The sequence below is a fragment of the Caballeronia sp. dw_276 genome (assembly GCF_018449635.1).
GTDB lineage: Bacteria > Pseudomonadota > Gammaproteobacteria > Burkholderiales > Burkholderiaceae > Caballeronia.
On record NZ_JAAVUV010000001.1, the window covers coordinates 1 to 57,671 of the forward strand.

51 protein-coding genes and 1 riboswitch (1 of these 52 running past the window's edge) are annotated in these 57,671 nt (G+C 61.2%); of the genes, 28 read left to right on the forward strand and 23 right to left on the reverse strand.

Annotation, left to right across the window (positions count from 1 at the left end; all coding sequences use genetic code 11):
- Nucleotides 1-168: 168 nt before the first annotated feature.
- From HB633_RS00005 to HB633_RS00050, 10 genes are read left to right on the forward strand one after another with little or no spacing between them, the layout of a single operon-like run.
- The gene (locus HB633_RS00005) at nucleotides 169-1,533 is read left to right on the forward strand and encodes a formylmethanofuran dehydrogenase (RefSeq protein WP_213776041.1); all 1,365 of its coding nucleotides are present in this window, start codon (nucleotides 169-171) and stop codon (nucleotides 1,531-1,533) included.
- A complete protein-coding gene (locus HB633_RS00010; RefSeq protein ID WP_213776042.1) occupies nucleotides 1,530-3,218 on the forward strand; it encodes a formylmethanofuran dehydrogenase subunit A in 1,689 nt (562 codons plus the stop codon). Before HB633_RS00005 ends, HB633_RS00010 begins: the two co-directional genes overlap by 4 nt.
- Before the next feature lie 13 nt (nucleotides 3,219-3,231).
- Nucleotides 3,232-4,173 carry a formylmethanofuran--tetrahydromethanopterin N-formyltransferase gene (fhcD, locus tag HB633_RS00015; protein WP_213776043.1) on the forward strand — a complete coding sequence of 314 codons (942 nt, stop codon included), beginning with the start codon at nucleotides 3,232-3,234 and terminating at the stop codon, nucleotides 4,171-4,173.
- Entirely contained in the window at nucleotides 4,170-4,994 is an 825-nt protein-coding gene (locus HB633_RS00020; RefSeq protein ID WP_213776044.1) for a formylmethanofuran dehydrogenase subunit C, read from the forward strand. Before fhcD ends, HB633_RS00020 begins: the two co-directional genes overlap by 4 nt.
- A 49-nt stretch (nucleotides 4,995-5,043) precedes the next feature.
- Nucleotides 5,044-5,610 carry a cytochrome b gene (locus HB633_RS00025; protein ID WP_213776045.1) on the forward strand — a complete coding sequence of 189 codons (567 nt, stop codon included), beginning with the start codon at nucleotides 5,044-5,046 and terminating at the stop codon, nucleotides 5,608-5,610.
- Nucleotides 5,611-5,635: 25 nt separating this feature from the next.
- A complete protein-coding gene (gene pqqB / locus HB633_RS00030; protein WP_213776046.1) occupies nucleotides 5,636-6,556 on the forward strand; it encodes a pyrroloquinoline quinone biosynthesis protein PqqB in 921 nt (306 codons plus the stop codon).
- A gap of 30 nt (nucleotides 6,557-6,586) precedes the next feature.
- A complete protein-coding gene (pqqC, locus tag HB633_RS00035; protein WP_213776047.1) occupies nucleotides 6,587-7,324 on the forward strand; it encodes a pyrroloquinoline-quinone synthase PqqC in 738 nt (245 codons plus the stop codon).
- A complete protein-coding gene (gene pqqD, locus HB633_RS00040) occupies nucleotides 7,321-7,593 on the forward strand; it encodes a pyrroloquinoline quinone biosynthesis peptide chaperone PqqD (RefSeq protein WP_056363280.1) in 273 nt (90 codons plus the stop codon). The genes pqqC and pqqD overlap by 4 nt, the downstream gene beginning before the upstream one ends.
- Nucleotides 7,590-8,768: a pyrroloquinoline quinone biosynthesis protein PqqE gene (gene pqqE / locus HB633_RS00045; protein ID WP_255580672.1), complete on the forward strand. Its 1,179-nt coding sequence runs from the start codon at nucleotides 7,590-7,592 to the stop codon at nucleotides 8,766-8,768. Before pqqD ends, pqqE begins: the two co-directional genes overlap by 4 nt.
- Complete coding sequence (locus tag HB633_RS00050) at nucleotides 8,765-9,481, forward strand: response regulator transcription factor (protein ID WP_213776049.1); 717 nt, start codon at nucleotides 8,765-8,767, stop codon at nucleotides 9,479-9,481. The genes pqqE and HB633_RS00050 overlap by 4 nt, the downstream gene beginning before the upstream one ends.
- Here HB633_RS00050 and HB633_RS00055 read toward each other — a convergent pair.
- Nucleotides 9,397-10,455: a sensor histidine kinase gene (locus HB633_RS00055; RefSeq protein ID WP_213776050.1), complete on the reverse strand. Its 1,059-nt coding sequence runs from the start codon at nucleotides 10,453-10,455 to the stop codon at nucleotides 9,397-9,399. The two genes, HB633_RS00050 and HB633_RS00055, sit on opposite strands and share 85 nt — an antisense overlap.
- Nucleotides 10,456-10,631: 176 nt before the next feature.
- On the opposite strand from HB633_RS00055, the gene HB633_RS00060 reads away from it, so the two are divergent.
- Nucleotides 10,632-12,926, forward strand: coding sequence for a TonB-dependent receptor (locus tag HB633_RS00060; protein ID WP_255580673.1), 2,295 nt, complete (start codon nucleotides 10,632-10,634; stop codon nucleotides 12,924-12,926).
- Nucleotides 12,927-12,971: 45 nt separating this feature from the next.
- Here the strand turns inward: HB633_RS00060 and HB633_RS00065 are convergent, their stop codons facing one another.
- The 3 genes from HB633_RS00065 to mntP form a co-directional block, all read right to left on the reverse strand.
- Entirely contained in the window at nucleotides 12,972-14,054 is a 1,083-nt protein-coding gene (locus tag HB633_RS00065; protein ID WP_213776052.1) for a cytochrome D1 domain-containing protein, read from the reverse strand.
- A 155-nt stretch (nucleotides 14,055-14,209) separates the two neighbouring features.
- Nucleotides 14,210-14,761 carry a DUF3280 domain-containing protein gene (locus tag HB633_RS00070; RefSeq protein ID WP_213776053.1) on the reverse strand — a complete coding sequence of 184 codons (552 nt, stop codon included), beginning with the start codon at nucleotides 14,759-14,761 and terminating at the stop codon, nucleotides 14,210-14,212.
- A gap of 174 nt (nucleotides 14,762-14,935) precedes the next feature.
- Nucleotides 14,936-15,505, reverse strand: a complete 570-nt coding sequence (gene mntP, locus HB633_RS00075; protein ID WP_213776054.1) for a manganese efflux pump MntP — start codon at nucleotides 15,503-15,505, stop codon at nucleotides 14,936-14,938.
- Between the two features lie 88 nt (nucleotides 15,506-15,593).
- Nucleotides 15,594-15,699, reverse strand: a riboswitch (yybP-ykoY riboswitch).
- Nucleotides 15,700-16,003: 304 nt separating this feature from the next.
- On the opposite strand from mntP, the gene HB633_RS00080 reads away from it, so the two are divergent.
- Entirely contained in the window at nucleotides 16,004-17,533 is a 1,530-nt protein-coding gene (locus HB633_RS00080; protein ID WP_213776055.1) for a GGDEF domain-containing protein, read from the forward strand.
- 125 nt (nucleotides 17,534-17,658) lie between these two features.
- A complete protein-coding gene (locus HB633_RS00085; protein WP_213776056.1) occupies nucleotides 17,659-18,246 on the forward strand; it encodes a transglycosylase SLT domain-containing protein in 588 nt (195 codons plus the stop codon).
- A 101-nt stretch (nucleotides 18,247-18,347) separates the two neighbouring features.
- Here HB633_RS00085 and HB633_RS00090 read toward each other — a convergent pair whose 3' ends face one another.
- From HB633_RS00090 to HB633_RS00105, 4 genes are all read right to left on the reverse strand, one after another.
- On the reverse strand, nucleotides 18,348-20,513 hold the full coding sequence (locus HB633_RS00090) for a hybrid sensor histidine kinase/response regulator (protein WP_213776057.1): 2,166 nt from the start codon (nucleotides 20,511-20,513) through the stop codon (nucleotides 18,348-18,350).
- 281 nt (nucleotides 20,514-20,794) lie between these two features.
- A complete protein-coding gene (locus HB633_RS00095) occupies nucleotides 20,795-21,154 on the reverse strand; it encodes a hypothetical protein (RefSeq protein WP_213776058.1) in 360 nt (119 codons plus the stop codon).
- 264 nt (nucleotides 21,155-21,418) lie between these two features.
- On the reverse strand, nucleotides 21,419-21,751 hold the full coding sequence (locus HB633_RS00100) for a hypothetical protein (RefSeq protein ID WP_213776059.1): 333 nt from the start codon (nucleotides 21,749-21,751) through the stop codon (nucleotides 21,419-21,421).
- Nucleotides 21,752-21,877: 126 nt separating this feature from the next.
- Nucleotides 21,878-22,627, reverse strand: coding sequence for a response regulator (locus HB633_RS00105; protein WP_213776060.1), 750 nt, complete (start codon nucleotides 22,625-22,627; stop codon nucleotides 21,878-21,880).
- Between the two features lie 249 nt (nucleotides 22,628-22,876).
- Between HB633_RS00105 and HB633_RS00110 the strand changes: the two genes are divergently transcribed.
- On the forward strand, nucleotides 22,877-23,617 hold the full coding sequence (locus tag HB633_RS00110; protein ID WP_213776061.1) for a response regulator: 741 nt from the start codon (nucleotides 22,877-22,879) through the stop codon (nucleotides 23,615-23,617).
- On the forward strand, nucleotides 23,614-24,987 hold the full coding sequence (locus HB633_RS00115; protein WP_255580674.1) for an ATP-binding protein: 1,374 nt from the start codon (nucleotides 23,614-23,616) through the stop codon (nucleotides 24,985-24,987). Before HB633_RS00110 ends, HB633_RS00115 begins: the two co-directional genes overlap by 4 nt.
- Here the strand turns inward: HB633_RS00115 and HB633_RS00120 are convergent.
- Nucleotides 24,974-27,199, reverse strand: a complete 2,226-nt coding sequence (locus tag HB633_RS00120; protein WP_213776062.1) for a response regulator — start codon at nucleotides 27,197-27,199, stop codon at nucleotides 24,974-24,976. The two genes, HB633_RS00115 and HB633_RS00120, sit on opposite strands and share 14 nt — an antisense overlap.
- Nucleotides 27,200-27,700: 501 nt before the next feature.
- Here HB633_RS00120 and egtD point away from each other — a divergent pair.
- Together egtD and HB633_RS00130 are read left to right on the forward strand one after the other, a co-directional pair.
- A complete protein-coding gene (egtD, locus tag HB633_RS00125) occupies nucleotides 27,701-28,690 on the forward strand; it encodes an L-histidine N(alpha)-methyltransferase (protein WP_213776063.1) in 990 nt (329 codons plus the stop codon).
- A 64-nt stretch (nucleotides 28,691-28,754) separates the two neighbouring features.
- Entirely contained in the window at nucleotides 28,755-29,483 is a 729-nt protein-coding gene (locus HB633_RS00130) for a class I SAM-dependent methyltransferase (RefSeq protein ID WP_213776064.1), read from the forward strand.
- 15 nt (nucleotides 29,484-29,498) lie between these two features.
- Here HB633_RS00130 and HB633_RS00135 read toward each other — a convergent pair whose 3' ends face one another.
- The 5 genes from HB633_RS00135 to HB633_RS00155 all read right to left on the reverse strand — a co-directional run bounded on the left by HB633_RS00135 (nucleotide 29,499) and on the right by HB633_RS00155 (nucleotide 35,776).
- Nucleotides 29,499-29,795 (reverse strand): acylphosphatase, encoded by a 297-nt coding sequence (locus HB633_RS00135; RefSeq protein WP_213776065.1) that lies wholly within the window; start codon nucleotides 29,793-29,795, stop codon nucleotides 29,499-29,501.
- Nucleotides 29,796-29,910: 115 nt separating this feature from the next.
- A complete protein-coding gene (locus tag HB633_RS00140) occupies nucleotides 29,911-31,068 on the reverse strand; it encodes a hybrid sensor histidine kinase/response regulator (RefSeq protein ID WP_213776066.1) in 1,158 nt (385 codons plus the stop codon).
- Between the two features lie 42 nt (nucleotides 31,069-31,110).
- Nucleotides 31,111-31,719: a chemotaxis protein CheB gene (locus tag HB633_RS00145; protein WP_213776067.1), complete on the reverse strand. Its 609-nt coding sequence runs from the start codon at nucleotides 31,717-31,719 to the stop codon at nucleotides 31,111-31,113.
- Between the two features lie 2 nt (nucleotides 31,720-31,721).
- Entirely contained in the window at nucleotides 31,722-32,564 is an 843-nt protein-coding gene (locus HB633_RS00150; protein WP_213776068.1) for a CheR family methyltransferase, read from the reverse strand.
- A gap of 11 nt (nucleotides 32,565-32,575) precedes the next feature.
- Nucleotides 32,576-35,776 carry a response regulator gene (locus HB633_RS00155; protein ID WP_213776069.1) on the reverse strand — a complete coding sequence of 1,067 codons (3,201 nt, stop codon included), beginning with the start codon at nucleotides 35,774-35,776 and terminating at the stop codon, nucleotides 32,576-32,578.
- Nucleotides 35,777-35,934: 158 nt separating this feature from the next.
- Between HB633_RS00155 and hpnA the strand changes: the two genes are divergently transcribed.
- Nucleotides 35,935-36,969, forward strand: a complete 1,035-nt coding sequence (gene hpnA, locus HB633_RS00160) for a hopanoid-associated sugar epimerase (RefSeq protein WP_213776070.1) — start codon at nucleotides 35,935-35,937, stop codon at nucleotides 36,967-36,969.
- A gap of 127 nt (nucleotides 36,970-37,096) precedes the next feature.
- Nucleotides 37,097-37,594: a hypothetical protein gene (locus HB633_RS00165; protein ID WP_213776071.1), complete on the forward strand. Its 498-nt coding sequence runs from the start codon at nucleotides 37,097-37,099 to the stop codon at nucleotides 37,592-37,594.
- A gap of 48 nt (nucleotides 37,595-37,642) precedes the next feature.
- On the opposite strand, the gene HB633_RS00170 is transcribed toward HB633_RS00165, so the two are convergent.
- A complete protein-coding gene (locus HB633_RS00170; RefSeq protein ID WP_213776072.1) occupies nucleotides 37,643-38,830 on the reverse strand; it encodes a glycosyltransferase in 1,188 nt (395 codons plus the stop codon).
- Between the two features lie 522 nt (nucleotides 38,831-39,352).
- Here HB633_RS00170 and HB633_RS00175 point away from each other — a divergent pair.
- From HB633_RS00175 to HB633_RS00190, 4 genes are all read left to right on the forward strand, one after another.
- Nucleotides 39,353-39,610, forward strand: coding sequence for a hypothetical protein (locus HB633_RS00175; protein WP_213776073.1), 258 nt, complete (start codon nucleotides 39,353-39,355; stop codon nucleotides 39,608-39,610).
- Nucleotides 39,611-39,653: 43 nt separating this feature from the next.
- Complete coding sequence (ispH, locus tag HB633_RS00180) at nucleotides 39,654-40,622, forward strand: 4-hydroxy-3-methylbut-2-enyl diphosphate reductase (protein ID WP_213776074.1); 969 nt, start codon at nucleotides 39,654-39,656, stop codon at nucleotides 40,620-40,622.
- Between the two features lie 13 nt (nucleotides 40,623-40,635).
- Nucleotides 40,636-41,793: an adenosyl-hopene transferase HpnH gene (gene hpnH / locus HB633_RS00185; RefSeq protein WP_056363824.1), complete on the forward strand. Its 1,158-nt coding sequence runs from the start codon at nucleotides 40,636-40,638 to the stop codon at nucleotides 41,791-41,793.
- 176 nt (nucleotides 41,794-41,969) lie between these two features.
- Nucleotides 41,970-42,221 (forward strand): hypothetical protein, encoded by a 252-nt coding sequence (locus HB633_RS00190; RefSeq protein ID WP_213776075.1) that lies wholly within the window; start codon nucleotides 41,970-41,972, stop codon nucleotides 42,219-42,221.
- Nucleotides 42,222-42,341: 120 nt separating this feature from the next.
- Here the strand turns inward: HB633_RS00190 and HB633_RS00195 are convergent, their stop codons facing one another.
- The 4 genes from HB633_RS00195 to HB633_RS00210 form a co-directional block, all read right to left on the reverse strand.
- Entirely contained in the window at nucleotides 42,342-42,968 is a 627-nt protein-coding gene (locus tag HB633_RS00195) for an ABC transporter substrate-binding protein (protein WP_213776544.1), read from the reverse strand.
- Nucleotides 42,969-43,095: 127 nt separating this feature from the next.
- Nucleotides 43,096-43,524, reverse strand: a complete 429-nt coding sequence (locus tag HB633_RS00200) for a DUF4174 domain-containing protein (protein WP_213776076.1) — start codon at nucleotides 43,522-43,524, stop codon at nucleotides 43,096-43,098.
- A 61-nt stretch (nucleotides 43,525-43,585) separates the two neighbouring features.
- Nucleotides 43,586-45,223, reverse strand: coding sequence for an acyl-CoA synthetase (locus HB633_RS00205; protein WP_213776077.1), 1,638 nt, complete (start codon nucleotides 45,221-45,223; stop codon nucleotides 43,586-43,588).
- 24 nt (nucleotides 45,224-45,247) lie between these two features.
- Complete coding sequence (locus HB633_RS00210; protein WP_213776078.1) at nucleotides 45,248-46,144, reverse strand: SDR family oxidoreductase; 897 nt, start codon at nucleotides 46,142-46,144, stop codon at nucleotides 45,248-45,250.
- 140 nt (nucleotides 46,145-46,284) lie between these two features.
- On the opposite strand from HB633_RS00210, the gene HB633_RS00215 reads away from it, so the two are divergent.
- The 5 genes from HB633_RS00215 to HB633_RS00235 all read left to right on the forward strand — a co-directional run bounded on the left by HB633_RS00215 (nucleotide 46,285) and on the right by HB633_RS00235 (nucleotide 54,130).
- Nucleotides 46,285-46,998 (forward strand): TetR/AcrR family transcriptional regulator, encoded by a 714-nt coding sequence (locus HB633_RS00215; RefSeq protein ID WP_213776079.1) that lies wholly within the window; start codon nucleotides 46,285-46,287, stop codon nucleotides 46,996-46,998.
- Nucleotides 46,999-47,333: 335 nt separating this feature from the next.
- Nucleotides 47,334-49,562 (forward strand): TonB-dependent siderophore receptor, encoded by a 2,229-nt coding sequence (locus HB633_RS00220; protein ID WP_213776080.1) that lies wholly within the window; start codon nucleotides 47,334-47,336, stop codon nucleotides 49,560-49,562.
- A 37-nt stretch (nucleotides 49,563-49,599) separates the two neighbouring features.
- Entirely contained in the window at nucleotides 49,600-50,283 is a 684-nt protein-coding gene (locus HB633_RS00225) for a Fe2+-dependent dioxygenase (RefSeq protein ID WP_213776081.1), read from the forward strand.
- Nucleotides 50,284-50,532: 249 nt separating this feature from the next.
- Nucleotides 50,533-53,145: an MMPL family transporter gene (locus HB633_RS00230; protein ID WP_213776082.1), complete on the forward strand. Its 2,613-nt coding sequence runs from the start codon at nucleotides 50,533-50,535 to the stop codon at nucleotides 53,143-53,145.
- A gap of 43 nt (nucleotides 53,146-53,188) precedes the next feature.
- Nucleotides 53,189-54,130, forward strand: coding sequence for a VacJ family lipoprotein (locus tag HB633_RS00235; RefSeq protein ID WP_213776545.1), 942 nt, complete (start codon nucleotides 53,189-53,191; stop codon nucleotides 54,128-54,130).
- A gap of 30 nt (nucleotides 54,131-54,160) precedes the next feature.
- On the opposite strand, the gene HB633_RS00240 is transcribed toward HB633_RS00235, so the two are convergent.
- The 4 genes from HB633_RS00240 to HB633_RS00255 form a co-directional block, all read right to left on the reverse strand.
- Entirely contained in the window at nucleotides 54,161-55,498 is a 1,338-nt protein-coding gene (locus tag HB633_RS00240; RefSeq protein WP_213776083.1) for a dicarboxylate/amino acid:cation symporter, read from the reverse strand.
- Between the two features lie 100 nt (nucleotides 55,499-55,598).
- Complete coding sequence (gene leuD / locus HB633_RS00245) at nucleotides 55,599-56,216, reverse strand: 3-isopropylmalate dehydratase small subunit (RefSeq protein WP_213776084.1); 618 nt, start codon at nucleotides 56,214-56,216, stop codon at nucleotides 55,599-55,601.
- Nucleotides 56,209-57,630, reverse strand: coding sequence for a 3-isopropylmalate dehydratase large subunit (gene leuC, locus HB633_RS00250; RefSeq protein WP_213776085.1), 1,422 nt, complete (start codon nucleotides 57,628-57,630; stop codon nucleotides 56,209-56,211). Before leuC ends, leuD begins: the two co-directional genes overlap by 8 nt.
- A gap of 8 nt (nucleotides 57,631-57,638) precedes the next feature.
- Nucleotides 57,639-57,671, reverse strand: the final stretch of a protein-coding gene (locus HB633_RS00255; protein WP_213776086.1) for an alpha/beta hydrolase. 846 nt of this gene lie beyond the right edge of the window; the window shows 33 of its 879 coding nt (coding positions 847-879); its start codon lies beyond the right edge, outside the window — the gene reads right to left on this strand; its stop codon occupies nucleotides 57,639-57,641.

Below are 57,671 nucleotides of genomic sequence, written 5' to 3' on the forward strand. Positions count from 1 at the left end.
CAAGACGGAACACGCGAAAGCCTAAGCAGCAGGACCCCCCCCCCCAAATCCCCGTGACACTGTGTCCCAACAACGCACAATCTGTGCTGCCTCAGCAAGAAAAAAGCAGGCCCGCTGGACGCGAAGTCCGGCACCCCCAACCGGCATGGACTTTGCACTACCGGCACCATGCCCCTTTCGTCCGCCCCCACGTCGAACACCGGAACGCAAGCCATCAGGTCACCCGCCACGCCGGGCGTCCACGACTGGACATGCCCGTTTTGCCCCCTGCTCTGCGATGACATCACGACCATCGTCCACGATGACGGCACACTCAGCGCCCCCGACACTAATTGCCCTCGCCTCACTAACGCACTCACATGGTTCACAGAAACCCCCGCATCAACCCCATCAATCGATGACACCGACACCGACCTCGACTCGGCGCTGACCCGCGCCATCGAAATATTGCAAGGCACCAAGCGCCCGCTCTTCGGCGGACTCGCCACCGACGTCGCCGGCGTTCGCGCGCTCTATCCCCTCGCCGCCGATTGCGGCGCGATCCTCGATCATCTGCATGGCGATTCCATGGCGGCATCGAATGCGGCATTGCAGGATCGCGGCGCGTTTCTCACCACACTCTCTGAAGTGCGAGCGCGAGCCGACTTGCTGATCATGTTTCGCAGCACGCCATCGGCGAAATATCCAAGGTTCTACGAACGCGTGCTTGGCGGCTCGAACCAGCCGCGCAACCTGATTTTCGTCGGTTGCGATGCCGATCCCGCAGCCGGAAATCTGGAGAACGCCAACTCGCATTGCATCCTCAAAGACGCCGATCCATTCGATCTTCTCGCCATCTGGTCAGCACTGATGGAAGGCCGCGGCGCTGCATCTTTCAGCGATACCAACATGTCCCAGGCACTCGCGGCGCTGGTGGAACGCGTGAGCGCCGCACGTTACACGGCCGTGATCTACGAACCCGCAGCGCTGCCCGAGCCGCATGCGGCGCTGTTGATAGAGGCATTGAACCGCATCGTCAAGGCGATCAACCGGACCACACGGGCAGGCACCCTCGCGCTCGGCGGCGACGATGGTGCGTTGACGGTCAATCAAGCCGTGACGTGGCTATCGGGCTTTCCCTTGCGCACGCGTGTGTCGATGCTAACGCGTCTACCCGGCGAACCGCCGCTCGATCACGATGCATTGCGTTACGCAACAAAACGGCTGCTGGAAACGCGCGAAGTCGATGCGTTGCTGTGGGTCTCGGCGTATCAGCCAGAGCCCTTGCCGCAAGCACTTGCCGATGACATCCCGTTGATCGTTTTGGGACATCCGGCGATGAGAAATCTGATAGGCAAGCGCTCGGCACCGACGGTATTCATCCCTGTCGCGACGCCGGGCATCAATCATGGCGGCCATGTTTTTCGTATCGATGGCTCCGTGGTCGCATCACTCACGGCTACGCGAGCGAGCGGACTGCCAACGGTTGCGTTCATTGCTGAGCGCTTGCATAAAGCACTCGCCACATCAGCCAACGCAGGGAGCCGGCCATGAGCTTGACGCGGCTTAGAGGCGGTACGCTCTACGATCCCGCCAACCGCGTCAATGGCGAGCGCCGCGACCTGTATATACGCGACGGGCGTATCGTCGCCGAAGAACCCGGCGCCGCGATCGATCACGACTTCGATGCCGAAGGCATGGTCGTGATGGCGGGTGGTATCGACTTGCATTCGCACATTGGCGGCGGCAAAACCAATCTGTCGCGCTTGCTCTTGCCGGAAGATCATCGCAATTCAGGCGCCGCCGATGAACCAACCGGCGCCGACGGCCGCTATCTGAAGCTGCCCTCATGCGGCGTTTGCACGCCCGGCACGCTTGCGACCGGGTATCGATATGCGGAGATGGGGTACACCGCCGCGTTCGAACCGGCGATGATGCCGTCGAACGCACGCCACACGCATCTGGAAATGGGCGACACGCCGATCATCGATCACGGCGCATACGTGATGCTCGGCAACGACGAACTGTTCCTGCAACTGCTCGCCGAACGCGACAGCTACGAACGGCTGCGTGATTACGTCGGCTGGACGATGCACGCGAGCAAGGCTCTCGGCGTGAAGGTGGTCAATCCCGGCGGCATCTCGGCGTTCAAGTTCAACCAGCGATCGTTGAACGTGGACGAACAACATGTTCATTACGGCATTACGCCGCGCGATGTGCTCCATACGTTGACGCGCGCGTTGACCGACTTGCGCGTGCCCCATCCGCTTCACGTTCATGCAAGCAACCTTGGCGTGCCGGGCAATATCGATTCGACGATCGCAACCATGGACGCCGCCGATGGCCTGCCGATCCATCTCACACACATCCAGTTTCATAGCTACGGCGTGGATGGACCGCGCAAGTTTTCTTCGGGCGCGATCGCAATTGCAGAGGCGGTGAACGCGCGGCCGAACGTGTCCATCGATGTCGGGCAGATTATCTTCGGGCAGACCGTCACCGCTTCCGGCGACACCATGATGCAATTCAAAAACGCGCCGCTCGGCAATCCGAAGAAGTGGATTGTCGGCGACATTGAATGCGATGCGGGATGCGGCATCGTGCCATTCAAATACCGCGAGCAGAGTTATGTGAACGCGCTGCAATGGATCATCGGACTCGAAATCTTTCTGCTGATCGCGGATCCGTGGCGCGTATCGATGACAACCGATCATCCCAACGGCGGGCCGTTCACGAGCTATCCGCATTTGATTCGCCTGTTAATGGACAAAGGCTTTCGCGACGAGCAACTCGCAACGCTGAATCCGGAAGCGCAAGTCGCAAGCACATTGCCGGAGCTCAAACGCGAGTTCTCGCTTTACGACATCGCCATCATCACGCGCGCCGGACCGGCGCGTCTGCTCGGGCTCAACGACCGCGGACATCTGGGTGTGGGCGCGGCGGCGGATATCGCGGTGTATCGCGAACATGCGAATAAGGAACGCATGTTCACATCGCCGGCTTATGTGTTCAAGGACGGTCAACTCGTCGCACGCGACGGCACGCTGGTCGCAACCCCAACGGGCGGGATTCATTACGTGTCGCCGGAATTCGATCGCAGCATCGAAAAGACGTTGAAGGCATATGCCGCGACGAATCTGGTCGGCAATCCGGCGAATGTCGCCATCAGCGACGACGAAATCTGCGCGTGTTGCCGCGGCGGCCGCTTGCTGCCGGTTGCGTGCTTGAGCGGGGCCTAGCGCATACACGGTCATGCAGATCAACGACACGCTCATCGACGACACCTTTGCCGAAGCCTTCCCGATGAAGGCGACGCGCCTCATCATCACCGCGCACACGCCGGTCTGGGCGCAGCACGCGGCGCATTCGCTGACAGGCTTCGCGACGTCGGTGATCGGATGCGGTTGCGAGGCGGGTATCGAGCGCGTTCTGACAGGCGACGAAACGCCCGACGGACGGCCTGGAATCGCCGTCCTGATGTTCGCGGTATCGACAAAAGAGTTGGCCAAGCAAATCGAGCGGCGCGTCGGCCAATGCGTGCTGACCTGTCCGACCACCGCCGTTTACAGCGGCATCGACCCAACCACAAGCCGCGCGCCGCTTTCGGACAACGCACCGCTTGGCAGCGGCCTGCGTTTTTTCGGCGATGGCTGGCAAATTTCGAAGATGATCGGCGAGACACGATATTGGCGCGTCCCGGTCATGGATGGCGAGTTCGTCTGTGAAGAAAGCACGGTCACGGTAAAGGCGGTAGGCGGCGGCAACCTGCTGTTCCTCGCACGCGATACGGACAGCGCGTTGCATGTTGCCGAGACCGCCGTTGCCGCCATGCGTCGCCTGCCGAATGTAATCATGCCCTTTCCAGGCGGCGTCGTGCGCTCCGGTTCTAAAGTGGGCTCGAAATATGCTGCAGCGCCTGCATCGACGAACGATGCGTTCTGCCCGACGCTGACCGGTCTGTCGAGAAAAAGCGAGCTGGATTCTGAAGTGGGGTGCGTGCTGGAGATCGTGATCGACGGCTTGACCGACGCCGACGTGGGCGCGGCGATGACCGCAGGCATCGCAGCGGCGGTCGAACTCGGGCGCACGGCCGGCGTGCTGCGTATATCGGCGGGAAATTATGGCGGCAAACTGGGCCCGTATCACTTCCATCTGCACCAGCTTGCGGCAGACGTGGCCGGGAGGCGCGCATGACCACGATCACGCTGCGCGTCAGGAATGCCCCTGGTTTTCGCGTGAATGCAGACCGTTTGCTGCCGACGGCGCTGGCGGCATTGCCAATGGATGAAATCGCGCGTCTCGTGTTGCCCGCAAGCAATGAAAGCTGCGCGGTCGGCGATATTTTCGATGTCACGCGAATCGAAGGCGAAAACGATGCAGCGCTTGTCATAGAAGGCGATGCGCATTGGCTCGACCGCCTGGGCGCGAAGATGACGCAGGGTTGTATCGATGTCCATGGATCCGCCGGCGATTACACCGGCTTTCAAATGGCGGGCGGCGTATTGCAAATCGATGGCGACGCAGGCCATTTCACCGGCTGCGAGATGAAAGGCGGCCGTCTGACGCTCGGCGGCAACGCGGGCGACTTCGCGGCGGGCGCATTGCCGGGCGACATGGAAGGCATGACCGGCGGCACGCTGACGGTCCACGGCAACGCCGGCGCGCGCCTTGGCGACCGCATGCGCCGCGGCCTGGTGCTGATCGGCGGCGATGCCGGCGAATGCGCGGCGTCGCGGCTTGTTGCGGGAACGATCGGCATTGCGGGGAATGTAGGCCCGAATTTCGGCTATGGCATGCGCCGCGGCACGGTGTTGCTCGCCCAAAAGCCAGACCGGATACCACCCACATTCACCGATGGCGGCCGCGGTTTCGATGTGTTCTGGCGCCTTCTGACGCGTTCGCTCGCGGCGGAACTGGCGCCGTTCTCGGGTTTTCGGGCGGACACGCTGCCGCGTCGCTATTCAGGCGACCTTGCCGTGGACGGACGCGGAGAAGTGCTGATCGTCGGATCGTGACATTCAGCGTAATGTGAGAGACCCCGGGACCAGGAGCGAAGGAGACGCCATGAATACTGCGCATCCGCATGCGGCGACGCTCGAAACTGGAGCCGGCGTGCAGCGCTATACCCGCTCGCAGATCGTCCTGCACTGGGTCATTGCGCTCGCGATCTTCGCGATGCTTGGCATTGGTCTCTACATGGTCGCATTGCCGAAGGGCCTGCCCTTCAAATCGAGCCTGATCAACTTCCATAAATCGCTCGGGATGACCGTTTTCCTGCTTGTGCTGATTCGCATCGTGGTACGTCTGGTCGCAGGCAGGCCGCCGCTTCCGCCGATGCAAGCGTGGCAACGCGCCGCCGCGAGCATGACGCAGGGTCTTTTATACGTCGCTATGATTGGAATGCCCCTGACCGGTTATCTTGGTTCGTCGTTCAACAAGTTCGGCACGCGCTTTTGGGGTGTTCCGTTGCCAATGTGGGGCTGGGACGATCCCGGCCTGCGCAAGATCTTCTTCACCATTCATGAAGTCTGCGCATGGGCATTGATCGCATTGATCGCATTGCATGTCGCGGGCGCGCTGAAACATCAGCTGATCGATCGCGACGGCCTGATGTCAAAAATGCTGCCATGAGTTTTTTTATTGAGGAACGCGGCTAATGAAAATCAAGGTGCTGGGTTCATCGGCGGGAGGCGGGTTTCCGCAATGGAACTGCAATTGCCGCAATTGCGCCGGCGTGCGCAACGGTACGGTCGATGCACAGCGTCGTACGCAGTCATCGATCATTGTCAGCGCGACGGGCGACGACTGGCTGCTCGTGAATGCGTCGCCTGATCTGCTCGCGCAGATCGCGGCACATCCGGAGTTGCAACCGGCGCGGCGCGCGCGCGACAGCGGCATTGCGGCGGTCATCACCATGGACGCCCAGATCGATCATGTCACCGGCCTGCTGATGCTGCGCGAACGCGACACGCCGCTGCCGCTCTATGTCACCGACGCCGTCCTGCAGGACTTGAGCACGGGCTTGCCGGTTGTATCGATACTTGCGCATTACTGCGGCGTTGAACGCCACACGGTTCCGCTCGACGGGTCGTCATTCAGCATTCCCGCGTTGCCCGGAATTCGCATCGAAGCATTGCCGTTGTCGAGCAAGGCGCCGCCCTACTCGCCGCATCGCGCGGCGCCGCAACGCGGTGACAATATCGGGCTGACGTTCATAAACGAGGCCACCGGCAAGCGTGCGTTTTACGCGCCCGGCTTGGGCGCGCTCGAACCGCACGTGCTCGAAGCGATGAACGCCGCCGACCTCCTGCTCGTGGATGGCACGCTCTGGACGCCAGACGAAATGATCGAACTCGGGCTGTCGAAAAAGACCGCTGCCGACATGGGCCATCTTGCGCAAACGGGTCCGGGCGGCATGATCGAGGTGCTTGATTCCATCGAACGTGCGGGAGCGCGCAAGGTCCTCATTCACATCAACAACACGAATCCCATCCTGATAGAAGACGGTCCCGAACGGCGGCGGCTCGCGGAGCACGGCATAGAAATCGCCTTCGACGGCATGGCATTCGATCTTTGAACACGCATTGGCACTTTGCAGGAGAAACATGTGAACGGCCCGAATCATGAAGCGAATCGTAAAGGCACCCGAGATGCAAGCAAGACCCCCTGGACGCGCGAAGAGTTCGAAGCACAACTGCGCGCGAAGGGCGCGGCCTATCACATCCATCATCCGTTCAACGTAAAGATGAACGAAGGCGGTTGTTCACGGGAACAGATCCGCGGCTGGGTGGCGAACCGCTTTTATTATCAGATCAACATCCCGCTGAAAGATGCGGCGGTGATGTCGAACTGTCCTGATCGCGAGACCCGGCGGCGCTGGGTGTTGCGAATTCTCGATCACGATGGCTACGGCGACGACGAAGGCGGCATCGAAACATGGGCGCGCTTAGGCGATGCTGTCGGTCTGACCCGCGACGAACTCTGGTCGCTGGAGCATGTGGCGCCAGGCGTGAAATTCGCCGTCGATGCCTACGTCAACTTCGCGCGCCGCGCGCCGTGGCAAGAAGCCGTGTGTTCATCGCTTACAGAAATTTTCGCGCCGCAAATCCACAAGGACCGACTCGCGACATGGCCCACGTGTTATCCGTGGATTGAAGCTGACGGCCTCACGTATTTCCGCTCGCGCATTTCATTGGCGCAGCGCGACGTGGAACACGGCCTGCAAGTCACACTCGATTACTTCAAGACGCGCGAACAGCAGGAACGCGCGCTTGAGATCCTGCAATTCAAACTCGATATCTTGTGGTCGATGCTCGACGCTATAGAAAAGGCCTTTCCGCAATGACATCGCCCACGCCTCTGCTGAAGCTCAAGGGAATCTTCCGGCTGCAATGGGAGCCGGCGCAGGACGCGCACGTGCTGCTCTATCCCGAAGGCATGGTGAAGCTCAATCAAAGCGCCGGCGAAATCCTGAAACGCTGTGACGGCACGCGCGATATCGACACCTTGATTGCCGACTTGCAGCAAGCGTTCAACACGCAGGATCTCGGCGACGAGGTAAGGTTGTTCATTGCCGAAGCCGGGCGGCGCGGATGGCTGGAGGAAGCGTCATGACCGCCAACGTCGTTGCGCCGCCGCTGTGGCTGCTTGCGGAGCTTACATATAGGTGCCCGCTGCATTGTGCGTTCTGCTACAACCCCGTCAACTACACGGACCACAGCAGCGAACTCACGACCGACCAATGGATCGGCGTGCTTCGTGAAGCGCGCGCGCTTGGCGCCGCGCAACTCGGTTTCTCGGGCGGCGAACCACTGTTGCGCGACGACCTCGAAGTACTCGTGCGCGAAGGACGGCAACTTGGTTTCTACACGAACCTGATTACATCGGGTATTCGTCTGACCGACAAACGTCTCGATGCATTGAAGGACGCCGGGCTCGATCACATCCAGCTGTCGTTCCAGGATTCGACCCAGGAACTCAACGACTTTCTGAGCAGTACCCGCACGTTCGACCTGAAGAACCGCGTTGCCAAGTCGATCAAGGCGCATGGTTTCCCAATGGTCCTGAACTGCGTGCTCCACCGATACAACCTGCCGCACGTGGACAAGATCATCGACATGGCGCTTGAGATGGGCGCCGAATATCTCGAGCTCGCGAACACGCAGTACTACGGCTGGGCGCACGCGAACCGTGCGCAACTGATGCCGACTGCCGAGCAGTTGAAAGAAGCCGAAGCCGTGGTGGAGCGATACAGAGAGAAAATCGGTCATCGCTGCAAGATCTACTTCGTCGTGCCCGACTACTTCGAGACACGGCCGAAGAAATGCATGAACGGCTGGGGCTCCGTATTCCTCGGCGTTGCGCCCGACGGCGCCGCGCTGCCCTGCCACACCGCCCGCTCGCTTCCAGGCCTCACCTTCCCGAACGTCAAGGACACATCCGTACGCGACATTTGGTACGAAAGCGATGCGTTCAATCGCTTTCGCGGTTTCGACTGGATGAAAGAGCCATGCCGAAGTTGCGAAGAGAAAACCATCGATGCCGGTGGTTGCCGCTGCCAGGCGTATCTGCTGACGGGCGACCCGGCCAACGCGGACCCTGTCTGCGATAAATCACCCCATCACGAAACGGTGATCAACGTGGTAAGAAAGGCCGCAGAACAGCGCGAGCCCGAAGAGCATCCGATTGTGTTTCGCAACGACAGTAACTCTCGCCGTCTGGCGGCATCGAAGGAACGCGGCGAGCCCGAACCTCACGACGTCGCCGATCTTGCGGGAGCACGCAAATGACCATCGCGGATATCAGTGTTCTTCTCGTCGATGACCACGCTGTGGTGCGCGAAGGTTATAGGCGCTTGCTGGAGCTCAGTCCGGACATCAGCGTCGCAGGCGAAGCCGCGGACGCGGCGCAAGCCTACCAGCGCTTCTGCGCGCTGAAGCCGGACGTGGTTGTCATGGATCTCGCGCTGCCGGGCGCAAGCGGCATTGAAGCAATGCGGCGCATGCTCGCGCGCGAGCCCGACGCCCACGTTCTTATCTTCAGCGTGCATGAAGAAACAATCTTCGTCCGGCGCGCGCTCGATGCCGGCGCACGCGGCTACGTGACGAAGGCAAGCGCGCCAGACGTGCTGGTGGAAGGCGTGCGCGCGGTGGCCGGACGCGCACGCTATCTGAGCCCCGACATCTCGCAGGCGCTCGCGTTGCGCGAGGCTTTCCAGGAAGGGCCGCCGGGACGGCAATTGTCGGCGCGTGAATTCGAGGTGCTACGGCTGCTAGTGCAGGGCTACACGTTGCCGAACATCGCGGAGAGACTGGGCCTGAGTCAAAAGACAGTGGCCAACCATCAATCGGTGATTCGTCAGAAATTCGGCGCGGACAACGGCGTGCAACTCGCGCAGATGGCGAATCGCCTGGGCCTTCATTTCTCCGACTTCGCCAGTTCCGCAAGCTCGCTCGGGTCCCTTGGATCGCTGGGTTCATTCAGCCCGGGCAATCCGGCCTGAACCGGCACACGCGCGCAAAAGAGAAACCCGCTGTCCGGCTGGCTCGCGACATGAAACTCGCCGCCGAGCGCCTCGACGCGTTCACGCATGCCGATCAGGCCCAGGCCCGCGCGCGGTTTTGTCAGATCGATACCGGGACCGTCGTCCGTCATGGTCACGACAATCTCCCCGTGGCTCGCACGCGTATCGTCTGAAGTCCGAACCAAATAAATCTCCACACGCGAACTCCTCGCGAACTTCGACACGTTCGTCAGCCCTTCCTGCACCAGCCGATACAGCGTGATGTTCACCACGTCCGCGAGATTGGCGAAGTCGCCGTCAACGGTCAGCGTGAACGATGCCTGCGGCAAGCGCTCGCGCCAGCTTTCAACGCAATGTTCGAGCGCGCTGGGCAAGCCGAATTCATCGAGGCCGATGGGGCGCAAGCGCCGGATCATGCCGCCAATCTGCTTGTAGACGGTGCTCGCGCTTTGCATGACCGCGAGCGACAGCCGATGAACCTCGGGTTCCCCCTGAGTCGACAGGTCCCGTATGCGCCCTGCATCCAGCGCGATCGCGTTGAGATACTGGCCGAGTTCGTCGTGAAGTTCGCGCGCGAGGTGTCGACGCTCGTTTTCCTGCGCGCCAATGCTTTCGCTTGCAAGCCGGCGATTGTCAGCAAGCAGTCGTGCCGCCTTCTCTTCAAGCGCGCGGCGATGCAGCAATTCACGCTGCGACTCGCGATACCGGCGCCACGCGAACCATGCCAGGCCGATAGCGAACACGACCAGGGTGGGTGGAAATTCATCGAGTTGAAAACGCTCGAAGCGGCGCGTCAGGGAATACGTCAACTCGCCGACTTCAAGGCGCATGCAGATGAGCGCCGCCGTTATTGTCAGCGCAAGCACGCAGACGAGGTCGCGCCATGCTGCCGAGTGAGACGGGCGCGCATTGACAAGAGAAGTCGTGGAGTCGGGTTGGGGTTCGGGTCGCATGGCGCTCTCATTCTACTCAGCGCGCGCGTTCGCGTCGCGTCTGTAAAACAAGGGCTGGGAAAGGTTCCTTACGTAATCGGGAGGTCTTCCCGAACTCATCGGTGGCATCTTGTGGGACGCTTTCATCTACTGCACCGAAGATGCAAATCGATAACGATAAACGGCAGGAGACAACCATGAACAAGCTACCCTTCAAGCGGCGCCGGGCACTGCGCTTGTGCTTTGGCGGCGCGCTGGCCGGCCTGAGCGTGACAAGCTGGGCACAGGAAGCGGCTACGCCCGTGGCGGCATCTGACACGGCGGTGACGCAACTCGCGCCGATCGTCGTGATCGGGACAACGCCGCTGCTTGGCATCGGAACGCCACTGGAACATGTGCCCGCCAACGTGCAGACCATTCGCGGACGAGACATCGACCAGCAGCATCGCGCCACGCTTACGGACTACTTTGCGAGCAACCTCACGAGCGTCGATATCAACGAAGCGCAAGGCAACTCGTCTCAAGTCGATATCAACTATCGTGGCTTTACTGCGTCGCCCTTGCTCGGCACACCGCAAGGCTTATCGGTTTTCCTCGATGGCGTGCGCGTCAACGAGCCTTTCGGCGACGTCGTCAATTGGGACCTGATACCGCAAGCGGCGATCAATACCATCCAGTTGATCCCGGGTTCCAACCCGACCTTCGGTTTGAACACACTCGGCGGCGCGCTCGCGATCACCACAAAAAACGGCCGCAGCAATCCGGGCGGTGAAGCGGAAATCTCCGCGGGATCATGGGGACGCAAGATCGCGCAGATCCAGCAAGGCGGTGTGATCGGCAGCAACCTCGACTACTACTTCACCGCCAACGCAACCAACGACGACGGCTGGGCCGACCACAACTCCAGCCGCATGCGTCAGGCGTTCGGCAAACTGCGCTACACCGACGCCGACACCACGCTGTCGCTGTCCATGGGCGGCGCCGACAACACCCTGCAAGGTTCGCAGACCATTCCGCGCTCGTTCCTGGATAACCGCAAACAGGCCTATACATTCCCCGACCAGAACCACAACAGCGTCGGCTACCTGACCTTTTCCGGCGAACATTACTTCACACCGAACGTGCAGTTGAGCGGCAATGTGTACTACCGGCATTATCGGAACACGAATGTCAGCAGCAACGTGAACGACGACTTCGGCACGGTCGACGACGACGGCGACGTCAACACGCTTCAGGCAACCAACGATCAATCCGTGATCGTCACCGACAGCTACGGCGCAAGCCTGCAGATGACCTTGCTCGGCAAGCTCGCCGGTCACGACAACCAGTTCGTCGCGGGCGTGGCGGCGGACTTCGCCAACTCGCACTTCACGCAATCGTCGCAGGATGCCGAGTTCACGGATTCACGCGCAACGACAGGCATCGGCGGATTCCAGCCTCAGACCGACGCCGCCACGCGTAATCAGAACTTCGGCGTGTACATCGAAAACACGTTGTCGATCACGCAGCAATGGTCGCTGACGCTGGCTGGGCGCTACAACTGGTCGAAGTCTGTCATCGGCGATGAAAGCGGCGTGCAGCCACTGCTCGACGGCAACCATACGTTCTCGCGCTTCAACCCGGCGGTCGGCGTCAACTGGAATCCGACATCCACGTTCACAGCCTACGCCACGTATAACGAAGGCATGCGCTCGCCAACGGCTATCGAACTTGCCTGCGCCGATCCGGCGTCGCCATGTTCCTTGCCTAACGACTTCATTGCGGATCCGACGCTGCAACCGGTGATATCGAAGACATTCGAAATTGGCGCGCGCGGGCAACTCGGACACGCGACCACGTGGAGTGCGGCGATCTACCGGACCACGCTCGACAACGACATCCAGTTCGTCAGCAGCAACGGCGCGGCGAGCACGCTCGGTTTCTTCCAGAACGTGGGAAAGACCCAGCGCCAGGGCTTCGAGCTTGCGGGACGCACACAGTACGGACCGGTTGGCGTGAGCGCGAGCTACAGCTACGTGGACGCAACGTATCGTTCGACGTGGACTGAAAGCAGCGGCAGCAATTCGAGCGCGGACGACGATGGCAACATCACGGTGCACAAAGGCGACCGCATTCCAGGCATTCCGCAAAATACGGTGAAGCTGCGGCTCGATTACGCGGCCACGCCCAAGTGGAATGTCGGCAGCAACCTGACGTACCGGGGCAGCATCTTTGCTCGCGGCGATGAAGACAACCAGGATGTGAACGGCAAGATTGCAGGGTATTTCCTGATCGACCTGGACACGACCTACAACATCACGAAGCAGCTTCAGGTATTCGCGAGCGTGACGAACCTGCTCAACAAGCACTACGCAAGCTTTGCCATCCTTGGCCAGAATTTCTTCAACGGAGCAAACCATACCTTCGATGGCGCCAACCCCATCAACGAGCAATTCCTGGGGATCGGCGCGCCGCGCGGGGCATGGGTTGGATTGCGGTACGCGTGGAAATAAGCTGAAAAAAGGGGTTGTTCTAGAAGAACCCCTTTTTTATTCGAACTACTCGATCGACCCCGAGCTTCGCGGATAAGTCACGACACCCCAGGGCAACGGCAAGCCTTCGATCTGCTTGACGGTCTGGTAGCTGCTGCCATCGAGTACATACACCGCGTTAGACCGGCCGCATGCAAGCAGGACCTTCGATCCGTCCGGCGTAAAACTGAAGTGCCAGCAGCGCTGACCCACGGGCACGTCGCTGATGTGATCGTAAGACGTGGCATCGAAAACCTGAAGCGTCTTGCCGCGCGCCGCCGCGACCAGCAAGCGCTTGCCCGATGGATCGAACGCAATGCCGTACGGTCCCATTTTGGTGTCGACGGTCTTGATGGGCTTGAGGCTACGCGCGTCCAGAACGACGAACTTGTTGGTGTTCTCGAGCGTCACCACGTACTGCTTGCCATTGGGGGAGCGTTTGATGCCGCGCGGCCGTGAACCATGATCGAGCTTGATGCTGCGCATCGGCTTGCCCGTACCTGCGTGATAGACCGACACGGTGTCGTCGCCCTCGTTGGTGACGAGCAGCTCCTTGCCATCGGCGGAAAATTCGACGCCTTCCGTCTCATGCCCACTTTTGACCGAACGTATGACGCGCAGCGTCTTCAAGTCGACAATCGCGATCTCGGCGGGCGGACTGTTGGCGTCGTCATCGTCCTTGCCCGCTGCGCCGCCAGGCGCTCCCGATGCTCCCGGAGGGCCTTCGGCTCCCTTCGGCGGACCGCCGCTTTCGCCAGGTTCATATGTCACATAGGCATACCCGCGATACACCCGCACGAACTCCGGATTCTGGCCGATCTTCGCGCGACGCACGACTTCGCCGGTCGCGGTATCGATTTCGGAAAGGTCCGCAGTCTTCTTGTTCGCGACGAGCAGGCGCTTGCCGTCGTCGGTGAGACTCAGGCCGCGCGGGCCATCGTCGCCGACGGCGAAGGTTTTGGTAAGCGTCATCTGGTCCAGATCGATAACCCCGACGCCCGCCGTTTCGCTCGTCACATAGGCGACCGGCGCGGCGGCCAGCGCAACCCCCGCGCTCAACGTCGTCACCGATGCAAGCGCCAAGTGCGCCGCCGCTCTCTTGAATTGCATGATCGTCTCCGCGTGTTTTTTATTGGTTCGTCGCTTGAGTAGTCTGGGACGTGCCGATGCGTTCGCATCGCCGGCGACATGGTCAACTTAGCCCATCGGGCGGCCGCTTGACAATGGATGAGGGCGGGAGATTCTCCCGAAAGCGGTTCAGAGGCTCAGCGGGTGGCGTCGGCGTCGTCTGCAAGACGATCGACCAGCCCTTTCATGCCGCGGCGCCACGACAAATCCGTGTTGCCCCGGATATCGACTGAACGCTGGAATACGGCTTTGCCTGTTGCGACATCTTCCACGCGCAGATTGATATTGATGATCAGGTTGCTGACTTTCTGCACCCAGCACACGCCGACGCGCTCCACGTTGAGCTTGCGGCCGATCTGCAGTTCGCAACCGTTGCAAGCGTTCAAATCCTGCGCGCCGGAAAGCTTGGCGATCATGTCGCTGGCGCCGGCGTTGTCAGCTACCCGAAAGAGCTGGCGATCGCTCAATTGCGCGCGCAAGTCGTTGCTGATGAGGCCAAGACGCGCTTGCTGCGTGCGGTTGGTATCGGCGTCGTTGTAGGACGCGTTGTCGTCAATCAGCGTGCAGTCCATCACCGCGATCGACCGTTGCGCGGCCGCCGCCTGCGCTGTCTGCGACGCATATGAGAGCGCCGCCACGAGAATGACACACAGTGCTACACGATCAAATCCCCTTTGCAATTGCAGCATGATGGCAGGCCTCCATGTGCCGGCTTCATGCGGCAACCCGGTCTTTGCATGCAAGTAACACGCCTGTTCAAGCCGAGCGTGTCTTGCGTTCATCGCCGACAAGGAAAGATTCGGAACCCTTATCAATGCGAATGGAGCACCTCAGGCAAAACCGCCTGAAGCGCCGGTGGAACATCAGCTCACGTACCCAAGATGCTCGGCCAGGATCACCGAGCCGATCGCGACCAGAATCAAACCGCCCGCAACTTCTGCACGCTGTCCGACCGCGCGGCCCAGAAAGCGCCCCACCATCACACCGATAGTCACCATGATCAGCGTCGCAAGTCCAATGGTTGCGGCCGTCGAGAAAATATTCACATCGATAAAGGCGAGTCCCGCCCCCACCGCCATGGCATCGATACTCGTCGCAAAGCCAGTTGCGGCCAGCAGCCAGAAACTATGACGCACGGGCTTTTCGGCTTCGGGCGTAGGCGTGCTGAACCCGGAGCGGATCATGCGGAGTCCGAGCACGAGCAACAGGCCGAAGGCAATCCAGTGATCCCACGACATGACGTACGGCGCCGCCGCCTTGCCGAGCGCCCAGCCAACCAGCGGCGTGATCGCCTCGATGACACCGAAGATCAGGCCTGTGCGCAATGCCTCGCGCATGCGCGGACGCTTGAGCGTAGCGCCTTTGCCCACGGCTGCGGCGAAGGCGTCCGTCGACATGGCAAAGGCGAGCAGGAGGGTGGAAGCGATATTCATGGGGCAATGATCATGTACGGGTCGGGACAGGAACATGCGATGTAACGCCGAGCCCGACCGGTCGCGGCGTTACATCGATGGTCTTGCCAACCAGAATACATTTTGGTTGCTCATGCCATGGTTCGATCGAACCAAGCATGTTGACATGAGCGCTTCCAATGGCTGGAAGCCGGCTACTCCCCAAGGACTGACAAAGGCTATCACGTTCGAAATGTATTTGTAATCTTTCACATTTGATTAGCGCGAAAATTTTATTGCACTTGTTCATCAGGCACGACCGATGCGGAACCGCCCTGTTGACCATCCAGGCGATCCGTCGTGCTCCCGCCGATACAATGCGGCCAGAACACCAGATTGGCGCCCTCGACCCGACATTCCCGCGATGCCTAATCCGATTTCCATGCCTCCGCCCGATACCGCGCGCAGCCGAAAATTTCCCGCGTGGCGGGCAAGGCGTGTGTCATGAGATCCGGTGCGCCTCGTGCAGCAGCTCGGCGAATGCGCCGCGCCCGGTACAGATGGACGGCGCTCAGCCTGGCGAATTCCCTGTCGCGCTTTCCGCTTCTCGCCGGCTTTGCCGGCACGGCGGTCGCGGTTTTGATGGCCGGCTTGTCCCTTGCCACGCTGTATCAGGGCCGCGAAGAGGCCCTCAGCCACGCGCAGGAGACATCGGCGAATCTGGTTTCGATCATTGGTGGCGACATTGCCCGTAACGTCGAAATTTACGATCTTTCGCTTCGTGCCGTGGTCGACGGCGCGCAGGACACCGCCGTCATGGCGCTTCCGCTCGACCTGCGCCGCCGGATTCTGTTCGACCGCGCAACCACCGCGGCGTACATAGGCGGCGGTTACGTGATCGATGCGCATGGCCGCGCCATCGTCAAGAACAACGCCACGGCCGTGCCCGCCGAAACGTTCGCCGAGCGTGAATACTTCCGCGCCCATCAGCAGAATCCATCGGTCGGGCTGTTTTTCTCGCATCCTTACATGACGCACGCAAACGGCGCGGCGATTGGGATGAGCCGGCGCATCAACGCGCCCGACGGATCATTTGCGGGCATCGCGCTGCTGACCGTGAACCTTCAATATTTCCGCTCGCTGCTGGACAAGATCGAGGTCGGGCCGAAGGGATCGATTTTCATTGTTCAGGATGACGGCGCGATGATCGTGCGCAAACCCTTTCTCGACAATGACCTCAGCCGCAACGTTTCCGGTTCGGCCTCTTTTGCCCGCATGACGCGCACGCGCTCGGGTTCGTACGTGGCGAAATCGCCAGTGGACGGCGTCGAGCGCATCTACACCTTTGCGCACGTGCCGGGCACACCGTTCATCGTGGGCGTGGCGCCGGCGCAGGACGACGTGCTCGACACGTGGCGCGCGCGCAGCAGCGGGGTGGGCGTCCTGACGCTGCTGTTCGGCCTGAGTTTTATCGCGTTGTCATGGCTTTTGGCGCTGTCGTTGCGCGAACGGGCGCGAGCGCAGGAAGAACTCGTGCGGCTCGCGGGCACCGACGCGCTGACCGGCCTGCCGAACCGGCGCGCCTTCGACGAACGCATGGACGAGGAATGGCGGCGCGCGCGGCGAAGCAATACGGCGGTATCGGTATTGTTCATCGATGTGGATTATTTCAAGGCGTACAACGATAACTACGGCCACGCCGTTGGCGACGACGCGCTGGCGGCAGTTGCGGAGTGCATCGCACTGTCGGTGCGGCGTCCCGGCGACATTCCCGCACGATACGGCGGCGAAGAGTTCGTGGTCCTCCTTCCCGACACCCAGATCGACGGCGCGCTTCACATTGCCGAGACCATCCGCACGCGTATCAGGACGCGTTCGATTGCGCATCGGGGGAGTGTGATCGGGCGCCTGACGGTAAGTATTGGCTGCGCGACCGCCGCGCCGCCAGGTCTGGGCGGCGCCTACGGGCTGCTCAGCGCCGCCGACCAGCAACTCTACGAAGCCAAGGCCGCAGGCCGCGATTGCGTCCGTCCGATGACGCTCGCGAACGTCGAAATCGCCCAGTCCTGAAGCGGGGCGCACGCGGCGCGCCTATTGGGATTCATCAGCGTAATTCGCCATTTCAACCAAGCACATGATTTGCAAGGATTTTTTCCATCGGTATAATGCGACCTTCTCTCCGATGGCATCCTTCCATGAGCCGACTACTCTTCTTGCTGACGTTGACCCTCGGTCTATCGCTCGGTGCAATGCAAGGCGCCGCGGCTCAGGAACGCAGCATGGAGACGACTGCGGCCGTCATGGACCAGACCCTCGCCGCAAGCGAAGCCGACGCCGACGCCCAGGCCAAGCATCAGGTTTCTCGTCTCATCTCGCAGAAATTCGGTGTTGCGCGCGCGAAAGCCGAACAGATTTCGACGGCGGTCATGTCGGCGGCATCGAAATATTCGCTTCCTCCCGCGCTGTTGCTCGCGATCATCTCGATCGAATCCCGTTTCAAGGAAAACGCGCGCGGCGCAAATGGCGCCACGGGATTGATGCAAGTCGTGCCGTCGGCGCATAAGAAACTGGTGCGCAATATCGACCTGACGGAAGCCGATGCGAACATCGAAGCCGGGTCGGCGATCCTCCACGGTTACGTGCAGTCAGCACGCGGCGACGTGGATGCCGCCCTGAAAAGCTACGGCGGATCGAAAGCGTATGCAGAGAAAGTCAGTCTTCAGGTCAAGAAAATCTCGTCCCAGTTCGACACCGAACCCGCCGGCGCTCAAGCAGGCTATTGAGAGCAGCAGGCCGCTGCCGCCGCCCGTGCGCCATGTGGCAAGTCTCGCAAGTCCTCAGCGAATTCTATTGATCATCGGCGGCGCCGCATTGAGACGCGGTGTCATCCGTGCACGAGTTCGCGCAATTCATCGATATTGAACGGCTTCGCGAGAATCGTCACGCCTGTGTGCCGCGCGCGCTCGAATTCATCGGCGTAACCGGTCATCAGCACGATTCTCTGCGCGGGCCATGTGCCACGCACTTTCTCCGCCAGGTCGATGCCGTTGAGCCGCCCAGGCATCTGAATATCCGATAACACCAGGTCGAAGCGTCCGCCTTCGTTGAGGACGTCGAAGGCTTTGTCGGCGGTGAGTTCGTGACGGACGTCGCAGCCAAACGTGGCGAGCACGGCTGCGACGCCCGCGGCAACTTCTTCGTTGTCCTCTACCAGCAAGACCGAGCCTGGACTCAGGGCCGCATCTTGCCGCGGCAATGCCGGGCCCTCGCTGTGCGTTTCCGCGTTGTCCAGCGGCATCCGCGGTGCGATGATCCAGCGCGGCAAGTACAGGCGCACCGTCGTGCCCCGTCCAGGAACACTGTCGAGCCGCGCGGTCCCGCCTGCCTGCTCGCAAGCCGCCAGCACCTGCGCCAATCCAAGACCCGTGCCCGCGCCACTCAGCTTGGTCGTGAAAAGCGGTTCGAACGCGCGGCGGGCGGTGACTTCATTCATGCCTTCGCCACTGTCGGTGAAGGCCAGGAGTGCGTATTCGCCATCGGCGAGAGCGTTGTCGGCGGTGACGCGCACGTTCTGGCAGCGGATCGCGAGACGACCGCCATGCGGCATGGCATCGCGGGCATTGACCGCTATGTTGATGATCGCGAATTCCAGTTCCGTGGCGTCCGCGCGCACGCCCCACATGTCGGGCGAAACCTGCACCTTGACCTGGATCTTCTCGCCCACCGCGGTTTCGATCAGCCCGGCCACGGCGGGCAGCCACGTAGTCAGATCGATGGCTTCCTGCTTGAGCGGTTGCTTGCGTGCGACGCTGAGCAAACGCCGGGCGAGCGCTTCGGCGCCGGCGGTCGCGCGTTCCACCGCCAGCACTTCCCTTTCCAGTCCGTTGAAATTCTTGCGGCGAGCCAATTCCATATTCGCCGATACCACCATCAGCAAGTTATTGAAGTCGTGCGCCACGTTTGCCACCAGATTGCCGAGCGCGCCCATGCGCCGCAGTTGCCGGCTCGAAGCTTCCGCCGAAAGGCGCATGGCGACTTCCGCCTGCCAGCGTTCCCACGCGGATTGCTGCGCACGCAACTGGCGCAGGGAAAACAGCACCAGTACCCATACCGCGATACACGGCACGGCCGTGATCACCGCAATCAGCGCGTAGTGCTTGCGCCAGTTCGCTGAAATGACGGCCGTTGGGAAACCGCTCGCAACGTAAAGCGGGTAATCGCCCACACGGCGGAAAGCCAGGACGCGCTCGACCCCGTCCACGCTCGAATTCAGCCGCACGCGTCCGAACAATTCGTTGCTGCGCATGGCGGACGTGAACGCGGAATTTCGCGCGTGCGAAATGCTCGGTGGACCTGGCGGTTCGCGCACGAGAATGCCGCCGTCGCGCCGGTAAAGACCCACGGTCACGCCCGGATCGCCGTTGGAAAGATCGTTGTAAAAGCTTGAGAAATAGTCGCGTTTCAGCGCAATCGATACCAAGCCGAGAAAGTGTCCGTCGTTCGAACTCCGCCCCACGCTGGTTGTGAACACATCGCTTTGCGCGACCTTGCCGATAAGCGGAAGCGAAAAATACGGATCAGGACGAATGGCGCGGCCGGTGACAAAATCATCGCGCGAGGCGATGGAAACCGTCGGAACCGGATAGAAGCGGTTGCTCGCCAGCATGTCGCCCGCTACGCCGAAAACCGTAATCCCGGCGACGTGGGAGAAAGATTCGCCGATCTCGCTCAGGCGTTCATGGATCGGTTTCTCATTTGCGCGGATGCGGGCGTCGTTGCTATTGCCGAGCATTTCCACCACGCGCGTCGACATCTGGCGGTTCAGGTCGAGCACTTTGCTCGCATGTTCGTCGGCGACGCGCGCAATGCGATCGGCGATATCGTCGGCATCCTCCATGCGGCGCTGGTAATCGTAATAACCGTAGCCAAGCAGGAAAGCGACCGGAAACAGAATCGATGCCGCCAGCACCATCAGCAAGATCCGCCGCGTTCCGGCGAAATTGCGCAAGGGCAGAGGCAAGTCGAGTGCCGCGGAATCCGACGAATGCAAGGCGCGATGTCTCCAATCGGGGTAGCCCGGTGATCCGGACGAGCAAGCGGCGCGTAACGCGAATGCCACGTCCGGCCGGATCATTTACGTCCCCAAAGCCGGTAGGCAAAACAGGCCGGGATCAGCTGATCGCGTGCGGGGCAAGGCTTCGCGTGCTTTGCATTATGTGCCGGAAATAAGAAGGGCGTGTGCGGATGGACGACGCGCCGGCGCGCCTTGGACGAAAGAAAGCCGGCTGCATCTATCGATGCAACCGGCCATCTTCCGGTTGAACTGACTGCTTATTGCGGTTTCGACATGGCGCCGCCGTTCGGCGCTGCGACGTTGCCGTTGTTGTTCGTGCTGCTGCCGTTGGCTTTCATGTTCGGTGCGTTGCCGGTTCCCGTACCCACGCCGCCGCCCGTTGCAGTGGTGCCTGGCGCCGTGGCCATGCCCGCGCCGTTTGCGCCACCGGAGTTGGCGCCGCCCATGCCGCCTCCACCGCCCACGCCCGCGCCATTACCACCGGCGCCTCCCGCAGCGCCACCGCCGCCACCGGCACCGCCGCCCGCCCCGCCGCCACCGCCTGCTTGCGCATAGACGCCGCCCGACAGGCCAAGGACAAGGGCCGACACCAGAATCTTCTTCGATATATGTTTCATTGCAACCTCCTAGATATTCCGTTGATTGCGTTGCGAAGGACAAAGTCGCAACGCCCGCTCTTCCTACACTGCAAGCGGCGTGCCGCTCAAGCGGATATCGGAGGCCCGGTAAGCCTTGCCAGACGGGCCTCCGGGTGTTTACGGATTACGCAGCACTTGTGACCTCGGCGTGCATGGACAAGGCATTGTCAACGGGCTTTCCCGGGGCTAAAAAGAAAAAACCGGGCTTCTCGCCCGGTTTCGGTCCAGCATGATTCGCTCGTATTACCAGCCTTGTTGCTGATAATAGCCACGCGGGGGCGGCGGAGCGCACGGCACATAGGCGCCGCGATAACTGTCGTAGCACGATCCCGGCGGCGGGCCTGGTTGCGCATAAACCGGCTGATAAGCAGGTTGCGCGTAGACCGGCTGAGCATACACAGGTGCCGCGTACACCGGCTGGGGCGCAACCGCGGACCCTACCAACGCACCAATCACCGCGCCGCCCAATAAAGCACCCACCACGGCGCCACCGTCTCCGCGCCCACCGTGCGCGGACGCTTGACCTGCAACGGTGAGACTACCGGCCATCAACAACACTGCAGCTACGCGTTTCATTTGAGTTCTCCATTCCCGTGTTCGGGACTATGGAAACGATCTTATGCGGGTAGCGAAGAAATAACTGATGCAGTTGGTAACGGATCATTTCAGCAGATACATATTAGTCCGCTGGTCTTGAACGGCTTAGGTTTCAGTCGATGCCCGCCGCAGCGCCCGCTCGACCGCGCCGGTCTCGCCCTGCGGCACGAAAATATACCCTTGTCCCCATACGGTTTGCACGTAGCGCGGATCAGAGGGATCGGCTTCAAGCAAGCGCCGCAAGCGCCAGATGGATACATCGAGGCTGCGATCCCTATAGCTTCCCGCCTGCCCGCGCAGCTTTTCGTTCAGCTGCGCGCGCGTGAGCACGACCATCTCGTTCTTGACGAAGATCTTGAGCGTCGCGAATTCGCCCGATCGCAGCGGCACGCGCTGGCCGTTATGGCGCAACTCGCGCGCGGCGAAATCGACCTCATAAGGACCAAACCGGTATGGCGGCCGATCTTCAGGCGCCCCTGGCGACGCCGCGTCGCGCCGTCGAAGGACCGTCCGGATGCGCGCAAGCAGTTCGCGTGGATCGAAGGGTTTGGCGAGGTAATCGTCGGCGCCAAGCTCCAGGCCGATCACCCGGTCGATCACGTCGGAACGCGCGGTCAGGAAGATCACGGGAATATCATCGCCGGATGCACGCAGTTCGCGCAGCGCGCTGATGCCATCCTGCTCGGGCATCATCACGTCGAGCACGACAATGGATGGCCGCTCGGCGTCGAGGCGGCGCTTCAGGCCCGTACCGTCGTGCATCACCGATACCGCCAGGCCGTGGCCTTGCAGATATTCGCGCACGAGATCGCGCACTACAGGGTCGTCGTCGACGAGAAGAACGTGTTGGGTCATGCGATGAATTTTAAGACGCGCAACATGACTTTCGCGACAGGGATTCCTTTCCGCGCCTTTCATCGGATTGCACGGGGGGTGGGCCGGCGTCCGGCTCACGCCAGATTGTCGAGCCGCGCCGCCAAAGGGTCCGCGCGGGCGGCGCATCAGAAACTGCCATATCCCCAGGCCTTGTCGCGTAAGAATCCGTAACCATGCCGGTGTCATGGAAAGGCCGCATCCTTACCCTGCACAGCTAAAATTTCCAGCATGACTACATCGGTATTGATCGTCGACGACGACCCGGCAGTGTGCGACCTGCTGAGCCGCTTCCTGACCACGCGCGGGCTCGACGTCACCGTCCTGCACGACGGCACCGCCTTGCGCCGGAGGCTGGAACTCGAGCGGCCGTCCATTGTGGTTCTCGACATCATGATGCCCGGCGTCGACGGCCTTACCGCCTTGCGCCAGGTGCGCGCCGCCGGCGACGACATTCCGGTGATCTTCGTCACCGCGCGCGACAGCGTGACGGAAAAAGTGGAAGGCCTCGAGCTCGGCGCCGACGATTACCTTTCCAAACCTTTCGATCCGCGGGAACTGCTTGCGCGTATCGACACGGTCTTGCGGCGGCGCGCGCCGGCTTCCTCGGCGCGTCCCGAAACCCGCGCCAGCGAGCGTTTCGGCCGCTTCGAACTCGACTTCGTCACGCGCGCGCTGGTGAGCGGGACCGAGCGCATCCCGTTGCGCGACAGCGAATTCGCGTTGCTCAAGGTGCTGGTCAAGCATCCGTACAAGGTGCTGTCGCGGGTGCTGATTCACGATCTCGTGCATCGAGACGATGCCACCTTCAGCGACCGCAGCCTGGACGTTCCCATCTGGCGCCTGCGCAGGATTATCGAAGAAGATCCGGCTAGTCCGCGTCACGTGCAGACCGTGCGTGGCCAAGGCTACGTGTTCATTCCCGATCCCGACGGAGTCCGCGACCGCCCCGATCGTGCAGCGCCCGTATGAAATTCTCCGGCAAATTTGCGCGCGGCTATTCTGGCCGGACCAACCCGTTCAATTCGCTGTTCGGGCGCATGGCGCTCATTTCGCTGGTCGTGCTCTTTGCCGTGCAGGCTTGCTGGTTCGCGGTGCTGACCGTGCAGCGTCCTCATCACGATGCCGAAGGTTACGCGCGCGGCCTCACGCTCGTGCTGGCCGCCGCGAACGACGACGCGCGCCAGGGCGTGCGCATCGCGCCCGCGCTGAACGCCAAACTCGTATTGGCTGCGAATCTTCCTGACGGCGTCTCGCTGCGCGAACCGGATCATGGTCCGATCGTGCATTTGCTGCGGGAGTTGAGAAATATACTGCCGCGCGGCGCCCAGATCGCCGTCGACGGCCCGAATCATTCGCCGCGTCTGTGGGTGCGCTATCCCGACAATCCTAACTGGATCGTCACGCCGGTGGACTTGCCCGAAGCGGCGCCCATTCTCGTCGAATCCGTGGGCATGCTGCTGGCGGCCGTGATCCTTTCGCTGGTGGCCGCATGGCAGTTGCAGCGGCCTTTGTCGCGCGTCGCGCAAAGCGCGCGGCAGTTCGGCACGGGCGAGCGCCCGGTGCCTGTCGAGGAGCGCGGACCGCGAGAATTGCGCGACCTGATCCGCGCGTTCAACCAGATGATGCGGCAGATCAACGACGCCGATGACGAAAAAGCCGTGATGCTTGCCGGCATCGCGCATGATCTGAAGGCGCCGCTCACGCGACTGAAATTGCGGGCGAGCGTGCTGGTGGATGACGACGCAGAGCGCGCCCATTTCATCCGCGATATCGATTCGCTGACGCGTATCGTGCAGCAGTTTCTGGAGTTCGCGGCAAGCACGCCGTCAGTGGGACCGGCGGTTGGCGTCGATGGCTTTCTCGCGGAACAGTTCGCGCAGGACGAGGCCGGCGACGACGCGTTGTTCCGGCTGGAATTGCTGGCGGGCGAGGGATTCCGGTTGCCGCGGACATCCCTTGACCGGCTGGTGACCAATCTTGTCGATAACGCGCTGGAGCACGGCGCGCCACCCGTCGATATCGGCACGGCCCGGCGCGGCAACGAGTGGTTGATCACGGTGCGCGACTACGGCGACGGCATTCCGCCAGAGCGTCTCTCCGACGCCCGCAAGCCTTTCGTGCGCCTCGATCCTGCGCGCGCCGGAGACGGCCATTGCGGACTCGGCCTGGCGATAGTCGGCCGGTTGGCACGCGAACTCGGCGGCAGATGCGAAATTGGCAACGCGCCGGAGCACGGCTTGATCGTGCGGATCGTGGTTCCTGTTGTGTCCAGCTATTCAGGCGCGGGCGGCGCGGCGTCTCAAACCACGCGCGCGCCGCAACCCGTCATGGCTTCCTGAAGACGGCCTGTTCGAGCTGATCGAAGTTGAAGGGCTTTGGCAACAAGGTCGCGTCGCTCAGATCATCGCCCAGTTCCGCCGCGATGCCCGCACCATAACCCGATGCCAGCACCACCCGCACGCGCGGCTGCAGGCGCTTGGCCGCGCGCGCCAGATCGAGGCCCGACATACCCGGCATGCGGACATCGGTGAGCAGGACGTCGAATGTCTGGCTGCCGATCAGGTCCAGCGCAGCCTGGGCGCTTTCCACTGCGTGGACCTGGGCCTCGAGCAGTTCCAGCAACTCGCGCGTGGCTTCGCGCGTGTTGACATCGTCTTCCACGATCAGCACGCGCAGCGGACCCGCCGGGTCTTCCGCGCTCTCCGCCTTCTCCGCTTCGGGTTCGCTTGCTTCGGCGCGCAGCATCGAACGTACTTTGCGTGCGAGCGCGTCCCGCCTGTACGGCTTGCTGATCAGCGCGACGCCGGGATCGAGCCGGCCTCCATGGACAATTGCGTTTTCCGTATAGCCGGACGTAAACAGCACTTCCAGCGAAGGCAGCATTTCACGCGCGCGCCGCGCCATGTCGACGCTGCGCAGCGGTCCGGGCATCACCACATCGCTGAAAAGCAAGTCGATGTGAACGCCGCTTTCGAGCACGTTCAGCGCGCTTTGGGCATCGGCGGATTTCAGGACGTTGTAGCCGAGTTCGGTCAAGGTATCGACGACTGTTGCGCGAACGTTCGGATCGTCTTCCACGACCAGGATCGTTTCCGTTCCACCGATCACCGGCTCGTGCGATGTCTCCACGCGGTGCGCTTCTTCTTCCATCGATCGGGGAAGGTAAAGCTTTACCGTCGTGCCCTCGCCGGGTTCGCTGTAGAGCTTGATGTGGCCGCCGGTCTGTTTCATGAAACCGTAGGCCATGCTCAGGCCCAGTCCCGTACCGCGGCCTTCCGGCTTGGTCGTAAAGAACGGCTCGAAGGCCTGCGCCAGCACCTCGGGCGCCATGCCGGTGCCGGTATCGGACACGGCGATCATCACGTACTGGCCGCTCTTCACGTCGTCGTAATGACGGGTGTACTCGTCGTCGAGCATGGCGTTGCCGGCTTCTATGGTCAGGCGGCCGGCGCCGTCCATTGCATCGCGTGCGTTGATGGCCAGGTTCACGATCACGTTCTGCAGATGGTTCGGATCGGCAAGCGTGTTCCAGAGCCCGCCCGACACGACGGTTTCCAGTTCGATGGTTTCGCCGAGCACCCGGCGCAGCATGTCGTCGGAACTGCGCAACAAGCGCGCGATGTCGAGCGCCACCGGCTCCAGCGGTTGGCGGCGCGCGAATGCAAGCAACTGCGACGCGAGCTTCGCGCCACGCTCGACTGCTTCGTGCGCGCTGGCAAGCCGCCGCGTCAACGTCTCGTTGCCGCCGGCATCCTGCGCCGCAAGTTGCAAATTCCCGCCAATGACTTGCAGCACGTTGTTGAAGTCGTGCGCCACCCCGCCGGTCAGCTTGCCGACCGCGTCCATTTTCTGCGACTGGGCGAGTACCGCTGCCGTCTCGCGACGTTCGGCTTCGCTTGCGCGCAGCGCGGCCGCGGCTTCATCGATACGCTGTTCCAGCGTCTCCTTATGCCGCTCCAACGCTTCGGAAAGGCGCTTTTGTTCCTGCAACGCCGTATCGAGCGAACGCAGGTTGAGCACGCGTTCAGTGATATCGCGGGAAATCGATACGAGCCATTCCACGCCCGCCGGACCCTTCACCGGTGAAACCGTGACCTCCCAGTATTTCGGCGTGCCTTTTGCCGTCGGGCAAAGCGCTTCGAAGCGCGAATGCCGGCCTTGCAGCGCGTTGTCGATGGCATCGCTCAACAAGACGCGCGACTCCGCCGGCCAGAGCGAAACCCACGACTTGCCTTTGAACGGCGCGAAGTCGTCGATTTCCATCAGGCAAATGCCGTTCGCGTTCATGAACTCGAGCGTGCCGTCTGGCTTCAGGATCTTGATGCAATCGGTGCTGCCGTTCAGCACGCTGAGGAAAAACGGGTCGGAATCCGGGGCTGGCGTGTTGTCCGTGTCTGCGTCTAGGACGGATTCCGGCTCTGCAGGCTGAGGCCCAAGCGGGAAACCGAAAGGTATGTCGGTGCGGGCTACGGGTTCTGGCGTCGGGAAGCAGTGCGCACCCGTGTCGTCGAGACGTGCAATCGCGGGATCGGGGCTAACTGGGTCGGTCATGAATCGGGCGCAGGCGAGGAATACGGCGATGACAGCGCGATGCAAGAACGAATCACTGCGCTGAGCGTGATCGGTATTTGCAAGCAAGCATTGCGCCAGACAGGGCGCTATTGATGCATGACCGGTAAAGGCTTTACAGCAGGCGCTTCAATGCAAGCCGGTCGTCTGCATTTCATCTGCGGCGTGTAAAAAGCGTTGCGCAGGACTGTAGTTCTTGCTCGATTTTTCGTGGAGGGCGGCTTGCCGCGACGGTCTTGACGAGGCATCGACGCCGGAGGATGTTATGCATTTCCCTGATGGCACTTGACTTGACGCCGCCCGGTTCGCTTGCTGCTCAGGCGATTTGCAGTTGCGAACCCCGGCGCGCGCGCTTCTTGCTGACCCTGTTGCTCCCTGCGAGGCATAACATTGCGGGGCCTGATCTCATGACCGGCACATCCGATGTTCGGCCTGTCATGCATAACTGGCCGCGTCCACGCGATGCGACATCTGGAGACACCCATGCCTTTGGCAACGACCCACGCTGCTCATCTACCGCGTTTTTCATCGGCATTCGCCGCCGCCGTTCACGATGGCCTCACGCACTCGCCACAAAAAGAATTGCCCTCGATGTATCTGTACGACGAAGTCGGTTCCGCGCTCTTCGAGGTCATCACCGCGCTGCCCGAATACGGCGTGACGCGCGCGGAGGAGCGCGTGCTGATGGCGCACGCGGCGGAAATCGTCGCTGAGCTGCCGCGCAATATGACCGTTGCCGAGCTGGGAAGCGGCAGCGGGCGCAAGACGCGACGCATTCTGGAAGCGTTATCGAAGAAACGGCCGAACGGCGCGACCGAATACTGCCCGATTGAAATCTCGCCTGCCGCGTTGCAATTGTGCAAGCGGGAACTTGGCGATATCGAGCGTGTATCGATAGTCGGATACGAGCGCGACTACCTTTCCGGACTCGCCGAAGTCAGCGCGAACCGGCGCGATGGCGAGGCATTGCTCGTGCTGTTCCTGGGCAGCACCATCGGTAACTTTTCGCGGCTGGCCGCAACGCGTTTCCTGAAATCGATACGCGGCATGCTCAAACCCGGCGATGCGTTGCTTCTCGGCATGGATTTGCTCAAGCCGCTGGAAACGCTGATCGCCGCGTATGACGATCCGATTGGCGTCACGGCCGCGTTCAACCTCAACTTGCTTGCACGAATCAACCGCGAACTGGACGCCGATATTCCGCTGGATGCGTTCAAACACGTAGCGCGCTTCAATCCCGACGCTCGGAGCATTGAAATGCATTTGCTGGCGACGCGGCCGGTCAAGGCGACGATCCGTGCCGCCGAACTGACCGTGGAGTTTCGCGAAGGCGAAACGATCTGGACGGAAAGCAGCCATAAGTACAGCGCCGATGAAGTGGGGCCGTTGGCATCGGACGCGGGGTTCAGGTGCGCACGCCAGTGGACGGACAAAGAATGGGGGTTTGCGGAGAGTTTGCTGGTGGCGGGATAAGCATTGATCCACCTCGCCGCCTGTGGCATTTTGAGAACCGCGCACGTTTTTGTACGGCCTCAAAATGACACAAAACATCTACGACGACCCATCTTTCTTCGATGCCTATAGCAAGATGGGCCGCTCGCTGCACGGTCTCGCCGGCGCAGCCGAATGGCCTGCACTTCGCGCTCTTCTCCCTGAACTGCGCGGCCTGAAAGTGGTGGATCTGGGCTGCGGTTACGGCTGGTTTTGTCGATGGGCGCAGGAGCAAGGCGCGTTATCCGTTCTCGGACTCGATGTCTCGGAGAAAATGCTCGAACGCGCGAGATCGCTATCCGGCGCCTCCGCGATCACCTACGCCAAAGCCGATCTTGAACAGCTCGATATCCCACCGGCCAGCTTCGATCTCGCTTATAGCTCGCTCGCGTTTCATTACATCGAGGACTTGCGTGGTTTGCTGGATAAGATCCACCGGGCGCTCGTGCCCGGCGCGAGCCTGATCTTTTCGATCGAACATCCAATCTACATGGCGCCGCGCAATCCGGATTGGCTGATCGATGCCGCTGGCCGCAAATCATGGCCCCTGGATAATTACCAGCACGAAGGCCCGCGCGTCACGAACTGGCTCGCCGATGGCGTGGTAAAGCAGCATCGGACCATGGGAACGCTGTTGAATCAGCTGATAGCGGCGGGATTCGCCATCGCTCATGTGCAGGAATGGGGACCGACGGATGCGGAGGTGGCCGAGCGGCCTGAACTGGCGGAAGAACGGGAACGCCCGATGATGTTGCTGGTGTCCGCGCGCCGCTGAGCGCGGACCAAAACCTCAATGCTGCTCGAAGCGCTCAAACCGCTTTTCGATGTACCGCTCTTCGCTCATCAAATCCGTGACGCGCGCATGCGGCGGTCCGCGGCGCAGCCACTCGAGCATCAGATCGACCTGATTTGCAGGCCCCTGGATCATCGCTTCGACGGAACCATCTTCGAGATTCGCCACCCAGCCCCGCACGCCGAGCGAATGCGCGCGCCGCAACGTCGCGTGACGAAAACCAACGCCCTGCACCACGCCCTTCACACGCACGTAATACGTTTCTATTCGAGTATCCAGATCCGGACTCGGCATGTTCGCTTCTCCTGATTGATGCGCCAACTGAGGCATGAACTTTCGGGCGGCCATGAATTGGCCGACACCCATCAGGCAGCATTCTAGACAAGCCGGGCAAAACCGGCAGCGCGCGCTATCCCAACCGGAACGGCTGCGCGGTTTCCCCGGCAGTGCTGCTCGCGCGCCGCGCCACCGCTTCGCGCGGCACAGTGACTTCGAATACGGTGCCGTTTTCGGCATCGGAGCGCACGACCACACGGCCGCCGTGCATCTGCGCAATCTCGCGCGTGATGTAAAGCCCGAGCCCCAGTCCGCCCGTCTCCTGCTGCGGCCGGCCCGACCGGTACGGCGCAAAAATCGTCGGCAAGACATCCACGGGAATCTCTCCGGCGTTTTGCACCATGATCGTCACTTCGTCGGCGGTTTCTCCGTTGAGCCGCACATGAATTGGCGAACTTTCGCGCCCATGCGTCAGCGCGTTGCCAATGAGATTCGAAAACACTTGCGACAGCAAATCGCCATCGCCCTGAAGGAGCGTGTCGCCTTCGCGGAAAATGAAGATGCGCCCCTTGCCCACGCGCGCCTCGTATTCCTCGACGATATTCTTCGCCAGCGTCAGCAACTCCACCGCCCGCGGCTGCAGCGTCACACGTCCGCCACGCAAGCGCGCGAGATTGAGCAACTGGTCGACCATGCGCACCATCCGCATGCCGCTGCTCTTGATGCGCGTGCCTATATTCGCGACGTTTTCATCGGGGACGAAGCGCGCCAGATATTCCGCCGATGCAATCACTGCCGACAACGGCGTGCGCAAATCATGGCCGAGCACGGCCATGAGCATTTCGTTGGCATCGAGCAGTTGCTGGACGGTTGCAAGCTGCGTGGCCAACTGCTGCTTCTGCTTCTCGATCTGGATGAACACATCCACTTTCGAATTGAGAATGCGCGAGTCGTATGGCTTGTACAGAAAATCCACCGCGCCGGCTTCGTAACCACGGAACGTGCGCCCGGTGTCTTGCGCTGTCGCAGTCAGGAAGATGATCGGCACGTGCGCGGTGCGCGGGCTGCCGCGCATCAGTTCGGCCAGTTCGAAGCCATCCATGCCGGGCATGTTGACATCGAGAATGGCGAGCGCGACTTCGTGCTTGAGCAGCAATTCGAGCGCGGCGGGTCCCGAGCTGGCGGCGAGCACGGAAATGTCCGGCCGCGCCAGCGAGGCTTCGAGCGCGGTGATGTTGTTCTGCACATCGTCAACGATCAGAACGTAGATCGGTTGCCTGTTGAGTTCCATTAGCGGAGTTCCATTAGCGTGTCAGCTCCAAGTCAACCTGGTTCACGTCGCAGATCCTTGTCCAATGCCGCGCAAGCGCGCGGCCATGGCGTCAATTGTAAGAACATCGTGCACGCCAACGCGAGCGATGGCGCCCCGCGGCATCGCATCCGATCCCGCCGTCTCCGGGTCCTGCACCCAGCAACGGCCGCCAGCACGTTCGATCGCTTCAAGGCCGCGGGCGCCGTCGTCGTTCGCGCCCGAAAGCACGATGCCAAGCAGCGCATCGCCGAAACACAGCGCCGCCGATTCGAACAGCACATCCACCGATGGCCGCGAAAACCGCACGGGTGGATCGACGGAAAGCGAGATCGTGCCATCCGGTTCGACCAGCATGTGATAACCCGGCGGCGCGAGATAAATCGTGCCGCCGGCGATCGTGGCTTTGTCGTCGGGTTCGACGACCGGCAAGCGGCATCGCGCGGCAAACAGCTCCGGCAACAGGCTCGGCGAGTCGGCGCGCACATGAACCACGACTAGCACGGCCGGCCGGAAGCCTGCTGGCAGCGCGGGCAGCAACTGGCTCAACGCCTCCACGCCGCCCGCGGACGCACCTATGACGATAGCGTCGATCGCGGCCAGCGGACTGAAAGACTCTTCCGGTGCTTTCATGGTCAAACCTTCTGATACAGGCGCTCGCGCGCATCGAAGTCGGCGAAGCTGTCCGCGTGTTTCGAAAAACGGATGCTTTCCTTGCTGCCCAGCCCCAGAAAACCGCGCCGCACGAGCGAATCGCTGAACAGGCCCAACGCGCGATCCTGCAATGCGCGATCGAAATAGATCAGCACGTTGCGGCACGACACGAGATGCGCCTCAAGGAACACGCTGTCGGTGGCCAGACTGTGATCGGCGAAAACCACGCGCGACTTGAGCGTCTGCGAGAATTTCGCCGCACCGTAAGCTGCATGATAGTAGTCCGAGAGCGAACGCTTGCCTCCGGCCGCCAGATAATTCTGGCTGAAACCCGCCAGCCGATCCAGCGGGTAGATGCCGCTTTCTGCCTGCCTGAGCGCCCCTGCGTTGATATCTGTTGCGTACAAAACCGTACGGTCCGCGATATTTTCTTCCGCGAAAAGAATGGCAAGCGACCAGAGTTCCTCGCCGGTGCTGCATCCCGCCACCCAGACCTTGATGGACGGATAGGTTTGCAGGATCGGCACGACCTGTTCGCGAATCGCGCGAAAGTATGCAGGGTCGCGAAACATCTCGCTGACCTGCACCGTGAGGTACTGGAACAAACGCGAGAACAGGGTGGGATCGCGGAGAATGCGTTCCTGCAATTGCGAAAGCGTGGGATATCCCAGGTCGATCAAGGCCTGCCCCAGGCGCCGCCGCAGCGAACTCACCGAGTAATGCCGGAAATCGTGCTGGTACTTCAGATAGACGGCTTCCAGCAGCAGCTTCAACTCGATGTCGAAGATGGCTTCGTCGGCGTTTTTCGGGGTCCGGTTAGGCATCTCGATTCCGCCTACCGTTGCCGCAGCCAGACGCGACACAGCGAAACCAGCTTGTCGACATCGATAGGCTTCGAAATGTAATCGTCCGCGCCCGCTTCCAGGCACTTCTGGCGATCGCTCGCCATGGCTTTTGCCGTCAGCGCGATGATCGGCAGGCGCGCGTGTTCCGGATCCTTGCGGATCTCGGTCATGGCGGTGAAGCCGTCCATCTCCGGCATCATGATGTCCATCAGCACCAGATCGATATCCGGATGACGCGCGAGCGCATCCAGCGCCTCGCGGCCATTGCGCGCAATTTCGAGCTTCGCGCCGAGCGGTTCGATCACGTGCGACAACGCGAAGATATTGCGGACGTCGTCTTCGGCGAGAAGGATCGTGCGGCCCTCGAACACGTCGTCACGCTGACGCGCCGCGCGCAACATGCGTTGTTGTTCGGGCGGCAACGCGCTTTCCACGCTGTGGAGGAACAGCGTGACTTCATCGACCAGGCGCTCCGGCGACTTTGCGCCCTTGATGATGATCGACTTGGAATAGCGGCGCAGGCGCTGCTCTTCGTCGGGCGACAGCACGCGCCCCGTGTACACGATCACCGGCGGCGACGCATGTTCCTGCGACGTCGACACACGTTCCAGCAAGTCGTAACCGGAGCCGTCGGGCAGCGCCAGATCCATCACGACGCAATCAAACGTGCCGCGATTGATCTCGTCGATGGCTTCCGCGATCGTCCCTGCTTCCACGATCTCCACGGTCGCGCTTTGCAGCAATGCGTGGATGCTCTGGCGCAGCGCGGGATCGTCCTCGACCACCAGCACGCGCCGCGTGCCTTGCGCCGAACGCGCTTCGAGCTTGCGGATCGCGCCCGCGAGCGTTTCGCGCGCGCTCGGTTTCAGCGTGTAGCCGATCGCGCCGAGATGCAGCGCGACATCGGCGTGATCCGTCGATGAAACCACGTGAATCGGAATATGCCGCGTCAACGGGTCGTGTTTGAGCCATTCGAGCACGGTCAGGCCTGACTGATCGGGCAGGCCGACATCGAGCAGAATGCCGTTGGGTTGCAACTCGCGCGCGAGTTCCACGCCATGCGTCGCAGTCGTTGCGTGGACGAAGTCGAACTCGAGTTCATGTGCGAGGTCGTGCAGGATGTGCGCGAAACGCAAGTCGTCCTCGATCGCCAAAATCACGCGATCGGGGCGTTTGCGGTTGGCGCGGTCATCGGCGATAGGTTGCGGCACGTGATGGCTCGCGACCGGTGCGCGCCACAACGAGGGATCGGAAACATTCGATGCCGCCTGCGCCACCAGATGCGCCGGCGCGTGACTTTGCACGGGCGCTTCTTCGGTTTCGACCAACGCTTCGGACGCTTCCGCGGGCTCACTCATATGGCCGATCACATCGAGTTTCGCCGTAACCGTGCCTTCGCGAATACTCAACGGCAGCGTGACGGAAAAGACGCTGCCTTTGCCCGGCTCGCTCGCCACACTCACGGAGCCGCCGAGCAAGCGCGAGAATTCCCGCGATATCGACAAACCCAGCCCGCTGCCGCCGTATTTGCGGCTGGTGGTGCCATCGGCTTGCTGGAATGCCTGGAAGATCAGGTCCTGCTTGTCGCGAGGAATGCCAATGCCCGTATCGCGGACATCGAAACGCAACGCGTTGTCGTCGTTATCTGCTTTATGCACCGAAACCGTTACCTGCCCACGCTCGGTGAACTTGAACGCATTCGAGAGCAGGTTGCGCAGCACTTGCTGCAGGCGCTGATTGTCTGTGACGAAATACTCCGGCACGCCCTCGGCGCGCTCCGTCACGAGTTTCAGTCCCTTGGAATCCGCGACCGGCATGAACGATTGACGCAAAGACTGCAGCATTCCGTCGATCGCAACCGGCGCGAACTGCACATCCATTTGCCCCGCTTCCACCTTCGACAAATCCAGGATGTCGTTGATCAGCGAAAGCAGATCGCTGTTCGACGAATGAATGGTTGCCGCGTAGCGCACTTGTTCGTCGCTGAGATTGCCGTGCTTGTTGTCCTGCAAGAGCTTGGCGAGGATCAGCGAACTGTTCAGCGGCGTGCGCAACTCGTGCGACATGTTCGCGAGGAACTCGGACTTGTACTGGCTCGCGCGTTCGAGCGCCAGCGCGTTCGCCTCGAGCTCCTTCTGCGCGCGCACGAGTTCGGCCTTTTGCCGTTCGAGACTGTGCGTATGCTCTTCCAGCCGCACGTTGGTTTGCTCGAGATCGGCCTGCTGCGTCTCCAGCCGCGCCTGTGTTTCCATCAGCGCCCGACCGCGTTCCTCGAGTTCTTCATTCGATACTCGCAGCTCTTCCTGCTGGACCTGCAATTCCTCGCTCTGGCGCTGCGTTTCTTCGAGCAGCTCGACCATGCGCGTCCTGTACTGCGCCGAGCGCAGCGCCATGCCCATCGCCTCCGATGCATTTTCGAGCAACTCGCGGGTATCGCTGAAGGAATTTTCCTCGCCGATGAATCCCAGCTCCAGCACGCCGGTCACGTCGCCGTCGGCCATCATGGGCGCGACCACGGAATGGCTCGCAGGCGCCGATCCCAGCGCCGAGCCAACCTTCAGAAATTCCGCCGATGCCCCCGTAACTTCGATTACGCGCTTTTCATCGAGCACCTGGCCGGTCAGGCCCTGTCCTCGCGTGATCCGTTGCGGCACTGCGCTGTCCGCGGGCAACGCCCAGGCCGCGATACGCACGAGCGCGTCGCCTTCGCGGGCATACAGCACGCCGACGCGCGCGCCCACATACGGCACGAGCGAACGAAGGATGCCTTCGCCAATCGAAGCGGGGGTGAGATCGCCGCGCATCTGCAGTCCGATCTCGACTTCGCCCTGCTTCAGCCACGCGCTGCGTTGCAGGTTCAGCCGCGTTTTGATATAGAGATGCCCCACGCCGGCAAGCACGAACATCACGATCACACCGATAACCCGGTTGATCTGCAACACGAACGTGGTAACAACGGCGTCGCCGGTCGTGATGTAGAAACCCAGCACCGTCAGCACGGAAGCTGCGCCCGCGGTCAGGAACGGCACGTTCGGACGGTCGACCCACATGCACAGCGCAACCGGCAGCATGTAGAACACCCAGATGGCGATTCTCAGCGGTGTAAGCCAGTCGACCGCAAACACGATCATCAGCATCGAGACGATCGCGAAGTAGAGCCATACGGAGCGGTTTCGGCTGTCTATATGCATTGGCGATTGAATTTTGTTGAGATTTTGTCAGGCGCCGAAAAGGCAGCACCGGACCATAGCACGACCCGCCAGCCCTTGTCATATATGGGCTTGCGGCCGATCAGGACGCTTCGGAAGACGCGCAACTGTTACCTTTCAAGACAGATTTAGAGGAAAAAATGACTGACCCAGTACATGGTCGCAACGCTCACGTGTCCAACGGACTTGTGCTTGTCACGGGTGCGTCCGGGTTTGTCGGATCGGCGGTTGCGCGACTGGCGCGGGAGCGCGGCTACGATGTCCGCGTTGTCATACGCAAGACCAGTTCCCGGCAGAATCTTGAAGGCCTCGACGCAGAAGTCGTCTTCGGCGACATGCGCGACGAAGCGTCAATGCGCGCCGCCATGAAGGGCGTGCGCTACCTCATGCACGTGGCCGCCGACTACCGGATCTGGGCGCGCGACCCGGGCGAGATCGAGCGCGCGAACCTCGAAGGCACCGAGGCCACCATGCGCGCGGCGCTCGCCGAAGGCGTCGAAAGGATCGTGTACACGAGCAGCGTCGCGACGCTGAAGGTGAATCCGTCGGGCGATATCGTTGATGAAACCAAGCCCGCACAAGCACATCAGACGATCGGCGCGTACAAACGCAGCAAGGTTCTGGCCGAGCGGGCGGTCGAGCGCATGGTCGCGAACGACGGCTTGCCGGCGGTGATCGTGAATCCGTCCACGCCGATCGGCCCGCGCGACGTCAAGCCGACACCGACCGGGCGAATCATCGTGGAAGCGGCGACGGGCAAGATCCCGGCTTTCGTGGATACCGGCCTGAACCTCGTGCATGTGGACGATGTCGCGAACGGTCACTTTCTCGCGCTTGAACGCGGCGTGATTGGCGAGCGCTACATTCTGGGCGGCGAGAACCTATCCCTTCAACAAATGCTCGCCGATATTGCCGGTCTGGCCGGACGCAAGCCACCGACCATCAAGTTGCCGCGCGGTCCGTTGTATCCGCTCGCGGCCGGCGCTGAACTGTTCGCGAAGTTCAGCGGCAAGGAGCCGTTTGTCACTATCGACGGATTGCGGATGTCGAAGAACAAGATGTACTTCACGTCGGCGAAAGCGGAACGCGAACTCGGATATAGCGCCCGGCCCTATGGCGAAGGCCTGAGTCACGCGCTCGACTGGTTCCGCGAAAACGGTTATCTGAACCGCTGATCGCCACCGCGACCAGCTGCGTTTTAAGCGCGCCAACACGCATTTTGTTACAACACGTGGCGCGCCGCAGAGTACGCAGCGGTTAAAATCGCAGGTTCGATGCAAGGCAAGAAAAGGCATACACCGCATGAACTTAACCGACCAGCTCGGCGCGCTGGAATCAAGCCTCGATGAACTGATTCTGGCCGCTTCTTCCCCTTCCGCCTCTTTTGCTCCTGAATCCGGCTCCGCTTCTGATTCCGCCGCAGCCAACGCAACCGCTGCAACCGCCACGGCCGATGACGCGCCCGCAATCGACGCCAAGCCCACGCTGAACGTGTCGCGTCCCGAGCAGAACGTGATTGAGATGAGCATCGGCGGGAAGACCGTGGCGTTGAGTCCCGAAGGCGTGTCGCAGTTGATCGAGGAACTGTCGAACGCGCGCGCTTCGATGACCGTCGACCAGCCAAAAGGATTGCCGCCCGGCTGGCGTTATGTCGCGACAAAAAACCCGGTGATGGCCACGCAGCGCTATCCGAATGGCGACCGCCTGCTGGTGTTGCGGCACACAGGCCACGGCTGGGTGCCGTTCTCGTTCTCGCCGGATATGGTGATCGAGTTGTACGCCATGCTGACCCAACGGTAATCAGCGCGGGCCGCGGTCGCATGCACCCGGCCCACGTGATTCAAGACCTCAAGGCGCCTGGACCCGCGCCTTCCACTGCCCGCCTTTCCCACTCCAGAACCGCACCGCCGATCCCACCGTCGCGCTGACATAGAACAGCGCGACCAGCGGCAGCAGCGGCGCCCACAGGATCGAGCGACGGTAATAACGCAGCATTGGCGCGTACGCACAGCACATTGCAATCCAAGCAAGCCACGCCGGCCAGCCTTTTGCGCCCATGGAAAGCGCAATGACAGGCGGCGCAAGATAGATCACACACATGCCGATCAGTGTGCCCGCGAGCAACAGCGCCGAGTAGCGAAGCTGCGTGAATGCCGTGCGCGCGATCATGTTCCAGACTTCGCGCCAGTCGTCATAGGGACGCAACGATTCGCTGTCGGCGGCGAGATCCAGACGGATCGGGCGCGCCGCATTCACGCCATTGCGAAACTTGATGCGCGAAGCAAGGCTGCAATCATCGATCAGCTCGCCGCGTATGGATTCGATTCCCCCGGCCTCCACCAGCGCCGCACGCCGGACCATCATGCAGCCGCCCGCCGCGCCTGCCGTGCGGCTTTGCGCGTTGTTGACCCACGAAAACGGGTATAGCTTCGCGAAGAAAAACACGAACGCCGGGATCAACGCTTTTTCCCACGTGGAATCGCAGCGCAGACGCACCATCAGCGAGACGAGATCGCGGTCTTCCAGAATCGCCCGCGCGACGAGCTGCGACGCTGCGTTGGCGGGATGCTGGATATCGGCGTCGGTCAGCAACAGGTAGTCGGCCGGCAAGCCCAGCTTGTCGATAGCGCCGATCCCCTGCGATTGCGCCCATACCTTGCCTGACCAGCCCGTTGGCAACGGCGCGGCTGTCAGCACGGTCAGGCGGTCTTCCAACCCCAGATCGCGCGCGGCGGCCTGCGCCGCGTCAGCGGTGCCGTCGGTGCTGTGGTCATCGACAACAATCAGATGAAACGAGCCCGCGTAATCCTGGGCAAGCAAAGACGCCACTGCGCGGCCGATTACATCGGCTTCGTTGCGCGCCGGCACGACCGCGACCACCGCGGGCCAGGCGCCACGGCGTGCAATTTCAGCCTGTCCCACGGCGTGGACGGTGCTTTCGCTCAAGCGCTCGATGGCTTGGGCGCGCCAGAAACCGCCGCGGGCAAACAGCAGGACAATCCAGATGAGAAGGGACAACCAGGCAATCAAGAGCATCGTCAGTTCGGTTCTACAGATTCACAACGGGTTGAATAAAAGCAATACCGCCGGCGTCCGGCGGAGCGCTCCGACAGGGCGCAACTGTACGCTCAAACGCTTATGCAGGCTCGGTGAAAGGGTTGCCGACGGGCTCGCCAACGGGCTTGCCGGGAGGCGTCCATATCATGCAGCAAGCATGCATGGTCGCAGCGCTTCGTGTCGATATGCCATTCGGCCAACGCGACGTTTTGGAACGCGTACGCGCATTTGATTCGCTCAAAAAAGCCACTACGCGCCGTCTGCGGCTCGCATCGATGTAAATTTTGTTGGCTAGGCGCAACGACCGGCGCCTGATAATTCGGCCATCGTAAATCAAAAATACGATACAAATCAGTCACTCGCGTACGGTGGCGAACCGGGTCCGAGTCGCGCGCTAGATTGAACTGCTCGCTGTCGCAACGCGGTCACGCTGCGCTAAATGGCCCTTTATTGCTGGATTTACCACGATTAATCGCGCAACCGACTTCAGGCGTTCGACGCATGAAGCCCGCCGCATCCATGCAAATGCAGCGGCCATCAGTTTACGGCATCGCCGTGCGCGAAAGAATTCGACCCTGCCGCGCGAAGTGGAACGACCCTGTAACAAGCATCCAAAAAGCGAACGCGTTAGAATACGCGGTCAAGTTCGGCCTTAAAGTTGAAACGAATGGTCTATTTTTAGGCAATTGTTTCGTGAAGCTTTTCGGAGAAGCTTTAATTTTGCTTACAACAAATCGACCGGATTTGATCGAAGCTTAGCCGGTTCCATTCGAAACCCGCGCCAGTCGGAGTTCGCCCGAATATGCGTATTATCCTTGCTCAACCCCGCGGCTTTTGTGCGGGTGTGGTCCGTGCGATCGAGATTGTCGATCGCGCTTTAGAACGACATGGCGCGCCCGTCTACGTGCGCCATGAGATCGTCCACAATCGGCATGTTGTCGACAATCTGCGTAGCAAGGGTGCGCGTTTCGTCGAGGAACTCGATGAAGTGCCGCACGGCGCCGTCGCCATTTTCAGCGCACACGGCGTCGCGCAAACGGTAGAAGCGGACGCGCAGGCGCGCGGCCTGGATGTTCTCGATGCAACCTGCCCGCTCGTCACCAAGGTTCACGTGCAAGGCCGGCAATATGTCGCGCAGGGCCGCACGCTGATATTGATTGGACACGCGGGGCATCCGGAAGTGGAAGGCACGATCGGCCAGATTCCCGGCACCGTGGTATTGGTACAGAGCGAGGCGGAAGTCGCCACGCTCTCGCTGCCGGTGGACGAGCCAGTTGCATACGTCACGCAAACCACATTGTCCGTGGACGACACACGCGGCATTATCGACGCGCTGCATCGGCGTTTCAGTGACATCGTCGGGCCGGATACGCGTGACATTTGCTACGCCACGCAAAACCGGCAGGCCGCAGTCCGCGAACTCAGCACGCAAGTGGACGTGCTGCTCGTGGTCGGCGCCACGAATAGTTCGAACTCGAACCGCCTGTGCGAGATCGGCGCCGAAACCGGCGTGCCGAGCTACTTGGTCGCGGACGGTTCGGAAGTGAAGGCCGAATGGTTTGCGGGCGCGCAGGCGGTCGGCATCACGGCTGGCGCGTCGGCGCCGGAAGAAATGGTCAAACACGTAATTGATGCACTGCGCGCGCTGGGCCCTGTTGAAGTGACGACAATGTCCGGCCGCGAAGAAAAAGTTGAATTCAAACTCCCCGCGAAGCTGACGAAGCCGCTTGCAGTGGCAACGGCTTCCGCTGGCGCCCTTCGCGAAGATTAAGGAGCACACGCAATTGTCTATTCCGATGCTGCAAAAAGTCCGGGTTGGCGCATACATCGCGCGCCAGCATTTCATGCGCAACAAGCGTTATCCGCTCGCGTTGATGCTCGAGCCGCTGTTTCGCTGCAATCTTGCTTGTAATGGTTGCGGCAAGATCGATTATCCGGATCCCATCCTGAATCAGCGTATTTCCATGGAAGACTGCCTCGCCGCCGTAGATGAATGCGGCGCGCCGGTAGTTTCCATTGCCGGCGGCGAACCGCTGCTGCACAAGGAAATGCCGCAGATCGTGAAGGGCATCATCGCGCGCAAGAAGTTCGTGTACTTGTGCACGAACGCGCTGCTGATGGAAAAGAAGATGGACGACTACGAGCCGAATCCGTACTTCGTCTGGTCGGTTCACCTCGACGGCGACAAGCAGGCGCATGACCATTCGGTCTCGCAAGACGGCGTGTACGACAAGGCAGTCGCGGCCATCAAGGAAGCGAAGCGTCGTGGTTTCCGCGTGAACATCAACTGCACGTTGTTCAACGACGCCGATCCGGAACGCGTGGCGAATTTCTTCGATACGCTCGGCCCCATGGGCGTGGACGGCATCACGGTCTCACCGGGTTATGCGTATGAACGCGCGCCGGACCAGCAACACTTCCTGAATCGCGAAAAGACGAAGACCTTGTTCCGCGACATTTTCAAGCGCGGCGACAACGGCAAGCGCTGGTCTTTCAGCCAGTCGAGCATGTTCCTCGACTTCCTGGCCGGCAATCAGACGTACGAATGCACGCCTTGGGGCAACCCGGCGCGTACCGTGTTCGGCTGGCAGCGTCCGTGCTATCTGCTCGGCGAAGGTTATGTAAAGACCTTCAAGGAACTGATGGAAACCACCGAGTGGGACAAATACGGCACGGGCAAGTACGAAAAATGCGCCGACTGCATGGTTCATTGCGGCTTTGAAGCAACCGCCGTGATGGACACGGTTGCGCATCCGCTGAAGGCAGCACGCGTGGCGTTGCGCGGTCCGCGTACCGAAGGCGCGTACGCGAAAGACTTGCCGGTCGATAATCAGCGCCCGGCGGAGTTTGTTTTCTCGAAGCACGTCGAGATCAAGCTTGAAGAAATCGGTCGCGCGAAGACCAACAAGGGCGGCAAGCAAACAACGACGGCTGCGGCCTGAGTTTCTCAGCGTGTTGTGTTTCCGCGGCCGGTTTGTCCGGCTGCTGGAACTGCAGGAAAAAGGACGGGTGGATAGCGTTGCGTTGAGCGGCGTATTCCATCCGTTCTTGTTTTCAAGACGCGCTTTCGGCGAGCCCGTGTAGCATCGCGTGTTTTCAGGCAAACAAGCAGGATGCTATGGCCGACTTCAACGTAATGATCAATCTCGGCAAAGCCGACCTCGACGACTATCTGCTTCTTGCGAAGGCACTGCGCAAATCAGGCTTCAGCGAGACGAAGGCCGCGCAAGTGGCAGCGGATTATCGGCTGCTGCCGGCTTCGTTTCGATATTCGAGCACTACTGAAGACATGATCGCAGTCAGAGAGAAGGCGCTGAAATCCGCAAAGAACGTTTCGTCGGCAGCGATGGTGCTTGTGTCGGAGTGCTGAGAGCGTCAAGCGAAACTTGGTGCGCATAAAGTTTGGTCCCTGCCAAGTGGTGTCAACCTAAGGATAAAAAAAACGCAGCCGGCTTTCGCCGGCTGCGTTTTTTGCTTCACCTCGCCAACGTTATTCCGCCGTCCGTGCGTTGTGCGTGGTCAGGAACTTGATCAAGCCGTCCACGCCGCCCTTTTGCAACTGTCCGGCGAATTGCGTCTGATATACCTGGATCAGCCACGCACCCATCATGTCGATGTCGTAGATCTTCCAGCCGTCCGGCGTCTTTTCCAGCCGATACCGCACCGGATTGTCCCCTCCCGTGGAATACACATGTGACTGGACAACAGCGTCTTTGCCACCGGCATCGAGCGTGGGGGAATCGAACTTGAACTTGACGTCTTCATCGCGTAATTGCGAAAGCGAGGACGTGTACGTGCGCACCAGCAGCGTCTGGAATTGATCGTAGAGTTGTTTTTGCTGTTCCGGCGTCGCGGTGCTCCACGCTTTCCCAACAGCAATGCGCGTGGTGCGCTGGAAGTCCGTCGCCGGCACGAAGCGCGTCTGCACCAGTTGCGTGATCTTGGCCATGTCGCCACCACGAGCCTGGGGATCGGCCTTCATCGCGTTGACCGTTCCTTCTACAGCGCCTTTCACCACTGCGTCAGGACTTGTTTGCGCGAAAGATGCGCTGGAAAAAAGCGCCGCCGAAACAGCCAGGGCGACAAAAGCAACACGAGCGGGCAAATAGCGTTTCATACGACCGATAGTTCGAGTATTGGAGGGCGATGTCCAGTTGGTAGCGAAGGTCATCTGCGTGACGATCTTCGCATTGGCCTGGACTCGATGCATCGTCAGTATATCGACCGGCGTACCGGCCGACAGTTCATGGAAGTTTCGAGCCCGCTTCCTGGCGGCGCATCGGCATTGCATCGATAGTCGATATCAACTCCCGCGCCGAAATCGGACGCGGCGAATCGATTTTCACGCCGCCATCCTTGCCGACCAGCAAGGCCCGGAAACCTTGCTGCCCGACGCCGAAACGCTGCCTGAGCGCACTGGCGTTTTCGCTCGCGCCTTTGACTGTGCCGCCAATCACCTCGATCAGCGCCAGATCGCGCTCCCCGAACCCCGCACCCGTTTCTGCAATGGCCGCGCGCTGAGCGGCAAGATCCGCGGATTGTGAGTCCGCGGCGAAGATGACGAGCAGGCGATCGTGCCACGTGTGTTGATCGATGGAAACGGAAGTGGCCGCGAACGCAAAGTGGCTTGCAAAAGCTGCAGCGAAAACAGGTGCTAACAGGGAAAGTTTCATGGCGGCGCCTCCTGATGCTTCATATTACGGCTCGCGCGGAAACTGCGCTGACAGACCTGGCTTACCTTCCCGCCGGCAATTGCGACCGCAACTCCTTACGCATCACCTTGCCGGTCGGCGTCATAGGCAGCGCATCGACAAAACGAATCTCGCGCGGATATTCATGCGCCGCAAGCCGCGTCCTCACGTGTTGCTGAAGTTCGCGCACGAGCGTTTCGTCAGCCACAAACCCCGCGTTCAGCACGATGAACGCCATCACGATTTCCGTGCGGGCGGCATCGGGCGCACCGATCACCGCCGCCATGCTCACCGCCGGATGCCGAAGCAAACAATCTTCAATAGGCGCCGGCCCGATGCGGTATCCCGCGCTGGTGATCACGTCGTCGTTGCGCCCGACAAAGCGGATAAAACCATCAGCGTCGCAAAGACCGAGGTCGCCGGTGAGCAGGAACGGGCCGCGGAATTTATCGCGCGTGGCCGGCTCGTTGTTCCAGTAGCGCAGGAACATGACCGGGTCCGGCGACTTGATCGCAATATTGCCGGGCGTGCCGGGTGCGAGTTCGGCGCCGTTGTCGTCGACGATCGTCACCCGATGTCCCGGCGCGCTGCGCCCGATCGCGCCCGGGCGGGGCTCGAACAAGCTCGCGCACGATGACACCACCACGTTGCATTCCGTCTGCCCATAGAACTCGTTGATGGTCACGCCGAGCGCAGCGCGTCCCCACGCAATCAGTTCTTCTCCGAGTGATTCGCCGCCGCTTGCCACCGCGCGCAGCCGCAATTTCCACTGCTCGGGATGGGCAACCGAGCGCATCATCTTGAGCGCGGTCGGCGGAAGGAACGTGTGTGTGACGCCATGGCGCGCCATCAGGTCGAACGCGGCGGGTCCATCGAATTTTTCGAAACGGCGCGCGAGCACCGCGACGCCGTGATGCCACGATGGCAGCAGTACATCGAACAAACCGCCAATCCACGCCCAATCCGCGGGCGTCCACATCAGCTTCGCGTTCGCCGGAAACAGGCCTTGCGACATTTCCACGCCCGGCAAATGACCCAGCAACACGCGATGCGCAAGCAATGCGCCCTTGGGTTTGCCCGTCGTCCCGGACGTATAGATGATGGCGGCGGGGTCATCGGCGGCGGTATCTACGGGCGTAAATGCGTCCGGTTCCGCGCGCAACGTCTCCCAGAACATATGGGCGTATTCGGGTGCGTGTTCGTCGTGCTCTCCGCGTACGTAATACGCGGCCTTCAGGTCCGGCAGCGTGTCGCGGATCTGCTCGAGTTTCTGGAAGCCTGCGTGATCCGTAATGAGCGCGGCGGCGCCGCTATCCGCGAGCCGATATTGGATCGCATCCACGCCAAACAGCGCGAACAAAGGCACCGCGATGCAACCCGCCTTGTAGATCGCCAAATGCGCGATGGCCGTTTCCGGCGATTGCGGCAGAAAAATCCCGACGCGATCGCCACGTTTCAAGCCCGCGCGCGTCAAGGCGTTGGCGAATTGATTGGACAGCGTTTTGAGTTCATCGAAGGTAAAACGCGTTTGTTCGCCATCGCGCGTTTCGTAGATGAGCGCAAGACGCCCCGAGCCGTCGGCCCATTTATCGCAGACGTCCACGCCAATGTTGTATTGCGCAGGCACCTGCCACGAGAACGCGGCGTTCAGGGTTTCGTACGAATCGGCTGCGGGAAGCATCGTTTCTTCCTTGATTTTTGGAGGTTATTCGCTGGCTTGTTGCAGGCCGGAGGGCGGCTGGTAGCGCGAAAAACCGTTGAACTCGAGCGTACGCTCGGACGCGGCCAATGGCCACGAATGGCGGGCATTGGGCACGCCGCCATCGACGCGAATCACCGAGCCGCTGATAAACGCCGACGCCTCCGATAACAAAAACACCGCCGCGGCCGCAAGTTCGGATTCCGTACCAAAGCGCTGCAATGGCACCTTGTGCTTGAGTTCGCGCAGCAACGCGCGATAACGCTCGTCATAGCTGTCCATTCCCGCCGATGCAATCCATCCAGGCGCCACGGCATTCACGCGAACGCCCGCGTAACCCCATTCGCACGCGGCGGTTTCGGTGAGATTCCAGACACCGGCGCGCGCCGCGCCTGAGTGCCCCATGCCGGGCATGCCGCCCCAGATATCGGCGAGCATGTTGACGATCGCGCCGCCGTATTCGCGCATGTATTGCGTGAAGCATTCGCGCGACATCAGGAAGGTGCCATGCAGGTTGTTGCGCACGACGGCGTCCCACCCGTTAAGCGAAATCTTGTCGAGCGGCGCCGGGAACTGGCCGCCCGCGCAATTGAAGAGACCATCGAGTTGCTTGAAGTCGGCGAGCGCGGCCGCCACGACTTGCTTGACGCTGGTTTCATCGCGGATGTCGCAGGCGTAGCAGCCGATGCGGCCTACGCTTTCCGGGTAATCCGCCGCGAGTTCGTCGCGAACAGCTTCGAGTTTTGCAAGCGTTCGCCCGACCAGCACGACCGATGCCCCAAGCGATACCAGCTCATGCGCCGTGCATCGGCCGAGCCCGCTGCCGCCGCCAGTGACCAGGACGACCTTGTTCTCGAAGAGGCCGGGGCGGAAGACGGAGCGGTATCGATGAATGGATTGCATGTCGGATTCGCCAGAAGAGATGCGGTTGAGTAAAACTCAAATTTCTGTTGTACGTCAAGCTGGGATATACCTTTGACTCTCACAGCCATGCATCTTAGAAATTGAGCTAAACTCAAATTACTTACAAATCTTCCACCAATATGACTCCGTCCAAAGCCCTCCCCGCCCGGCGCGCGCCATCGAGCGTGAAATCCGAGCAACGGATGAGGGACATCCTCGTCGTTGCGCGGGAAGTGTTTTCGGAGCGTGGATATTCGTCGGCGACGACGATTGAAATGGCGCGGCGGTTGGGGGTATCGGAGGCGACGGTTTTCACGTATTTCTCCGGCAAACGCGATCTGTGCGTGCGCGTGATCTGCGACTGGTATGACGAGATCATCGCTGAGATCGAAGCCACGTTGCCGCACATCACCGGGACACGCGCGAAGTTTTTCTTCCTGATCCGCACGCATTTGTACCGGCTGATGATCGACGGGCCGGGGCTTTGCGCACTGATCCTTTCGGAAGGACGCGCCAAGGACGACACTTTCGGCAGCGAAATACTGCAACTTCAGCGGCGCTACACTGCGCCGCTCATGCAGGTGCTGGCGGAGGGCGTCACCGCAGGGGATATTCGCGCCGACATGCCGCTCAGCCTGCTGCGATCGAGCATCTACGGCCCGATGGAACACGTCCTGTGGGACGCAATCAGCAAGAAATCGGTCGATATAGAAGAGACCTCGAACCGCCTCGCGCAACTCTTATGGCAAGGCCTTCAGCCACCGAACCCGAGTGTGGCCGCGCTGGACCAATTGCAGCGCGATATGGCCACAGCACTGCGGCAATACGACCAGGCCGTTGCATCGAAAAAATGACGCTCCGCCGTCGATTCCGGCCGCATTAACACCGGTTTTCTCCCTCTTCCCGCTAATTCTCCAGACAAGACCGCACTTTGTTTGCGCGGACTTGGTCCGTCGGTCACTCGTTAAGTTCATTTTATTCAATTGAAAACGATTGTTACTTATGTAATGATACCGATTCGCATTTACACAATCGCCTACTTAGGTTGCATCTATCGCTCAAGCGTGATGCCGGCCGGTGGTTGCTTGTCTGCTCCAAACCCGTCATAAACGCGTCGCCGTCAATCGCGACCTTCCATTCACGGCTCGCGCCACGCGCGGCCATTAACCATTTAGTACCGGGGATGCACATGTTGAGGAAGACACCGCTTGCCGCCGCGATCATGAGCTTCGTGGCTGTACCCGCTGCCGCACCGCTTTTCGCCTACGCGCAAACCGCACCGAGCGCTCAGGTTCAGACGCCGGCACAAGCCCAGCCTGCAGCCGTTACGCCCGCTGAAAATGCAACGTTGCCGCCGGTCCAGGTGACGGGGCAAGCGGATACATCGAACGATTTCCAGCCGGAAAAATCGAGCGTCGGCGCAAAGGTGCCGACCGCGTTGCGCGATATTCCGCAAGCAGCCGTGGTCGTCCCCAAGTCCGTGCTGCAATCGCAGGCCGCAACGTCTTTCTCCGATGCCCTTCGCAACGTGCCCGGCGTGACCATCGGCGCGGCGGAAGGCGGCCAGATCGGCAACAACATCAACTTGCGCGGGTTCTCGGCGCGCACGGATATTTACCTGGATGGTTTCCGCGATCGTGGCCAGTACTATCGCGATACGTTCGATCTTGAATCCATCGATGTGTTGTACGGCCCGTCATCGCTGTATTTCGGGCGCGGCTCCACGGGCGGCGTGATCAACCAGGTGAGCAAGCAAGCGGGACTGAAAGCGCACGCATCGGTTTCGGCAATGGTCGGCACGAGCGACCGTTATCGCGGCACGTTCGACATCAACCAGCCGATCTCCAGCACGTCGGCCATCCGCGTGAACGGGTTCGGCCAGGATCTCGGCTCGACGCGCGACGTGATGAAAAGCAAGGACTACGGCTTTGCACCGACGGCGACCTTCGGTATAGGCACGCCCACGGAAATCACGTTGTCAGCGCTGATCCAGCACAATCGCGATCAGCCCGATTACGGCATTCCCCCGGTGAACGGCGCGCCCGTTCCGGTCAGCAAGAGCCAGTTCTACGGCTTTGTAGGCGACCGCACGATGCAGGACGTACAGACAGTTTCGGCGCGTATCAAGCATCGTTTCAGCGATGACCTCACGCTGCGCAACCAGACGCAATTCAGCCACTACAGCACCGAAGCACGCGCAACAAATGCGGCCGCCGTGCTGACCGGACCGCTGGGAACGTCGCCGGCGCTCGCGAACGGCAATTTCACGTCGCTGCCGCTTTCGTCGCTGTTCGTGAGGCTGCAGGGCAAGGACCGCAACATCAACGATCATTCGGTCTACAACACGACCGATATCGACTACAAGTTCAATACGGGCTTCCTCAAGCACGAAGTGATCGCGGGCGTGGACCTGAGCCACGAGACCTACAGCAACCAGTCGTTTACCGCGACCACGCCGGGCTTGCCGTCGAATACCATCGCGATCGTGCCGCTGCTTAATCCGCAATACACCGAGCGTCCGGCCAACACGAAGGAAGTCGCAACGAACCTGGTTGAATCGAGCGCGAACGGCATCGGCATTTATGCCAACGATACGGTGTCGATCGGTCAGTACTGGAAGGTCGTGGGCGGCGTGCGCTGGGACCGGTACGAGGCGTCGATCAAGAACACCATCAACGCGCCTTCGTACGGCACGCAAACCAATTTCTTCACGAGCGTGCGCGGCGGGATCATTTTCCAGCCGACCGAGTGGCAGTCGTACTACGTGTCGTACGGTACGTCGTTCAACCCGTCGCTGGAAGCGCTGACGCTCACGAACAACCAGCAGAACACGCCGCCGGAATCGAACCGGTCGTACGAAGTCGGCACGAAATGGGATTTGCTCAACGGCGGTTTGTCGGTGACGCAGTCGCTTTTCAATATCGATAAAACCAATGCCCGCACGCTTCAGGCCGACGGCAGCTATACGCTCGACGGCGACGTCCGCGTGCGTGGTTACCAGCTCGGACTTGCAGGTCACATCACGAACAAGTGGCAGGTTTTCGGCGGTTATACGTACATGGACGGCGAGGTTGTGAAGGCGCTGGACAATACGAACGGCAAGACGCTCGCCAACACGCCGCGCAACATGATCACGTTGTGGACGACCTACGACCTCACGCCGCAATGGACGTTTGGCGGCGGCCCGGTCTATACGTCGGCGCGATACGCGGCCAGCAACGACTTCGTGCAGGTGCCCGCATACACGCGCTGGGACGCGATGGCCGCATATCACCAGAAGCGTTACGACATCCAGATCAACGTGCAGAACCTGACCAACAAGCATTACTACGATGCGTTGATTCCATCGGATGGCGGCCGCGCGGTGCCGGGTTACGGCCGCACGTTCCTCGCGACGCTAAACTACCGGTTCTATTGATTCCATCGGTCAGGCGCGGCGGCGCTGCATATAAATCATGATCCTTTCGATACCCAACGTTCTCAGCCCCGAGGACGCCGCCGCGATGCGCCAGCGGCTCGATGCATCCGATGCCTGGGTGGACGGCCGCGCAACGGCCGGCTACCAGGGCGCGCCGGTCAAGCGCAATCAGCAGATTGCGCAGGAAGCACCGATTGCGTTCGAGCTCGGCGACAAGATCATTGCGTCGCTCGAGCGGCATCCGTTGTTTATCAGCGCGGTGCTTCCGAACAAGGTTTATCCGCCGCTTTTCAACCGGTATGAGGGCGGGATGCACTTCGGCAGTCATGTCGATGGCGCCATCCGTCTCGTGCCCGGCCATGGGACGCGAGTGCGCACGGACGTGTCCATCACGGTTTTCCTCACGCCGCCCGATGAATATGACGGCGGCGAACTGGTGATCGAGGACACGTACGGCGTGCAGGAAGTAAAGTTGCCGGCGGGATACGCGATTGTTTATCCGGCGACGAGTTTGCATCAGGTCCGGCCGGTGACGCGGGGAATGCGAGTCGCGAGTTTCTTCTGGGCGCAAAGCCTGGTTCGCGACGACACGCGGCGCAGTTTGCTATTCGATATGGATACGGCGATTCAACGGCTCAACGCCGAAAATGCCGACGATGCCGCCCGGCGCACGCTCGTGGGGTGTTATCACAATCTGTTGAGGATCTGGAGCGAGACTTGAGCGGATGCCAGGAGAGCTGCGCATAGCTCGATCCCGTCGAGATTCCCCACGGCAGTTAAGTCAATGACCATTCTTTGTCATTAACTGTAGTCTTCAGAAACGCGCGTTAATCTCCCCGCCCGCGCCCTTCCCTGCTGCCCGCTCCTTACGACCGGTATACTCACGCGTCGCCCAAAGTCGCCTGAAAGGCGCCTTCCGCACTTTTTCCCACAAGAATCACCGAACAAGCCCTTCGAGGCATCCGTCTTCATGCTCACGCCTCTTATCGCGCGTCTCGTCACCTTGTCCATCCGCCGGCCGGCGTGGATTATCGTTTTGTCGCTGTTGGCCGCGATTTTCAGCGGCTATTACGTGCTGCATCACTTCAAGATCAGCACCGACATCAGCCAGCTGATCGAGACGGAACCCGACTGGGCGGCGCGCAGCCACGCCATCGACGCCGCCTTCCCGCAGCGCGGTTCCACCGTGCTCGTGGTGGTCGAAGCACAAGCGCCGGAATTCGCCGATGCCGCCGCCAATGAGCTCACAGCCGCGTTGAACAAGGACACCAAGAAGTTCACGGCCGTCTCGCAACCCTCGGGCGGCGATTTCTTCGAGCACAACGGCCTACTGTATCTTTCCGCCGATAAAGTCGCCGACACCACCCAGCAACTCGTCAAGGCGCGCCCGCTGATCAACGCGCTGGCCCACGATCCCACGCTGACGGGCCTCGCCGGCACGCTCAACACCAGCCTGAACATTCCGCTGCAACTCGGCCAGGTGACGCTCGGCCAGATGGCGAAGCTGCTTGGACAAAGCGCCAACGTGCTCGATAAAGTCGTCGCCAATCAGCCGGCGGTGTTCTCGTGGCGCAATCTCGTCGATACCTCCGCCACTCAACCGGCGCGCGCTTTCGTCACCGTGCAGCCCGTGGTCGACTACAACGCGCTGGAACCCGGCGCGAGCGGTTCGAACGCGATCCGTGCGACGGCCGCCGACCTGAAGTTGTCGGAGAAATATGGCGCGGCCGTGCGGCTTACCGGCGAACAGCCCCTTTCCGATGAAGAATTTGCATCGCTGAAAGATGGCGCCGTGTTGAACGGCATCCTGACGTTCATCGTCGTGCTGGTGATTCTCTGGCTTGCACTGCGCTCGGGAAAGATGATCGTCGCCGTGTTCATCACGCTGTTCGTCGGGCTCGCGATCACGGCGGCGCTCGGCCTCCTGATGGTCCACGCGCTCAACCTGATTTCGGTCGCGTTCATGGTGCTGTTCGTCGGGCTCGGGGTCGACTTCGGCATCCAGTTCGGCGTGCGGTATCGCGAGGAACGCTTCAAGGACGACCGGCTCGATGTCGCGCTCGTCAGCACCGCGCGGCACGTCGGCGTGCCTTTGACGCTCGCCGCCGCAGCCACAGCCGCCAGCTTTTTCTCGTTTTTGCCGACTGCGTATCGCGGTGTATCGGAGCTCGGGCAGATCGCGGGCGTCGGCATGCTGGTCGCATATTTCACGAACATGACGCTGCTGCCCGCGCTGATCAAGGTGTTCGGGCCACCGGGCGAAGCGGGTTCGCCGGGCTTTCCGAAGCTTGCGCCCGTTGATGAATATCTTGCGCGCAACCGCAAGCCGGTGTTGATCGGCACGCTGATCGTGGTGATCGGCGCGCTGCCGCTCTTGATGCATCTGCGTTTCGACTTCAATCCGCTGAACCTGAAAGACCCGAAAACCGAGTCGATGGCCACGCTGATCTCACTCAAGGACGCCCCTCAGGCGGCCGTGAACGATGTCAAAGTGCTGGCGCCATCGCTGGAGGAAGCGGACAAAATAGCCGCCAAACTGGCCAAATTGCCGGAAGTCGAGCGCGCGACGACGCTGTCGTCGCTGATTCCCGCCGATCAGCCGAAAAAGCTCGAGTTGATCTCGGCGGCAGCGGCGCAGCTTCTCCCGGCGTTGAACCAGCGTGTCGCCGAACCGGCCAACGACGCCGTGCGGCTTGCATCGCTCAAGCGTTTGTCGAACTCGCTGGAACTCGCCGCCGACGAACACCCCGGCGCTGGCGAAAACGAAGCGCGACGCCTCGCCGCAACACTGAAAAAGCTCGCCGCCGCCGATGCCGCCACGCGCGATCGCGCCGAACACGCCATGTCGGAACCGCTTCGCATCGCGCTTGGCCAGATGCGCGCGTTGCTGCAGCCGTCGCCCATCACGCAGGATTCGCTGCCGAAGTCGATGACCGAAGGCTGGCTCGCCGCGGACGGCCACGCGCTCGTGGAGGCATCGCCGAAAGCGCTGGAAGGCAAGAATCGCGACGACGACCAGATGCTCGCCCGCTTCGCCAACGCCGTCCAGAAGGCCGAGCCGAACGCCATCGGCGGCCCTATTTCGGTGCTCCATTCGGCCAACACGATCATCAAGGCTTTCGAGCAGGCGGCGGTGTTGTCGCTGATCGCAATCACGATTTTGCTGTGGATCACGTTGCGTCGAGTGGGCGACGTTTTGAGAACTTTGATACCTTTGCTGGTTTCCGCCGTGGTCACGCTGGAGTTGTGCGTCGTGTTCGACATGCCGCTGAACTTCGCGAACATCATTGCGTTGCCGCTAATGCTGGGTATTGGCGTGGCGTTCAAGATCTATTTCGTGATGGCGTGGCGCTCGGGGCAGACCGGTTTGCTGCATTCCAGCCTCACGCACGCCGTGATGTTCAGCGCCGCGACCACGGCAACGGCGTTCGGCAGTTTATGGTTCTCGCATCATCCGGGCACGTCGAGCATGGGTCGCCTGCTGGTTTTGGCGCTATTTACGACGTTGATTGGCGCAGTGGTATTTCAGCCGGTTCTAATGGGCAAACCCCGGGTGCAGCGCAAAGGCGCCGACACTCTTTAATTCGTACGATCACCAGCAAGATCCAAGGAAACGACTCATGACGATGGCAATCACGCCACGCGCCGCCCGCAACTTGCGCGCTTTGTCCGGCGGCGCGGCACTCGCCGCCGCTTTGTTGCTGGCGGGCTGCGCGACCGGTCCCGACCGAAAACCGGGCGATCCGCTCGAGCCGATGAACCGCGAGATTTTCAAGTTCAACGACGCCGCCGATAAATACGTCGCACGCCCCATCGCCGAGGGTTACGTGAAGGTCACGCCAAGCCCGCTGCGCACGGCGATCAGCAATTTCTTCTCGAATATCGGCGACATTGGCAACTTCGCGAACAACCTGCTGCAACTGCGGATCACGGACGCAACCGAGGATCTGATGCGCTTCGCGTTCAACTCGACGTTCGGTATTGGCGGGTTGATCGACTGGGCGACGCTGGCCGGTTTGCCGAAGCACAACCAGGACTTCGGCTTGACGCTCGGGCATTACGGCGTGCCGTCAGGGCCGTACCTTGTGTTGCCGCTGCTCGGACCGAGTTCGGTGCGCGATTCCACGAGCTGGATCGCGGGTTATCCGCTCAACCCCGGCACGTACCTGGCCGCCGGTCCAAACGCTGCATTGTTCGGCGTGCGTTTCATGAGCGCGCGGGCCGATCTGCTGGGCGCGACCGACATCCTGTCGCAAGCGGCGCTGGATAAATACGCGTTCGTGCGCGATGCCTACACGCAGCGTCGCCAGTATTTGCTGACGGGCGCGGCGAACGCCACACTGCCTGATTATGGCGATGAAAGCGGCGCGACCGCCGTGCCGCCGGAAGGCGCGAGTGCGACGACCGCGCCGGCGCAGCCGGGCGCAGGCGGCAGCAGCAAGTCGCAAGGCCTGCCGGACTATTCGGACCCGGCGGCGCCCTCGGCCAAGCCGGCCACGCCCGCTACCGGTGCGCAGAAAAGCAGCGACGAAAGCGTGCCGCAATACGAAGATCCCGCAGCGAAGTAATCGTGCTGCTCTGAACTCGCGATACAGCCATCAAGCTGTATCGCGGGCGCGTTTTTCTTCGCGGGCGACCAAAGCCGGCGATGACGCTTCACCCAGCCGCGGCATTCCGAGCTGCGCGCGCAACATCCCGCGATCCAGCTCCTTCTCCCATGCCGCGACCACGATCGTCGCCACGCCGTTGCCCACAATATTGGTCAGCGCCCGGCATTCCGACATGAACCGGTCGATGCCGAGTATCAGCACCATGGCGGTCACCGGCACGGTCGGCACGACCGAAAGACTCGCCGCCAGCGTGATGAATCCCGCGCCGGTCACGCCCGTCGATCCCTTCGATGTCAGCATGGTCACCGCCAGCAACGTGACTTCCTGCATGACGGTCATGTGGGTATTCGTCGCCTGCGCGAGAAACAGCACGGCGAGCGTCATGTAGATATTGGTGCCATCGAGATTGAACGAATAGCCGGTCGGCACGACCAGCCCGACGATCCCGCGCGAGCATCCAAGCCGCTCCAGCTTCTCCATCAACTGCGGCAACGCGGCTTCCGATGTCGATGTTCCCAGCACGATCAACAACTCGTCCCTGATATATGCCAGGAAACGAAACAGGCTGAAACCACACAACTTCGCGACCAGCCCCAATCCACACGTCACAAACAAGAACGCCGTCAGATAGAACGTGCCGATGAGTTTCATCATCGGCAGGAGGGATTCAATGCCGTATCGGCCGATGGTGAACGCCATTGCCCCGAACGCGCCGATGGGCGCGAGGCTCGTGATCACGTGGACGATCTTGAAGAACGCTTTCGACAATGCCTCGATCAAGCCGATCACCGGCTTCGCCGGTTCGCCCATCACGGCGAGCGCGGAGCCGAACAACATCGCGATCAGCAGCACCGGCAGGATGTCGCCCTGCGTGAACGCGCCTACGAACGTGTCCGGGATGATATGCATCAGAAAGCCGGTCAGCCCTTCGCCGTGCTCGGCTTTCGCCGCATATCCGGCGATGGAGCTTGCATCGAGTGTCGATGGATCGACGTTGAAGCCCTTGCCCGGCTGCAGGACGTGCGCAGCGAGCAGGCCAATCGCCAACGCAATGGTCGATACAACCTCGAAGTAGATCAGCGCCTTGCCGCCCACGCGTCCGACTTTGCGCATATCGTGCATGCTCGCAATGCCCGTCACCACCGTGCAGAAAATCACCGGGCTGATGATCATGCGCACGAGCTTGATGAAGGCGTCGCCGAGCGGTTTCATCGCGATGCCGTCGGCCGGAAGAAAATGGCCGAGCAGGATGCCCGTGATGATTGCGGCGATCACCTGAACGTAGAGCACTTTGTAGAAAGGCTTTTTACGCGGTTTGAGATTCATGTCTCCTCCTTGGTTGAGGCAAAGCGCGTCCCCGCCGCCTTTGGCATGCGCCAAAAGCGGTCAGAATCGCGTCGTTTTGAATGCGGCCGGGGCCGCGCGGCTACATCACGGCAGCCCAGGGATAGCGCTCGAAGTGGCGCTTTTCGAATGCTTCGATATCGGCGAGTTGCGTGAGCGTCAGGTCTATGGTGTCCATGCCTTCGATCACCATGCGTTTGTGTCTTGCGCCCAGCGGGAATGCGAAGACCTTGCCGCTGGTTGTCGATGTCACGGTTTGCGCTTCGAGATCGATCTTTAGTTCGGATTCCGGATCATTCAAGGATTCACGCAGCAGGACATCTACCGCTTCGCGGTCGAGTTGCACGAGAAGCAGGCGATTGTTCATCGCGTTCGAGTAGAAGATTTCAGCGAAACTCGGCGCGATGACCGCATCGAAACCATATTGCTGAAGGCCCCAGACCGCGTGTTCACGGCTCGATCCACAACCGAAATTCGATCCGCCAATCAGGATGCGCGCGCCTTTGTATTGCGCTTGATTCAGCACGCAAGCGTCGATTGGGTCGCCGTGTTCATCGAAGCGAAGGTCGTAGAGAAGACCGTGGCTCAAACCCGCTTTATCGATGATCCGAAGAAACTGCTTCGGCATGATCTGATCGGTATCGAGATTTTCGATGGGCAACGGGGCCGCGCTGCCCTCGATGATTGCCAGCTTAGTCATGGCGGTTCTCCAGCGTGCGGACATCGGTGATCTTTCCGGTCAGCGCCGCGGCGGCGGCCATTGCGGGGCTCATCAAATGCGTGAGGCCGCCGCGTCCCTGCCGGCCCTCGAAATTGCGATTCGTCGTCGATGCACAGCGTTCGCCTGCTTGCAGGAAGTCGTCGTTCATCGCGAGACACATCGAGCAACCCGGCTCGCGCCATTCGAAGCCGGCGCTCTTCAAGGTATCCGCAATGCCTTCCGCTTCGGCTTGACGACGCACTGAACCCGAGCCCGGCACGACCATCGCGCGCACGCCTGGGGCGACCTTTTGCCCGCGAACAATCGCCGCAACGATGCGCAAATCCTCGATCCGCCCATTCGTACACGAGCCGATAAACACGCGGTCGATCGGCGTTCCGGCTATCGGTTGATTGGCTTCGAGGCCGATGTATTCCAGCGCGCGGCGTAACGCGGCGGCGGCTTCGGGCGTGGACTGGGACGCGGCATCGGGGACAAGTGCGTCTACGCGCATCGCCTGATCGGGGCTCGTGCCCCACGTGACGAAGGGCGCAATGTCACTTGCATTGAAAGTGTGTTCGGCGTCGAAGGTCGCGCCGTCGTCGGACTTTAGCTGCGTCCAGTCGGCAAGCGCGGCTTGCCACGCGGTTTCATCGAGCGACTTGGCGTGCGCGCGGACGTAGTCGAACGTGGTTTGATCCGGCGCGATCAACGCCGCCCGCGCGCCTGCTTCCACCGTCATGTTGCACAAGGTCATGCGCGCCTCGGCAGAGAGCGCGCGAATCGTCGAGCCGGCAAATTCCACGGCGAAACCCCGCGCGCCCTGAGCGCCGATCTGGCTGATGACCCAGATGATCACGTCCTTCGATGACGTGCCGTAAGGCAACGCGCCGTCGATTGTGATGCGCATTGTCTTCGCCACGCGATACACGAGCGTCTGCGTCGCGAGCACGTGCTCGACCTCCGACGTGCCGATGCCAAACCCCAGCGCGCCGAGTGCGCCGTAGGTCGTCGTGTGGCTGTCGCCGCACAGCACGGCCATGCCCGGGCGGATCAGGCCGAGTTCCGGCGCGACGATGTGCTCGATGCCCTGCAGCGGATCGTTCGCGGCGAAGAGGCGAATGCCGGCGTTGTCGCAATTGCGCGCGAGGTTATCGGCTTGCAGGAGGGACGCGGCGTCGCGGATTACGCGCGGCGATTCGGCGTGGGTCGGAATGATGTGGCTCACCACCGCGAGTTGCTGCTTTGGGCGGCGCACGGGACGGTTTTTATCGGCGAGACCGCTGAACGCTTGCGGACTGGTGTACTCGTTCATCAGATGCAGATCGACGTAAAGCAGGACGTTCTGGTCATCGATATGCGAAACCGTGTGCGAATCGACGAGCTTTTTATAGAAGGTTGTGGGGATCGACATGGCTGGCTCTACGCTTTGAAAAACGGCAACGCGCATTCGAT

Coding starts and splice junctions, on each gene's coding strand:
- HB633_RS00005 (WP_213776041.1), top strand. CDS start 169: ATGCCCCTTTCGTCCGCCCCCACGTCGAACACCGGAACGCAAGCCATC.
- HB633_RS00010 (WP_213776042.1), top strand. CDS start 1,530: ATGAGCTTGACGCGGCTTAGAGGCGGTACGCTCTACGATCCCGCCAAC.
- fhcD (WP_213776043.1), top strand. CDS start 3,232: ATGCAGATCAACGACACGCTCATCGACGACACCTTTGCCGAAGCCTTC.
- HB633_RS00020 (WP_213776044.1), top strand. CDS start 4,170: ATGACCACGATCACGCTGCGCGTCAGGAATGCCCCTGGTTTTCGCGTG.
- HB633_RS00025 (WP_213776045.1), top strand. CDS start 5,044: ATGAATACTGCGCATCCGCATGCGGCGACGCTCGAAACTGGAGCCGGC.
- pqqB (WP_213776046.1), top strand. CDS start 5,636: ATGAAAATCAAGGTGCTGGGTTCATCGGCGGGAGGCGGGTTTCCGCAA.
- pqqD (WP_056363280.1), top strand. CDS start 7,321: ATGACATCGCCCACGCCTCTGCTGAAGCTCAAGGGAATCTTCCGGCTG.
- pqqE (WP_255580672.1), top strand. CDS start 7,590: ATGACCGCCAACGTCGTTGCGCCGCCGCTGTGGCTGCTTGCGGAGCTT.
- HB633_RS00050 (WP_213776049.1), top strand. CDS start 8,765: ATGACCATCGCGGATATCAGTGTTCTTCTCGTCGATGACCACGCTGTG.
- HB633_RS00055 (WP_213776050.1), bottom strand. CDS start 10,455: ATGCGACCCGAACCCCAACCCGACTCCACGACTTCTCTTGTCAATGCG.
- HB633_RS00060 (WP_255580673.1), top strand. CDS start 10,632: ATGAACAAGCTACCCTTCAAGCGGCGCCGGGCACTGCGCTTGTGCTTT.
- HB633_RS00065 (WP_213776052.1), bottom strand. CDS start 14,054: ATGCAATTCAAGAGAGCGGCGGCGCACTTGGCGCTTGCATCGGTGACG.
- HB633_RS00070 (WP_213776053.1), bottom strand. CDS start 14,761: ATGCTGCAATTGCAAAGGGGATTTGATCGTGTAGCACTGTGTGTCATT.
- mntP (WP_213776054.1), bottom strand. CDS start 15,505: ATGAATATCGCTTCCACCCTCCTGCTCGCCTTTGCCATGTCGACGGAC.
- HB633_RS00080 (WP_213776055.1), top strand. CDS start 16,004: ATGCGCCGCGCCCGGTACAGATGGACGGCGCTCAGCCTGGCGAATTCC.
- HB633_RS00085 (WP_213776056.1), top strand. CDS start 17,659: ATGAGCCGACTACTCTTCTTGCTGACGTTGACCCTCGGTCTATCGCTC.
- HB633_RS00095 (WP_213776058.1), bottom strand. CDS start 21,154: ATGAAACATATATCGAAGAAGATTCTGGTGTCGGCCCTTGTCCTTGGC.
- HB633_RS00100 (WP_213776059.1), bottom strand. CDS start 21,751: ATGAAACGCGTAGCTGCAGTGTTGTTGATGGCCGGTAGTCTCACCGTT.
- HB633_RS00105 (WP_213776060.1), bottom strand. CDS start 22,627: ATGACCCAACACGTTCTTCTCGTCGACGACGACCCTGTAGTGCGCGAT.
- HB633_RS00110 (WP_213776061.1), top strand. CDS start 22,877: ATGACTACATCGGTATTGATCGTCGACGACGACCCGGCAGTGTGCGAC.
- HB633_RS00115 (WP_255580674.1), top strand. CDS start 23,614: ATGAAATTCTCCGGCAAATTTGCGCGCGGCTATTCTGGCCGGACCAAC.
- HB633_RS00120 (WP_213776062.1), bottom strand. CDS start 27,199: ATGACCGACCCAGTTAGCCCCGATCCCGCGATTGCACGTCTCGACGAC.
- egtD (WP_213776063.1), top strand. CDS start 27,701: ATGCCTTTGGCAACGACCCACGCTGCTCATCTACCGCGTTTTTCATCG.
- HB633_RS00130 (WP_213776064.1), top strand. CDS start 28,755: ATGACACAAAACATCTACGACGACCCATCTTTCTTCGATGCCTATAGC.
- HB633_RS00135 (WP_213776065.1), bottom strand. CDS start 29,795: ATGCCGAGTCCGGATCTGGATACTCGAATAGAAACGTATTACGTGCGT.
- HB633_RS00140 (WP_213776066.1), bottom strand. CDS start 31,068: ATGGAACTCAACAGGCAACCGATCTACGTTCTGATCGTTGACGATGTG.
- HB633_RS00145 (WP_213776067.1), bottom strand. CDS start 31,719: ATGAAAGCACCGGAAGAGTCTTTCAGTCCGCTGGCCGCGATCGACGCT.
- HB633_RS00150 (WP_213776068.1), bottom strand. CDS start 32,564: ATGCCTAACCGGACCCCGAAAAACGCCGACGAAGCCATCTTCGACATC.
- HB633_RS00155 (WP_213776069.1), bottom strand. CDS start 35,776: ATGCATATAGACAGCCGAAACCGCTCCGTATGGCTCTACTTCGCGATC.
- hpnA (WP_213776070.1), top strand. CDS start 35,935: ATGACTGACCCAGTACATGGTCGCAACGCTCACGTGTCCAACGGACTT.
- HB633_RS00165 (WP_213776071.1), top strand. CDS start 37,097: ATGAACTTAACCGACCAGCTCGGCGCGCTGGAATCAAGCCTCGATGAA.
- HB633_RS00170 (WP_213776072.1), bottom strand. CDS start 38,830: ATGCTCTTGATTGCCTGGTTGTCCCTTCTCATCTGGATTGTCCTGCTG.
- HB633_RS00175 (WP_213776073.1), top strand. CDS start 39,353: ATGAAGCCCGCCGCATCCATGCAAATGCAGCGGCCATCAGTTTACGGC.
- ispH (WP_213776074.1), top strand. CDS start 39,654: ATGCGTATTATCCTTGCTCAACCCCGCGGCTTTTGTGCGGGTGTGGTC.
- HB633_RS00190 (WP_213776075.1), top strand. CDS start 41,970: ATGGCCGACTTCAACGTAATGATCAATCTCGGCAAAGCCGACCTCGAC.
- HB633_RS00195 (WP_213776544.1), bottom strand. CDS start 42,968: ATGAAACGCTATTTGCCCGCTCGTGTTGCTTTTGTCGCCCTGGCTGTT.
- HB633_RS00200 (WP_213776076.1), bottom strand. CDS start 43,524: ATGAAACTTTCCCTGTTAGCACCTGTTTTCGCTGCAGCTTTTGCAAGC.
- HB633_RS00205 (WP_213776077.1), bottom strand. CDS start 45,223: ATGCTTCCCGCAGCCGATTCGTACGAAACCCTGAACGCCGCGTTCTCG.
- HB633_RS00210 (WP_213776078.1), bottom strand. CDS start 46,144: ATGCAATCCATTCATCGATACCGCTCCGTCTTCCGCCCCGGCCTCTTC.
- HB633_RS00215 (WP_213776079.1), top strand. CDS start 46,285: ATGACTCCGTCCAAAGCCCTCCCCGCCCGGCGCGCGCCATCGAGCGTG.
- HB633_RS00220 (WP_213776080.1), top strand. CDS start 47,334: ATGTTGAGGAAGACACCGCTTGCCGCCGCGATCATGAGCTTCGTGGCT.
- HB633_RS00225 (WP_213776081.1), top strand. CDS start 49,600: ATGATCCTTTCGATACCCAACGTTCTCAGCCCCGAGGACGCCGCCGCG.
- HB633_RS00230 (WP_213776082.1), top strand. CDS start 50,533: ATGCTCACGCCTCTTATCGCGCGTCTCGTCACCTTGTCCATCCGCCGG.
- HB633_RS00235 (WP_213776545.1), top strand. CDS start 53,189: ATGGCAATCACGCCACGCGCCGCCCGCAACTTGCGCGCTTTGTCCGGC.
- HB633_RS00240 (WP_213776083.1), bottom strand. CDS start 55,498: ATGAATCTCAAACCGCGTAAAAAGCCTTTCTACAAAGTGCTCTACGTT.
- leuD (WP_213776084.1), bottom strand. CDS start 56,216: ATGACTAAGCTGGCAATCATCGAGGGCAGCGCGGCCCCGTTGCCCATC.
- leuC (WP_213776085.1), bottom strand. CDS start 57,630: ATGTCGATCCCCACAACCTTCTATAAAAAGCTCGTCGATTCGCACACG.